Annotated in this window: 50 protein-coding genes, 1 tRNA gene and 1 pseudogene (1 of these 52 cut by a window edge); 18 read left to right on the forward strand and 34 right to left on the reverse strand. The window is 64.1% G+C overall.

What is annotated here, in order from left to right; translation table 11 throughout:
• Positions 1–303: 303 nt before the first annotated feature.
• A complete protein-coding gene (locus C7440_RS18565) occupies positions 304–1,239 on the reverse strand; it encodes an MBL fold metallo-hydrolase (RefSeq protein WP_207775434.1) in 936 nt (311 codons plus the stop codon).
• 189 nt (positions 1,240–1,428) lie between these two features.
• Between C7440_RS18565 and C7440_RS18570 the strand changes: the two genes are divergently transcribed.
• Together C7440_RS18570 and C7440_RS18575 are read left to right on the forward strand one after the other, a co-directional pair.
• Positions 1,429–1,505: transfer RNA gene (locus C7440_RS18570), tRNA-Val, on the forward strand.
• Positions 1,506–1,694: 189 nt separating this feature from the next.
• On the forward strand, positions 1,695–3,590 hold the full coding sequence (locus C7440_RS18575; RefSeq protein WP_116519502.1) for a bifunctional metallophosphatase/5'-nucleotidase: 1,896 nt from the start codon (positions 1,695–1,697) through the stop codon (positions 3,588–3,590).
• 58 nt (positions 3,591–3,648) lie between these two features.
• On the opposite strand, the gene C7440_RS18580 is transcribed toward C7440_RS18575, so the two are convergent.
• From C7440_RS18580 to C7440_RS18630, 11 genes are all read right to left on the reverse strand, one after another.
• Entirely contained in the window at positions 3,649–4,302 is a 654-nt protein-coding gene (locus C7440_RS18580) for a phosphoribosylanthranilate isomerase (protein ID WP_116519503.1), read from the reverse strand.
• Positions 4,303–4,405: 103 nt separating this feature from the next.
• Positions 4,406–5,221, reverse strand: coding sequence for a tRNA pseudouridine(38-40) synthase TruA (truA, locus tag C7440_RS18585; RefSeq protein ID WP_116519504.1), 816 nt, complete (start codon positions 5,219–5,221; stop codon positions 4,406–4,408).
• Between the two features lie 54 nt (positions 5,222–5,275).
• The gene (locus C7440_RS18590; protein WP_165832644.1) at positions 5,276–6,901 is read right to left on the reverse strand and encodes a type IV pilus assembly protein FimV; all 1,626 of its coding nucleotides are present in this window, start codon (positions 6,899–6,901) and stop codon (positions 5,276–5,278) included.
• Between the two features lie 56 nt (positions 6,902–6,957).
• A complete protein-coding gene (gene asd / locus C7440_RS18595) occupies positions 6,958–8,088 on the reverse strand; it encodes an aspartate-semialdehyde dehydrogenase (protein ID WP_116519506.1) in 1,131 nt (376 codons plus the stop codon).
• A 36-nt stretch (positions 8,089–8,124) separates the two neighbouring features.
• On the reverse strand, positions 8,125–9,201 hold the full coding sequence (gene leuB / locus C7440_RS18600; protein WP_116519507.1) for a 3-isopropylmalate dehydrogenase: 1,077 nt from the start codon (positions 9,199–9,201) through the stop codon (positions 8,125–8,127).
• A gap of 30 nt (positions 9,202–9,231) precedes the next feature.
• A complete protein-coding gene (gene leuD, locus C7440_RS18605; protein WP_116519508.1) occupies positions 9,232–9,882 on the reverse strand; it encodes a 3-isopropylmalate dehydratase small subunit in 651 nt (216 codons plus the stop codon).
• A 9-nt stretch (positions 9,883–9,891) separates the two neighbouring features.
• Positions 9,892–11,295, reverse strand: a complete 1,404-nt coding sequence (gene leuC, locus C7440_RS18610) for a 3-isopropylmalate dehydratase large subunit (protein WP_116519562.1) — start codon at positions 11,293–11,295, stop codon at positions 9,892–9,894.
• A 1,147-nt stretch (positions 11,296–12,442) separates the two neighbouring features.
• Positions 12,443–13,276, reverse strand: a complete 834-nt coding sequence (locus C7440_RS18615; RefSeq protein WP_116519509.1) for a M48 family metallopeptidase — start codon at positions 13,274–13,276, stop codon at positions 12,443–12,445.
• Positions 13,277–13,375: 99 nt separating this feature from the next.
• On the reverse strand, positions 13,376–14,437 hold the full coding sequence (gene aroC, locus C7440_RS18620) for a chorismate synthase (protein ID WP_116519510.1): 1,062 nt from the start codon (positions 14,435–14,437) through the stop codon (positions 13,376–13,378).
• A 43-nt stretch (positions 14,438–14,480) separates the two neighbouring features.
• Complete coding sequence (locus tag C7440_RS18625) at positions 14,481–15,959, reverse strand: protein adenylyltransferase SelO (RefSeq protein WP_116519511.1); 1,479 nt, start codon at positions 15,957–15,959, stop codon at positions 14,481–14,483.
• The gene (locus C7440_RS18630; RefSeq protein ID WP_116519563.1) at positions 15,956–16,348 is read right to left on the reverse strand and encodes a DUF2069 domain-containing protein; all 393 of its coding nucleotides are present in this window, start codon (positions 16,346–16,348) and stop codon (positions 15,956–15,958) included. Before C7440_RS18630 ends, C7440_RS18625 begins: the two co-directional genes overlap by 4 nt.
• A gap of 73 nt (positions 16,349–16,421) precedes the next feature.
• Between C7440_RS18630 and C7440_RS18635 the strand changes: the two genes are divergently transcribed.
• Both C7440_RS18635 and C7440_RS18640 read left to right on the forward strand, forming a co-directional pair.
• Complete coding sequence (locus C7440_RS18635) at positions 16,422–17,825, forward strand: YihY family inner membrane protein (RefSeq protein WP_116519564.1); 1,404 nt, start codon at positions 16,422–16,424, stop codon at positions 17,823–17,825.
• A complete protein-coding gene (locus C7440_RS18640) occupies positions 17,809–18,279 on the forward strand; it encodes a CBS domain-containing protein (RefSeq protein WP_116519512.1) in 471 nt (156 codons plus the stop codon). The genes C7440_RS18635 and C7440_RS18640 overlap by 17 nt, the downstream gene beginning before the upstream one ends.
• Positions 18,280–18,332: 53 nt before the next feature.
• Here the strand turns inward: C7440_RS18640 and dusA are convergent, their stop codons facing one another.
• A complete protein-coding gene (dusA, locus tag C7440_RS18645; protein WP_257215387.1) occupies positions 18,333–19,313 on the reverse strand; it encodes a tRNA dihydrouridine(20/20a) synthase DusA in 981 nt (326 codons plus the stop codon).
• A 156-nt stretch (positions 19,314–19,469) separates the two neighbouring features.
• Between dusA and C7440_RS18650 the strand changes: the two genes are divergently transcribed.
• Positions 19,470–20,438: a homoserine kinase gene (locus C7440_RS18650; RefSeq protein ID WP_116519514.1), complete on the forward strand. Its 969-nt coding sequence runs from the start codon at positions 19,470–19,472 to the stop codon at positions 20,436–20,438.
• A 44-nt stretch (positions 20,439–20,482) separates the two neighbouring features.
• A complete protein-coding gene (locus C7440_RS18655) occupies positions 20,483–21,283 on the forward strand; it encodes a BPSS1780 family membrane protein (RefSeq protein WP_243410974.1) in 801 nt (266 codons plus the stop codon).
• Positions 21,284–21,334: 51 nt separating this feature from the next.
• Here C7440_RS18655 and C7440_RS18660 read toward each other — a convergent pair whose 3' ends face one another.
• The 3 genes from C7440_RS18660 to C7440_RS18670 form a co-directional block, all read right to left on the reverse strand.
• Positions 21,335–22,186, reverse strand: a complete 852-nt coding sequence (locus C7440_RS18660) for a 3',5'-nucleoside bisphosphate phosphatase (protein ID WP_116519565.1) — start codon at positions 22,184–22,186, stop codon at positions 21,335–21,337.
• A 77-nt stretch (positions 22,187–22,263) separates the two neighbouring features.
• Positions 22,264–23,184, reverse strand: coding sequence for an alpha/beta fold hydrolase (locus C7440_RS18665; protein ID WP_165832645.1), 921 nt, complete (start codon positions 23,182–23,184; stop codon positions 22,264–22,266).
• Between the two features lie 175 nt (positions 23,185–23,359).
• Positions 23,360–25,933: a DNA internalization-related competence protein ComEC/Rec2 gene (locus C7440_RS18670; protein ID WP_116519516.1), complete on the reverse strand. Its 2,574-nt coding sequence runs from the start codon at positions 25,931–25,933 to the stop codon at positions 23,360–23,362.
• A gap of 172 nt (positions 25,934–26,105) precedes the next feature.
• Here C7440_RS18670 and C7440_RS18675 point away from each other — a divergent pair, with 172 nt between their 5' ends.
• Positions 26,106–27,362 (forward strand): flavin-dependent oxidoreductase, encoded by a 1,257-nt coding sequence (locus tag C7440_RS18675; protein ID WP_116519517.1) that lies wholly within the window; start codon positions 26,106–26,108, stop codon positions 27,360–27,362.
• 88 nt (positions 27,363–27,450) lie between these two features.
• On the opposite strand, the gene C7440_RS18680 is transcribed toward C7440_RS18675, so the two are convergent.
• From C7440_RS18680 to C7440_RS18690, 3 genes are read right to left on the reverse strand one after another with little or no spacing between them, the layout of a single operon-like run.
• Positions 27,451–28,272, reverse strand: a complete 822-nt coding sequence (locus tag C7440_RS18680; protein ID WP_116519518.1) for a TatD family hydrolase — start codon at positions 28,270–28,272, stop codon at positions 27,451–27,453.
• 50 nt (positions 28,273–28,322) lie between these two features.
• Positions 28,323–29,045 (reverse strand): lipoprotein-releasing ABC transporter ATP-binding protein LolD, encoded by a 723-nt coding sequence (lolD, locus tag C7440_RS18685; protein WP_116519519.1) that lies wholly within the window; start codon positions 29,043–29,045, stop codon positions 28,323–28,325.
• A complete protein-coding gene (locus tag C7440_RS18690) occupies positions 29,038–30,309 on the reverse strand; it encodes a lipoprotein-releasing ABC transporter permease subunit (RefSeq protein ID WP_116519520.1) in 1,272 nt (423 codons plus the stop codon). Before C7440_RS18690 ends, lolD begins: the two co-directional genes overlap by 8 nt.
• A gap of 68 nt (positions 30,310–30,377) precedes the next feature.
• Between C7440_RS18690 and C7440_RS18695 the strand changes: the two genes are divergently transcribed.
• The 4 genes from C7440_RS18695 to lon all read left to right on the forward strand — a co-directional run bounded on the left by C7440_RS18695 (position 30,378) and on the right by lon (position 36,020).
• Complete coding sequence (locus C7440_RS18695) at positions 30,378–31,322, forward strand: hypothetical protein (protein ID WP_116519521.1); 945 nt, start codon at positions 30,378–30,380, stop codon at positions 31,320–31,322.
• Positions 31,304–33,010: a single-stranded-DNA-specific exonuclease RecJ gene (gene recJ, locus C7440_RS18700; RefSeq protein ID WP_165832647.1), complete on the forward strand. Its 1,707-nt coding sequence runs from the start codon at positions 31,304–31,306 to the stop codon at positions 33,008–33,010. Before C7440_RS18695 ends, recJ begins: the two co-directional genes overlap by 19 nt.
• 141 nt (positions 33,011–33,151) lie before the next feature.
• Positions 33,152–33,553, forward strand: coding sequence for an Hsp20/alpha crystallin family protein (locus C7440_RS18705; RefSeq protein ID WP_017525120.1), 402 nt, complete (start codon positions 33,152–33,154; stop codon positions 33,551–33,553).
• Between the two features lie 55 nt (positions 33,554–33,608).
• Positions 33,609–36,020, forward strand: coding sequence for an endopeptidase La (gene lon, locus C7440_RS18710; protein WP_116519523.1), 2,412 nt, complete (start codon positions 33,609–33,611; stop codon positions 36,018–36,020).
• A gap of 683 nt (positions 36,021–36,703) precedes the next feature.
• Here lon and C7440_RS18715 read toward each other — a convergent pair.
• From C7440_RS18715 to C7440_RS18725, 3 genes are read right to left on the reverse strand one after another with little or no spacing between them, the layout of a single operon-like run.
• Complete coding sequence (locus tag C7440_RS18715; RefSeq protein WP_116519524.1) at positions 36,704–37,645, reverse strand: 3-hydroxyacyl-CoA dehydrogenase NAD-binding domain-containing protein; 942 nt, start codon at positions 37,643–37,645, stop codon at positions 36,704–36,706.
• 44 nt (positions 37,646–37,689) lie between these two features.
• A complete protein-coding gene (locus C7440_RS18720; RefSeq protein ID WP_116519525.1) occupies positions 37,690–38,613 on the reverse strand; it encodes a helix-turn-helix transcriptional regulator in 924 nt (307 codons plus the stop codon).
• 3 nt (positions 38,614–38,616) lie between these two features.
• The gene (locus C7440_RS18725; RefSeq protein ID WP_243410975.1) at positions 38,617–40,476 is read right to left on the reverse strand and encodes a feruloyl-CoA synthase; all 1,860 of its coding nucleotides are present in this window, start codon (positions 40,474–40,476) and stop codon (positions 38,617–38,619) included.
• A gap of 143 nt (positions 40,477–40,619) precedes the next feature.
• Here C7440_RS18725 and C7440_RS18730 point away from each other — a divergent pair, with 143 nt between their 5' ends.
• Positions 40,620–41,246, forward strand: a complete 627-nt coding sequence (locus C7440_RS18730) for an LON peptidase substrate-binding domain-containing protein (protein WP_116519527.1) — start codon at positions 40,620–40,622, stop codon at positions 41,244–41,246.
• Between the two features lie 58 nt (positions 41,247–41,304).
• On the opposite strand, the gene C7440_RS18735 is transcribed toward C7440_RS18730, so the two are convergent.
• Positions 41,305–42,135, reverse strand: coding sequence for a ferritin-like domain-containing protein (locus tag C7440_RS18735; protein ID WP_116519528.1), 831 nt, complete (start codon positions 42,133–42,135; stop codon positions 41,305–41,307).
• Positions 42,136–42,366: 231 nt separating this feature from the next.
• Here C7440_RS18735 and C7440_RS18740 point away from each other — a divergent pair, with 231 nt between their 5' ends.
• Both C7440_RS18740 and C7440_RS18745 read left to right on the forward strand, forming a co-directional pair.
• A complete protein-coding gene (locus tag C7440_RS18740) occupies positions 42,367–42,918 on the forward strand; it encodes a cytochrome b (RefSeq protein WP_116519529.1) in 552 nt (183 codons plus the stop codon).
• Between the two features lie 100 nt (positions 42,919–43,018).
• A complete protein-coding gene (locus C7440_RS18745; RefSeq protein WP_116519530.1) occupies positions 43,019–43,558 on the forward strand; it encodes a hemerythrin domain-containing protein in 540 nt (179 codons plus the stop codon).
• Positions 43,559–43,560: 2 nt separating this feature from the next.
• Here the strand turns inward: C7440_RS18745 and sodC are convergent, their stop codons facing one another.
• Positions 43,561–44,073 (reverse strand): superoxide dismutase family protein, encoded by a 513-nt coding sequence (gene sodC / locus C7440_RS18750; protein WP_116519531.1) that lies wholly within the window; start codon positions 44,071–44,073, stop codon positions 43,561–43,563.
• Positions 44,074–44,551: 478 nt separating this feature from the next.
• Between sodC and infA the strand changes: the two genes are divergently transcribed.
• On the forward strand, positions 44,552–44,809 hold the full coding sequence (gene infA, locus C7440_RS18755) for a translation initiation factor IF-1 (protein ID WP_017525456.1): 258 nt from the start codon (positions 44,552–44,554) through the stop codon (positions 44,807–44,809).
• A gap of 62 nt (positions 44,810–44,871) precedes the next feature.
• Here infA and C7440_RS18760 read toward each other — a convergent pair whose 3' ends face one another.
• The 7 genes from C7440_RS18760 to C7440_RS18790 form a co-directional block, all read right to left on the reverse strand.
• Positions 44,872–45,399: a SixA phosphatase family protein gene (locus C7440_RS18760; protein WP_116519532.1), complete on the reverse strand. Its 528-nt coding sequence runs from the start codon at positions 45,397–45,399 to the stop codon at positions 44,872–44,874.
• Between the two features lie 45 nt (positions 45,400–45,444).
• Positions 45,445–45,957, reverse strand: coding sequence for an RNA 2',3'-cyclic phosphodiesterase (gene thpR, locus C7440_RS18765; RefSeq protein WP_116519533.1), 513 nt, complete (start codon positions 45,955–45,957; stop codon positions 45,445–45,447).
• A 16-nt stretch (positions 45,958–45,973) separates the two neighbouring features.
• Positions 45,974–46,828 carry a type 2 periplasmic-binding domain-containing protein gene (locus C7440_RS18770; protein ID WP_116519534.1) on the reverse strand — a complete coding sequence of 285 codons (855 nt, stop codon included), beginning with the start codon at positions 46,826–46,828 and terminating at the stop codon, positions 45,974–45,976.
• Positions 46,821–47,549, reverse strand: coding sequence for an ABC transporter permease (locus tag C7440_RS18775; RefSeq protein ID WP_371743502.1), 729 nt, complete (start codon positions 47,547–47,549; stop codon positions 46,821–46,823). The genes C7440_RS18770 and C7440_RS18775 overlap by 8 nt, the downstream gene beginning before the upstream one ends.
• A gap of 153 nt (positions 47,550–47,702) precedes the next feature.
• Positions 47,703–48,698: an ABC transporter substrate-binding protein gene (locus tag C7440_RS18780; RefSeq protein WP_116519535.1), complete on the reverse strand. Its 996-nt coding sequence runs from the start codon at positions 48,696–48,698 to the stop codon at positions 47,703–47,705.
• Complete coding sequence (locus C7440_RS18785; RefSeq protein WP_116519536.1) at positions 48,695–49,489, reverse strand: ABC transporter ATP-binding protein; 795 nt, start codon at positions 49,487–49,489, stop codon at positions 48,695–48,697. Before C7440_RS18785 ends, C7440_RS18780 begins: the two co-directional genes overlap by 4 nt.
• A gap of 314 nt (positions 49,490–49,803) precedes the next feature.
• Positions 49,804–50,997 carry a benzoate/H(+) symporter BenE family transporter gene (locus tag C7440_RS18790; RefSeq protein WP_116519537.1) on the reverse strand — a complete coding sequence of 398 codons (1,194 nt, stop codon included), beginning with the start codon at positions 50,995–50,997 and terminating at the stop codon, positions 49,804–49,806.
• A 122-nt stretch (positions 50,998–51,119) separates the two neighbouring features.
• Between C7440_RS18790 and C7440_RS18795 the strand changes: the two genes are divergently transcribed.
• Entirely contained in the window at positions 51,120–51,521 is a 402-nt protein-coding gene (locus tag C7440_RS18795) for a DOPA 4,5-dioxygenase family protein (RefSeq protein ID WP_116519538.1), read from the forward strand.
• An 80-nt stretch (positions 51,522–51,601) separates the two neighbouring features.
• Here C7440_RS18795 and C7440_RS18800 read toward each other — a convergent pair whose 3' ends face one another.
• Positions 51,602–52,420 carry a helix-turn-helix transcriptional regulator gene (locus C7440_RS18800; RefSeq protein ID WP_116519539.1) on the reverse strand — a complete coding sequence of 273 codons (819 nt, stop codon included), beginning with the start codon at positions 52,418–52,420 and terminating at the stop codon, positions 51,602–51,604.
• Positions 52,421–52,638: 218 nt separating this feature from the next.
• Between C7440_RS18800 and C7440_RS18805 the strand changes: the two genes are divergently transcribed.
• Both C7440_RS18805 and C7440_RS18810 read left to right on the forward strand, forming a co-directional pair.
• Entirely contained in the window at positions 52,639–53,814 is a 1,176-nt protein-coding gene (locus C7440_RS18805; RefSeq protein WP_116519540.1) for an ABC transporter substrate-binding protein, read from the forward strand.
• Entirely contained in the window at positions 53,796–55,685 is a 1,890-nt protein-coding gene (locus C7440_RS18810; protein ID WP_116519541.1) for an AMP-binding protein, read from the forward strand. Before C7440_RS18805 ends, C7440_RS18810 begins: the two co-directional genes overlap by 19 nt.
• A gap of 227 nt (positions 55,686–55,912) precedes the next feature.
• On the opposite strand, the pseudogene C7440_RS20140 reads toward C7440_RS18810, so the two are convergent.
• Together C7440_RS20140 and ahpF are read right to left on the reverse strand one after the other, a co-directional pair.
• Positions 55,913–56,011, reverse strand: a pseudogene (locus tag C7440_RS20140) (XRE family transcriptional regulator); the annotation flags it as partial.
• A gap of 98 nt (positions 56,012–56,109) precedes the next feature.
• Positions 56,110–56,899, reverse strand: the end of a protein-coding gene (gene ahpF / locus C7440_RS18820; RefSeq protein WP_116519542.1) for an alkyl hydroperoxide reductase subunit F. The gene runs 797 nt beyond the window's last position; the window shows 790 of its 1,587 coding nt (coding positions 798–1,587); the start codon falls outside the window, past its right edge — the gene reads right to left on this strand; the stop codon is at positions 56,110–56,112.

Here is a 56,899-nt window from a genome sequence, read left to right on the forward strand (position 1 = left end):
AACCTGGCCCGGCGCTTTGCCGCCAAACAGCAGCAGCGTATCTTGGACGTCTCGCTGGACCAGGACCGGCTCGAAGCCATGCCCGTGCATGAATATGTCGATCTGTATGTAGTTTAAGCAGCCCACGAGCCAGTGCAGAAAAGCCGCTTTTCATACGAAAAGCGGCTTTTTCAATCAGGCCGTGGGCGGCTGGGCGCATCGGCCCAAGCGGTAGGCAGTACTGGATTCGAACCAGAGACCTCTACGATGCCGGCCCGGCACGGCGACTTGCCCGGCCGGCATGGCCCGGCTTGCGCCCTTCGTTCATTCTGTCGGTTCCGTCGTGCTGACGGTGATTTCGTCGCCGATGTCGAACGTCATCAGATCCTGGCCGATCACCAGGGGGCCTTCGTAGCTCTTGCGCGTGCGTTCCTCGAGCTCTTTCTCGGTAACATCGAAAAGCACGATGTGCGAATACACGGCCATGCGCACGCCTGCATCGGCAAACACCTTCCCCGCTTCCTCGGGCAAGGTGTGCTTGGCCAGTATCTTGGGAATGATCGGCGAGGCTTTCATGAGCTTGTCGGATGCCGCCGCAACCTCATGCACAAGCAGGTCGGCGCCCTTGGCGTTCCTGACAACGTCTTCGTTGTAGCGCGTGTCGCCCGACAGCACCACGGTGCGCCCCTGGTATTCGAACTTGTATCCGAAAGACGACTCGAGCGGAGGATGATCGACCGCAAAGGCGGTGATCTTCACGCCATCGCCCTCGTACACTACCCCGGGCCCCACGTCCACCGCGTCCACTTGAGACCCTGGGTTCTGCTCCAGGCGAACTTTTATGTCGTAGTCGAACGCTTCGGCCAGCCCGTTCATCATTCGGGCGGTGCCCTCGGGACCCCAGACGCGCAGGGGATGCTTGCGGCCCCTCACCCAGCCCGTCAGGTACAGGTCGGGAACACCTATGGTGTGGTCCGAATGCAGGTGAGTCAGGAACAGCTTGTCGACATCGTTGAAGGGAATGCCCAGAGAATACAAGCGCTGGATGACGCCGCGGCCCGAATCGAACAGGTATTTTTTTCCGCCAGCCTCAATAAGCGTCGAAGGTCCGAAACGAAAGGTCTGAGGCAAGGGGCTGCCCGTACCCAGAAGGTGGACGCGCAAATCGGAAGCGCCCTGTTGCTGGGTTGTGGACGCGGACTGCGCGGTCATGCCCGCAAGTGCCAAGGCTGCGCCGGCCAGAAAATTGACGAGTTTCATTGTCTTCCTCCTGTGGTTGATACTTTTTAGCTGTGTCCCGTTCAGAAAAGTATAGGAGCATCCCGGCTTTATGTCATTATTTTAAACGTATCGTTCATTTTTGAACGTAACTCCGCCAGCTAACGCCAGCAAAATAGATTCTGCTTGTTTGCAAACACCCAAAAAATACGCTATAGTTTCGTTCTTTCTAGGCGGTTAGCTCAGTTGGTTAGAGCGCTACGTTGACATCGTAGAGGTCGCTGGTTCGAATCCAGTACTGCCTACCAGAATTCAGGGCTTGAACCCCACGCAAAAAGCCGCTTCTTTTCAAGGAAGCGGCTTTTTTATTGACGCCAAGGTCGTATTGCTTTTAGCATCCTGGCAGATCCGCCCGCAGACCCCCACCCGCAGACCCCCGCCCGCAAACCCCTGTCGCCATGACGCATTCCGTTTTGTCTCGCCGCCCCTCAATCGCCATGCGCCTTGTACACGCGACGTGCCTTGCCGCCCTGGCCCTGCTTGCGGCCTGTTCGGGCATGGATGGACAAGTTCCGAAGGCGCAATCGGCAACCGGGCAAGACAGCGCCTACACGCTGACGATACTCCATATCAACGACCATCATTCCCATCTGGACGATGTCACCGTGCCGCTAGTGCTTGACACAGGCGGCGGCCGGCGAGAGCGCGTGCAGGTTTCGGCCGGCGGCTTCGCCCGGCTTGCCTCGGCCATGAAGGAACTGGCCGCGCAATCACATGGCTCGGCCCTCAAGATCCATGCCGGCGACGCCGTCACAGGCACTCTTTATTACTCATTGACCGACGGACAGGCCGATGCCGACCTCATGAATACGGTGTGCTTCGACGCCATGACGCTGGGCAACCATGAGTTCGACCACGGCGATTCGGCGCTCAGGCGCTTCATCGACCGGCTGCACGGCGGCAAGTGCCAGACGCCGGTGCTTAGCGCCAATGTGCGCTTCGGGCCCGGTTCGGCGCTGAACCCCGCCAGGGCTCCGGGCCTGGTGCAGCCTTCCGTCATCGTCGAGCGCAACGGGCGCCGCATCGGCCTCGTGGGCATTACCGTGGCCGACAAGACCCTGAACTCCTCCCGCCCCGACCCGGGCACCACCTTCCTGGACGAAGCCGCCAGCGCCCAGGCCGAAATCGACGCCCTGCACCGTCAAGGCGTGGACATCATCGTGCTGCAAACCCATTACGGCTATGGGGCGGACCTTGCCCTGGCTCGTCGCTTGCGTGGGGTGGACGCCATCGTGGGCGGTGATTCCCATACCCTGCTGGGCCCAGCCAGCCTGAAGAACCATGGCCTGACACCCATTGGGCCCTACCCCACCCGCGTCACGGATCTTGACGGCAAGCTGGTATGCGTGGTGCAGGCGGGGCAGTATGCCAACGTGGTGGGTGAACTGGCGCTGCGCTTCGATAATGCCGGCCGCCTGCTCTCGTGCGAGGGCCGGCCCCATATACTGATCGGCGACGACTTTCGCCGCGCTACCGGCGCGCAAGCCCTGAGCGATCAAGAAAAACAGGCTGTCCGGGCCGACATAGAACGCTCGGGCGTCTTGCGCCTTACTCGCCCCGATCCCGACGCAGTCAAGGCGCTGGCGCCCCACAAAGATCACAAGCACGAATACGGCTCCGTCGTCGTGGCGCGCACAGAAGAAACACTTTGCGCGCGACGTGTTCCCGGCCCCCGCGGCGATCGCAGCCGCTCGGGCCAGGGCGACGCATGCAACAACAGCCTCCGCGTCGTCCGGCATGGCGGCGACATACAGCAACTGGTGGCGCAAGCCTATCTTGAGCAGGCGCGCTCGTACTTCGATGCCGACATCGCCCTGATCAACGCGGGCGGCGTACGCATCGACCTGCCGGCGGGGCCGCTTATCGTCCTGGACGTCCATACATTGCTGCCGTTCAAGAACACCCTGGTACAGCTGAAGATATCCGGTTCGATGCTCAAGGAGGTGCTCGAAAGCGCCGTCGGCGCGGCGCTCGGCCCCACGCCCAGCACCGGAGCCTATCCCTATGCCGCGGGCATGCGCTGGCGGGTGGATGCAAGCCAGGCACCGGGTCAACGCCTGTCGGGCCTTGAAGTCATGCAAGACGGGCGCTATGTGCCTTTGGACCTGGACCGCAACTATTCCGTAGCCACCATCGACTTCATTGCCGACGGCAAAGACCACTACACCGCCTTCGCCCGCTTGCACGATGATCAGCGTGTCGACGTGGGGCTGGATGCAACCCAGCTCTTCCTGGACTATGCACAGGAAATGGCACGTTCAGGCCGGACCCTGCGGCTCCTGCCGCCAAGCCAATACAGCACCCGGGAATTTCTTGCGGCGCCCGGGCCCTGAATGGCTTTAGAACAAGCGGACGAATTGCCCTAAACCCCCGGCACCGCAACAGGGACGTTCAGGAAAAGGAAGCGCGATATACCGACTGCATGAAGGCGCGGATTTTTTCCGCCGACTTGATGCCGCCCGACTCTTCCACACCGCTGGAAACATCCAGCGCATAGGGCCGCACTGCCTGCACCGCATCGCCCACGTTCAAGGGGTCCAGGCCGCCGGCCAGGACCAGCGGTCGGCTATCCGAAGCACGACGCACTTCGTCCAGCAGGCCGATGTCGAAGGTAAGGCCGCTGCCCCCATAGCCCGGGCTGTAGCTGTCGAACAGCCACGCGGCCGCATGGGAGTAGCGGCGGCATGATTCGAGCACGGCTTGCGGGTTTTCCAGGCCGGGGCCGCCCACACGAAAGGCTTTCATGTAGGGTTGGTCGAAACCTGCGCAGTAGTCCGGGGTCTCGTCGCCATGAAACTGCAGGACGTCGGGCCCGACCGTGTCCAGCACCTGCCGCACCTGCTCGTGCGGCACGTTCACGAACAGGGCCGTCACACTGACGAAGGCGGGCACCGCCTTGCGCAGGCTGCGGGCCTGCTCAAGGGAAACCAGCCTGGAGCTCTTGGGATAGAAGACCAGCCCGATCGCGTCGGCGCCCGCTTCGCACGCCGCTTCGACGTCCTGGATTCGGGTAATGCCGCAGATCTTGACACGGGTTCGTAGCATGGAGCAAAAAGACCTTTAAGAAAATCGAAAACGTAAACTGCCAGGAAAGCATTGCGCAGGAGAGCCCAGCATGTAGACTGCTTCGCGTGCCCTGCCGGACATTTTAACGCCCGGCTCGAATGCCCGGCAGCATGTGGGATTCCAGCAGTTCATCCAGGCTGGCGCTCGGCAGGCCGAAATGGGCCGGATACTCGACGCTTGCCAGATACAGGCCGGCGGGCGAGAAAGTGGGCGCCGACAGGCGGCGATCGCGCTGCCGCAACAACATGTCGACCCAGGCGGGCTCGTGACGGCCCTGGCCGATGTAAAGCAAGGCGCCCATCAGGTTGCGGACCATGTGGTGCAAAAATGCGTTGGCCCTGAAGACGAACACAAAGCATTCTCGCCGCTGATGGATGTCCAGCGCGTGAAGCGTGCGCACCGGACTGGCCGCCTGGCACTGCGAAGACCTGAAAGCGCTGAAATCATGTTCGCCGATCAGGCGCGCGGCCGCATGCCGCATCGGCTCAAGCTCAAGCGGACGGTAGACCCAGCCCATTCGGCCGTGCGCCATGGGCGAGCGCACCCTTGCCTGCCGCACAATATAGACATAGGTACGCGACAAGGCCGAAAACCTCGCATGGAAGCCGTTGTCTACCGGGCAGACCCATTGCACGGCCACGCTGCTGGGCAGCAAGGCATTGAGTCCCCTTACCCACGACTCGGGCTCGCGCTGCGCCGAGGTGTCCACGTGCACCACCTGCTCCAGCGCATGTACGCCGGTATCGGTGCGTCCCGCGCAAATAGTGGGAACGGGATGGGCAAGGAACCGGCCCAGCGCCGCTTCGAGGGTGTCTTGAACGGTAAGGCCGCCGGGTTGCGTCTGCCACCCCTGCCAGGACGCGCCGTCGTACGCCAGCCCCAATGCCACGCGCGGCAAGGCTTTACCCTGGTGCGCCGGTAAAGGCCCCGGGTTTGTCGCCACCAACGGGCCTTAGGCGCCGCGGGGCGGCTGCCCTTCGGCGGGCGGGTTGTTCAGGTCAAGGTCGATTTTTTCGAGGCGCTCTTGCACCATGGCCTCGGTGACACCGCCCTGGCCATCGTCGCTGCGCGATGCGCTGGCTCGGCGCAATACCCATGCAATGATGAGTACGACCAGCGCCAACACAGCGGTAATGACGCCCAACAGGTTTTCTTGAAACCACGACACGGATTGCTCTGCCTTGCTGGAAGTGGAGGAATTGGAATCGCCCTGGGCAGATGCCGAATCGGCGTCGCCCGCGGCATTGCCCGCCGCGCCGCTGACCGCGGGCGCCTGCCCGGCGGCGGAGCCTTGGGCCGCCTCGCCGGACGAAGCCGCGTTCGATCCATTTGCGGGGCTGGCCCCTTGGCCCTGCGCGGCTTCAGCGGAAGCGCCGCCGCCCGAGCCCGATGCAGCGTCCGAACTGGAAGCATCTGCGTTCGAACCCGACGCCGCCGCCTGGCCGCCGGCGCCCTGGGCGGAGCCGGATTGGCCTGCGCCTGATTCGGTACCGCCCGGCGAAGCCTCTTCGGACGCGCCAATGCTGGTTGCCGCATCGGAGAGCGTCTGGCCGACGGCCGCGGCCCCGTTGAGCACGGCTTCTTTGGCCGCCTCGCCCTGCATCTGCAAGGCCTGGTTAAGGCTGTGCACATTGCGCTCGAGGTGGGAAACCCGCGCCTGCGATTCGTCGATATTGCGGCGGGTGGCTTCTTGTTCGTCGTTGGCGGCATCGCTTGCGCTGCCGCTGGACAGGACGACCTGGTCGCCCGCTGCGCCGGCGGGCCTGGCCGATACGCGCGCCGATGCGCCCGAAACCCGCCCTTGCTGTGCCGGACCGCCCTGCACGGCCTGGGCGCGCCGGGAGGCGATGCCTTGCCGATATGCCGCGTAGGCCTGGGCGTGCTGCTGGTAGATGCGCCTGGCCTCGCGATCGGACACTGCGCTCAAGGCCTGGGCGTCGGGTATGGCCAATGTGGCGCCGGCCTTGACGAGATTCACGTTGCCGTCGATGAAAGCCTGGGGGTTGGCCTTTTGCAGCGCAATCATCATCTGGTACACCGACACGCCCTGCACCGCGTGGGCCTGGGCCAGGGCAAACAGTGTGTCACCGCGCCGCACGGCAATGGAGCCGGCCCCTGCTGCCGCGGGCGCGGCGCTGCCCGCTGCGGCCCCGCCGCTTGATGCAGGAGCGGCCTGCGCTGCCGCGGCTGAGCCGGGAGGTGCACTGTGCGTAAGCAGGCTGACCTGATACTGCTGGCTGCCGGCAGCCGTGGCGACCTGAAGCAGAAGGTCGGCAACCGGTCCGTCAAACGGCTGGCTGGAGCGTATCTGAACCACGCGCGACTTGGGGGTGAAGCCTTCGTCGATGCTGAGGCGCAAGCTGGAAAGCTCGACCGGCGGAACCAGGCCCGCCTGTTGCCAGGCCGCGGCCGGAGCGACGTCGACGCGCAGGGACTGAAGGTCGGCCTGGCTGAGATCGCGCAGGGGAACATGGATATGCAGGGGCTGGCCTGGCGCCGATACCAGGCGCGAGTGGCCAATGCTTGCTGCGTGGGCCGGCGCACATACCGACAGCACCGCCGCCAGGGCGAGGGCCATTGGAGCGGCCTGGATCAACGATGTTCTGCTGGCCCCACAACAAGTTTTATGCATGTTTACAGTTCGCCCAAAGTGATGCGCAGCATGCGGCGCAGCGGCTCGGCAGCACCCCACAGCAGCTGGTCGCCGACGGTGAAGGCACTGAGGTATTCGGAACCCATGGACATTTTACGCAGGCGCCCCACGGGAATGTCCAAAGTACCCGTAACGGCCACCGGCGTCAATTGCTGCATGGTCGCCTCGCGCTCGTTGGGCACGACCTTGGCCCACTTGGATCCCTCGCGAAGCAGGTCGGAGATTTCGTCCAGGGGCACATCGCGCTTGAGCTTGATGGTAAGCGCCTGGCTGTGGCAGCGCATGGCGCCGATGCGCACGCACAGGCCGTCGATGGGCGTGGGCGCGGTGCCGAAGGCTTCGCCCCGGCCCAGGATCTTGTTGGTTTCGGCCTCGGCCTTCCATTCTTCGCGCGAAACGCCATTGCCCAGATCTTTGTCGATCCAGGGAATGAGGCTGCCCGCCAGGGGCACGCCGAAGTGGTCGCGAGGCAGGTCGGCATGCTGCTGCTTGGCCAGCACGCCGCGGTCGATGTCGAGAATGGCCGAAGCCGGGTCATCGAGCTGGAGCTTGACCGATTCGTTGAGCAGGCCGAACTGGGTGAGCAGTTCTCGCATGTGCTGGGCCCCGCCGCCGGAGGCGGCCTGGTAGGTCATGCTGGTCATCCACTCGACCAGGTCGTTGTTGAACAGGCCCGCCAGGCCCATCAGCATGCAGCTGACCGTGCAGTTGCCGCCGACATAGTTCTTGATGCCGCGCTTGAGGGCGGCGTCGATGACCGGACGGTTGACCGGGTCGAGCACGATGATGGCGTCGTCGGCCATGCGCAGGGTGCTGGCGGCGTCGATCCAGATGCCGTCCCAGCCCGCCGAACGCAGCTTGGAATAGACCGCCGTGGTGTAGTCGCCGCCCTGGGCGGTGACAATGACGGGCAGCTTTTTCAGGGCCTCGATATCATAGGCGTCTTGCAGCGCACCAGCGCCTTCGGCCCAGGCGGGCGCCTTGCCGCCGGCATTACTGGTGGAGAAAAAGACGGGTTCAAAAAGGGAAAAATCGTTCTCGTCGAGCATGCGCTGCATGAGGACGGAACCCACCATGCCACGCCAGCCGACCAAACCTACTGCCTGGGTCATATGGCTCACTTTAATGAAAGATCAGGGAATCAAACGCTATTTTAGCGCCTTCAATACCGCGTCGCCCATTTCAGAGGTGGAAACCCTGGTAAGACCCTGTTCGTGGATGTCGGCCGTGCGCAAGCCCTGCTCCAGCACCTTCTGCACGGCGCTTTCGATGCGATCGGCCTGTTCGGCCTTGCCCAGCGAATAGCGCAGCAGCATGGCGGCCGACAGAATGGTAGCCAGGGGGTTGGCCAGATTCTTGCCCGCGATGTCGGGCGCCGAGCCGTGACTGGGCTCGTACAGCCCCTGGCTGGCCGAATTGAGCGAGGCCGACGGCAGCATGCCGATCGAGCCCGTAAGCATGGCTGCCTCGTCGGACAGAATGTCGCCGAACAGGTTGCCGGTGACGATGACGTCGAACTCTTTGGGCGCGCGCACCAGCTGCATGGCGGCATTGTCGATGTACATGTGGGAAAGGGCCACGTCGGGATACTCTTTGGCCACCTCGATCACGATCTCACGCCAGAACTGCGAGGTTTCGAGCACGTTCGACTTGTCGACGCTGCACAGCTTCTTGCTGCGCTTTTGCGCTGCCTGGAAAGCCACGTGGGCGATGCGCCGCACTTCGCTTTCAGCATAGTGCATGGTGTCGAAACCCTGGCGCTCGCCCTTGAACGGGCCCTCGGCCACTTCGCGCACACCGCGCGGCTGGCCGAAATAGATGTCGCCCGTAAGCTCGCGAATAATGAGGATGTTCAGACCCGCCACGACTTCCGGCTTCAGCGAAGAAGCATTGGCCAGTTGCGGGTAAAGGATGGCGGGACGCAGGTTGGCGAACAGGCCCAGCGCTTTGCGCAGGCCCAGAATGGCCTGTTCGGGACGAAGCTCGCGCGCCAGCGTGTCGTACTTCCAGTCGCCCACCGCGCCGAACAGGATGGCGTCGGAGCTTTTGGCCAGGTCGAGCACCACGGGCGGCAAGGGGTGGCCGTGCACGTCGTAGGCCGCGCCGCCCACCGGCTGGGTCTGCAGGTCGAGGTCGAGGTCGAGCGCCGTAAGCACGCGCACTGCCTGTTCTGTGATTTCGGGGCCGATGCCGTCTCCCGGCAGTACTGCAATCTTGTGTGTCATGGGTTTCTCTTTGTTTGAATGCGGCCGCTATTATGCTTGCGGCCCGCCGGCCAGCCACGGATGGCGCGCCAGGCGTTCGGCCTCGAAGGCCCGGATCTTGTCGGACTTCTGCAAGGTGGTGGCGATTTCGTCCAGGCCATTGAGCAGGCTGTGCTTGCGGAAAGGCTCGACCTCGAAGGCGATTTCCCGGCCTTCGGGCGTAACCACGACCTGGCGCGGCAGATCGATGTCGAGCGTATAGCCCACATTGGCGTAAAGCTCTTCGAACAGGCGCGAGACTTCGTCTTCGGGCAGCACGATGGGCAACAGGCCGTTCTTGAAGCTGTTGTTGAAGAAGATGTCGGCATACGACGGCGCGATGACGGCCCGGAAACCGTACTGGTCAAGCGCCCACGGCGCATGCTCGCGGCTCGAGCCGCAGCCGAAGTTCTTGCGCGTAAGCAGAATCGATGCGCCCTGATAGCGCGGCTTGTTCAGGGAAAACTCCGGATTCAACGGCCGCTTGGAGTTGTCCATGCCCGGCTCGCCATGATCGAGGTAGCGCAGCTCGTCGAACAGGTTGGGGCCGAACCCCGTGCGCTTGATCGACTTGAGGAACTGCTTGGGAATGATCAGGTCGGTGTCGACGTTCTCGCGGTCGAGCGGGGCCACAAGGCCCTTATGAGTGGTGAATGCTTGCATGAGGCTTTCCTATCGAAAATTCCGTACGTCGACGAAGTGGCCGGCGACAGCCGCCGCGGCCGCCATGGCGGGGCTGACGAGATGGGTGCGGCCGCCCTGCCCCTGGCGTCCCTCGAAGTTGCGGTTCGAGGTCGAGGCGCAGCGTTCGCCCGGCTCGAGGCGGTCGGCGTTCATGGCAAGGCACATTGAACAGCCCGGCTCGCGCCATTCAAAGCCGGCTTCCAGGAAGACCTTGTCCAGGCCCTCTTGCTCGGCCTGCTTCTTGACCAGGCCCGAGCCCGGCACGATCATCGCCTGCTTGACGTTGCCGGCCACCTTCTTGCCGCGCACCACTTCGGCCGCGGCGCGAAGATCTTCGATGCGCGAATTGGTGCACGAGCCGATGAAGACCTTGTCGACATGGATTTCAGTCATGGGCGTGTTGGCCTCGAGCCCCATGTACTGCAGGGCGCGCTCCATGCCGGCACGCCGGACTTCGTCCTTCTCGCCGGCCGGATCGGGCACTTGCGCATCCACCGACAGCACCATTTCGGGCGAGGTGCCCCAGCTGACCTGCGGCGTGATCTCGGCGGCGTCAAGCTCGATGACGCGATCGAAATGCGCGCCTTCGTCGCTATGCAGCGTCTTCCAGTACTCTACGGCCTGGTCCCACATTTCACCGGTGGGCGCATAGGGCCGGCCGCGGAAATACTCGATGGTCTTGTCGTCGACGGCCACCATGCCCGAACGGGCGCCGCCCTCGATGGCCATATTGCAAACGGTCATGCGTCCTTCGACGGACAGCTCTTGCACGGCCGAGCCGCCGAACTCGATGGCATAGCCCGTGCCGCCCGCCGTGCCGATCTTGCCGATGACGAACAGGACGAGATCCTTGGCCGTACAGCCGAAAGGCAGCTTGCCATCGACTTTGATCAGCATGTTTTTGCTCTTTTTCATGAGCAAGGTCTGCGTGGCCAACACGTGCTCGACCTCAGAGGTGCCGATGCCGAAGGCCAATGCGCCCACGGCACCGTGGGTGCTGGTGTGCGAGTCGCCACAGACGACCGTCATGCCGGGCAAAGTGGCGCCCTGTTCGGGGCCGATGACGTGCACGATGCCCTGCCGGACGTCGTTCATGCGAAATTCGGTAATGCCGAAGGTGTCGCAGTTTTCGTCCAGGGTGTCGACCTGCAAACGCGATATGGGGTCTTGTATGCCTTCGCTGCGGGCGGTGGTGGGCACGTTGTGGTCGGCCACCGCCAGGTTGGCGCTGATGCGCCAGGGGTTGCGCCCAGCCAGGGTAAGCCCCTCGAAGGCCTGCGGGCTGGTCACTTCGTGGACCAGGTGGCGGTCGATGTACAAAAGACAGGTGCCGTCGGGATCTTGATCGACGACGTGGGCGTCCCACAATTTGTCGTAAAGGGTCTTGGCCATGGGGTGCTCTCGGGTAAAGGTGAAGGGGTTCCCCCACATTCTGAACGGGGTATGAAAGGTATTATGACAGCATCTCAACCTAGTACAAGAAGAGCAAATATACTAGTACTATGAGTGATATCCTGGCATTGAGGGGTATACATATTGCACAGTATCTACGCTTTGATTCTGGTGCATTGGCCTGTTGCCGTTCCTGCACTTTCTCATGAATGCAAAGATGTGTGTTCTTGCTTCGTTCTCGTGCTTTCTCTTGCCTGCGAAAATATCGGTTCTTGGCCCATTTCTACGTTGTGTATGGGCCGTGACGGCGTTTGTTCTTGCTCCTTCCTTCTGCCTCTTGGTTGTGACGGTGTTTGTTCTAAACCCGTTCCTGCGCTGCGGGGTATGTCTGTTCCGGTCGACGCCGGTCGGCCCTCCGGGCCCGCCTGTCCGCATCCTCCGGGCCTTCGCCCTCCGTTCTGCGGCGCCTGGCTCGACCGCCAACGCCCGGCCCAGCCACACCCCACATCACAGGAACTGCATTGGGGAGGATAAACGGCCCTCTTGCGAGGCATGGGCCGGGAGGCGGCTGTTGAACCCGAATGCGATGGATTGGCCAAGTCAACAATGACTATTCAGAGCACGACTCATCGCTGCAGCTATGGTGTTTACTGGGTAAAGTTGCTTGCTTGATGTCGCCATGTTCACAGAGTGGAAGCTCACCGGCGCGATGGCATAAATGCCAAGCACTCCGTAGCAATGCCGCACACCTGCCGCAAGAAACATGTAGCGCGACAACCCAAGAAACTCCGTCCCAAATCAAGATTCTGTGAGGCGTGATGGGGGGCAGTATTTTGGGCGACGTTGAGCAAGCCGAGCGCCCCTCCATTTTTGGGGATGCAAGCCCGCGCCTGTATGAGCGGCACGCATGGCGGACCACTGGTCCGCCGCCGATTTCGCGGGCGCCCCAAAAATGGAGGGGCGGGAGGGAAGCCGGCAAAGCCGGCCGCAGCTCTCCGGCGCCCAAAATAGTGCCCCGCAGCACGCCGGCTCAAGGACTCAAAGAACGAGACTCAAAGAGCAACCTACTTCCCCGCAGCTTCCCAATTCAAGAGTCGAAACAACGGGCATTCTTGCATTGATGAAGGCCATTCATCAACGAAGGCCATCACTTCTTCGCGCTCTGGTACAAAGGCATCACCTGCTCCGCGATCTTCGTCAGATCGGCCGTACGCGTTGCCGCCGACGGGTGGGTCGACAGGAATTCGGGAGGCGCATTGCCCGCGCTAAGCGAGCCCATCTTCTGCCAGAGCGTCACCGCCGCCCGCGGATCGTAGCCCGCGCGCGCCGCAAGCTCCACGCCCATGCGATCGGCCTCGGTTTCGTGCGTGCGGCTGTTCGGCAGCGTGAACATCACCTCGGTCAGCTTGCCGCCCAGGTCGGACGTGGCCGAGCTGCCTGTAAGCGCCGACAGCACCGACAAGCCCACATCCGTCGCCATCTGTTGCGACACCTGTTCACGCGAATGTTCACGCAAGGCATGAGCCATCTCGTGACCAATGACCGCTGCCAGTTCATCATCGGTGGGCTTGAGCTGCTTGATCATGCCGCTGTATACAGCGATTTTTCCGCCGGGCATGCACCAGGCGTTGACCTCGTCGGAATTCAATACGTGGACTTCCCAGTTCCATTGCGCCGCATCCGGGCGGAAGACGCCGACCTGTGCGATAAGGCGCTGCGCAATGGCCTTTACACGGGCCGTCTGCTTGGCGTCGACATCCAGGGCGCCCTGGGCCTTTGCCTGCGAGACGATGCTCGCATATTGCTTTTGCGCTTCCTGGACCAGCGCCTGCTCGGAAACCAGGCTGGACATGTATTGCTTGCGATCGACCCCGACCGTACCCGAGTCGGTGGTCTGCACCGCCGCGCAGCCGGCAAGCAGGGCCGCGCCCGTGACGGCGGCAATGGCGCTTCCTCGTTTCAAGAACCAGATCGTCTTCATGGTGAACTCCGTTTCTGAAGGTTGGCGCCGGCAAGGCGGCGAACAGATCGAGCAGTGGTTTCAGGCCATGCCCGGCGGCCGGACGTGGCCCGCGGCGCGTCAGGCTCCTTTCAGGGCACGCTGGCGCAAGGCGTGGTCCATCAGCACGATGGCCAGAAGGGATTCGGCGATGGGTGTGGCGCGTATGCCCACGCAAGGGTCGTGCCTTCCCAGCGTTTGAACCTGGACCGGATTGCCCTGCCGATCGACCGAGCGCCTTTCGATGCGTATGCTGGAAGTGGGTTTGATGGCCAGCGACACCGTAATGGGCTGGCTGGACGAGATGCCCCCCAGCACGCCGCCCGCGTTATTGCTGGCAAAGCCTTCGGGAGTGATCTCGTCGCCATGCTCGGAGCCTCGCTGGGCGATGCTTTCAAAGCCTGCCCCCATGGACACCCCCTTGACCGCGTTCAGGCCCATCATGGCGTGGGCGATGTCCGCGTCGAGCCGGTCGTACAAAGGTTCGCCCCACCCCGCCGGCACTCCTTCGGCCACGACCTCGATGCGGGCCCCGATGGAGTCGCCGTCGCGGCGCAGTTGATCCATATATTCTTCAAGCTGGGCCACGATGCCCGCATTGGGTGCGTAGAAAGGGTTGTTGCCCACCTCGTCCCAGCTTTCGAACGGAATGTGAATGGGCCCCAGCTGGCTCATGTAGCCGCGCACCCGCACGCCGTACTGCCGCGCCAGCCACTTCTTGGCAATGGCGCCGCCGGCTACCGTGGGCGCCGTAAGGCGCGCCGACGAACGGCCGCCGCCGCGCGGGTCGCGCACGCCGTACTTGTTCCAGTAGGTATAGTCGGCATGGCCCGGGCGGAAGGTGTCTTCGATATTGCTGTAGTCTTTGCTGCGCGCGTCGGTGTTGCGGATGAGCAAGCCGATGGGCGCGCCGGTGGTCACCCCCTGGTATACCCCCGACAGAATCTCGACCTGGTCGGCCTCCTGGCGCTGGGTGACGTGCCGCGAGGTGCCCGGGCGCCGGCGATCGAGCTCGGCCTGGATGTCGGCCTCGGTCAGCTCCATGCCGGCCGGGCAACCATCGACCACCGCCCCGATGGCCGGTCCGTGTGATTCGCCGAAATTGGTGATGCAGAAAAGCTTGCCTAGGGTATTGCCGGACATGGTGAATAAGTTATCGAATTCTGTGGGACATCATGATATCGCATCACGAAGAGCAACTGACGTGCAGCTGGCGCGCCCAGTCTGGCGCCGGGGCCGCATAGGTTTCGTATCCGGGCCGCTCGGCATAGGGTGCCCGCAGCAGCTCGAGCAGGGTGTCGATCTCGCCGGCATCGTCGTCTTCGGCGGCGCGAATGGCGATTTCGGCCAGGTGATTGCGCAGCACGTACAGGGGGTTGGCCAGGTTCATGAGCTCGATGCGTTCGCCCTGGGGCCGGTCGTCCAGTCCGATGCGGCGCACATAGCCCTGCAGCCAGGCCTGGGCCGCCTCGCGGTCTGAAAACAGGCTCAGGAAAGGCTCTGCCTCTTGCGGGGCACCGGCCAGGCGACGAAAGCTCAGCGTGAAATCGGCCTGCTGGGTATGCAGCAGCCTCCACCAGTCGTCGACCAGCGTGTCGTCGCTCTCGCGCCAGCCGCCCAAGCCGAACTTGCGCACCAGGTTGGCGTGATAAGCGTCCAGGAAGTCTTGCTCGAAATGCGCCAGTTCCGCGCGCAGGTCTTCGGGCTCGGGCCCCAGCACGGCCAGAGCGCTGGCCAGGCGATAAAGGTTCCAGTGCATGACCGAAGGCTGGGTATTCCAGGCGTAGCGGCCCTGGCTATCGGTGTGGTTGCACACGTGATTGATCTGGAAGGCATCCATGAAGCCGTAGGGACCGTAGTCGAGCGTGAGACCGATGATGGACATATTGTCGGTGTTCATCACCCCATGACAGAAACCGGCTGTCTGCCAGTCGGCCACCAGACGAGCCGAACGCGCCACCACGGCGCGCAGAAAACGCAGCAGCACGCCATGCTCGCCTTGCGCCTGGCCGGCTTGCGCCTCGCGGCATTCGGGAAAGAAACGATCCACCACATAGTCGAGCAGGATGCGCATCTGCTCGGGATGCTGGGTCCAGTGCTCGAAGGATCCGAAGCGCACGAAGGTGGGAGACACACGGGTGACCACGGCCGCCCTTTCGACCGTTTCACGGTATACCGGGTTGCGCGCGGTAACAAGAGCTAGGGCGCGGGTGGTGGGAATGCCCAGGCCTGCCATCGCCTCGCTGGCCAGGTACTCGCGCACCGACGACCGTATCACCGCGCGGCCATCGCCCATGCGCGAATACGGCGTCAGGCCCGAGCCCTTCAGCTGCAGTTCGAAACTGCCTTCCGGCCCCGCGACCTCGCCCAGCAGGTGGGCCCTTCCGTCGCCCAACTGCCCGGCCCAAACGCCAAACTGATGCCCGCTATATACGGCGGCCAGCGTCCGGCCGGGCGCCAGCCCGCGAGTGCCCGCGCACACATCGAGGAATTCAGGACGCGCTAGGGCCGCCTGAGACAGCCCCAGCATGCGCGCAACCTCGGCATTGGCGTGCAGCAGGCGAGGCTGATCGAGCGGCTGGGGCTCGAGCCGGGTATAGAACTGCGGCGGCAGGCCGGAAAAAGAGTCGACCGCAGGAAGGTCGAGAATGGAATCCACGCTCATGAGCGCGCCCCACTAGCCCGGGCCGCGGCCTTGGCGGCGCGCTTGGCCGGCCGCACGTAGAAGATGGCGCAAAGGTAGAACACCAGCGACAGCGCCACCTCGATGCCGGCCATGGCGACCGAGGCGGGAGACGGGTCGGACCAGGCCCGCACCACGCCTTCCATCAGATACAGCAGGATCAGCATGCAAGCCCATTGCATGGTGTACAGATTGCCCTTGAGCACGCCGCGCAAGGGCAGCAGCAGGGGCAGCACCTTCAGCACCAGCCACGACCCGCCCGGCCGCAAAGGCGCCAGCCACAGCTCCCAGACTAGGCAAAGCACGATAAGGGCCAATAGCGAAACAGACGCCCCAAGGCGCAGCGCGGGATTGAGTCGAGTCGTAGTCATACTGGTATTATTACCCGGATTGAAGAACGAGTTGGCATCCAGAGCGGCCCGTTTGCCGTTTGCCGCACCCATCATGCAAGACGAAACAGCCGGTACCGCCTCCGATCGCAAAGCCCGCCGCGTCCGTTCTCCAGACTGGCTCGACAGCGCCCGCCAGGCTGCGCTCTACGCCCTGCAGCGCGCCGGTGAAAAACGCCTCCCTCAAATTGCCGCGGGCCTGACCTACACAACTGTACTGGCCATCGTTCCCCTGCTGGCCGTGGTGCTTTCGCTGTTCACGGCCTTTCCCCTGTTCGGCGAGTTCAAGCTCGCGCTTGAAAACTTCCTGACGTCCAGCCTGATGCCGCCCTCGGTGTCCGAGAACGTCATGGGCTACCTGAACCAGTTCGCGGCCAAGGCGTCGGGCCTTACCGCGGTGGGCACCGTATTTCTGGTCGTGGTGTCCATCATGCTCATCATGACCATCGACGGCGTGCTCAACGACATCTGGAGCGTCGAACAGCGCCGCCCGCTGCGCCAGCGCATACTGGTGTACTGGGCCATTATCTCGCTTGGGCCCATACTGGCCGGGGCCAGCCTCTGGACCACCACCCTGCTTACCCAGCAATCGCTGGGGCTGGTGGGCGAGATGTCGGCCTTCATGAACTTCCTGCTGTCGGTGGTGCCGGTCATCGCCACGGGCCTGGGCTTTGCCGCGCTGTTCGTCTATGTGCCCAATCGCGAGGTGTACTGGCGCGACGCCCTGGCCGGCGGCATGGGCACGGCCGTGGTGCTGGCACTGATGAAATCGGGCTTTGCGTTGTATATCTCGCACTTCCCCTCGTACACCATTATCTACGGCGCCTTTGCCACCCTGCCCATCTTCCTGCTGTGGATCTACCTTTCATGGCTGGCCATCTTGCTGGGCGCCACCGTGGCCGCCACCCTGCCCGCATTGCGCATGCGGCGCTGGGCCGAGCAGCGCCATTCCGGCGCAGCCATCGTCGACGTCATCAGCATAATCCGCCTGCTGCGCAGCGCCCAGGGCACGCCCTCGCCGGGCCGCAGCTCGCGCTTCCTAAGCGCCCACCTGCGCCTGCATCCCGACGAACTCAACCACATACTGAACACTCTGCACAGCCTGGGCTACGCCGTTCCAACCCAGGACAAAGACCGCGGCTCCGACCAATGGGTGCTGGCCTGCGACCTCGAGCAGGCCAAGCTGGGGCGGCTCGTAGACCAATTGTTGATCGACCGCCACCAGCCCGCGCTGGAAAAGCTGCCCTGCCTGCTGCCCGGCATCGCCGCATCGCTGACCACCCGTCCCGAGCTGACCATCGGCGAACTGCTTGATGAAGATACGGATTGGCAACCGTTTGTTGCCAATGAACACCAAAGCGCACAGTCGGGCACTGTTCTACCCCAAACAGAGGATATCGGGCAAAATACAAGCATAATGAAGCAGACCGAGGAGACGCATCATGTTGAAAGTCAGTGAGATCCTGCGCGTCAAGGGGCACACCCTATATACCGCCACCCCTGACATGCCCATTACCAAAGCGCTCGAAACCATGAGCGAGCAAGACATCGGCTCTCTGGTCATCATGGAACACGGCGAGCTGGTGGGCATGCTTACCTTCCGCGAGATCATCCGCCATCTGCACGCCAACGGCGGCAATACGGGCACCAACACCATACGCAGCATCATGGACGACGCTCCGGTCAGCGTCACGCCCAACACCAGCGCCGAAGAAGTCCAGCGGCTCATGCTCGACAAGCACGCGCGCTACATGCCGGTTATGGACGGCCCGGTGCTGCAGGGGGTCATCTCGTTCTATGACATGGCCCAGGCCATCGTGGCGGCCCAACAGTTCGAAAACAACATGCTCAAGGCCTATATCCGCGACTGGCCGGGCGACGGCGAGGCCCTGAAGGTCGAAGAACGCAGCTAGGCCTTTTATCAGGCACAGGGCGCCCCAAGGGCGCCTTTCTTTCTTTCTTTTACTTACTCGGCCCTGAGCACCAGATCGCTCCAGGCCTTTTCCAGCACCTGCGGATCATTCGTGTTCAAAAGCGTCGCGTCGGAAAGAGTGCGGCGCCAGTGGCGCGACCCCGGCCGGCCGTTCATCCAGCCCAGCATGGGCTTGACCACCATGCGCAAGGGCACGCCCCGCTCTACCTGGCCGTGGGCGTATTCGGTCATGGCGTGAACGATCTGGCCCGGTTCGGGCAGCTCGATGCCCGGCTCGAGCAGGCGCGACAGCTCGGACAGAACGCCCGGGTTGTGCCAGGCGGCCCTTCCCAGCATGACGCCGTCGAAATCCTCAAGCTGGCGCCGGGCATCGTCGGCCTGCGCAATGCCGCCATTGAGCACAACGGTGCAATCGGGAAAATCGGCCTTGAGGCGGCGCGCGGCGTCGTAGCGCAAGGGGGGAATCTCGCGATTGTCCTTGGGCGACAGGCCCTTGAGCACCGCATTGCGGGCATGCACGACGAATACCCTGCAGCCGGCCTGGTAAAGCGTGCCGACGAAATCGCGCACGAAATCGTAGGACTCATCGTAATCCAGGCCCAGCCGGTGCTTCACGGTTACCGGCACCGACACCGCGTCTTGCATGGCCTTGACACAATCGGCCACCAACGCCGGCTCGGCCATCAGGCAGGCGCCGAAGGCGCCGCGCTGCACCCGGTCGGACGGGCAGCCGCAGTTTAGATTGATCTCGTCGTATCCCCATTGCTGGCCCAAGCGCGCGCTATAGGCCAGGGCCTCGGGGTCGCTGCCGCCCAGCTGCAGCGCCACGGGCTGTTCGGCCTCGTGGAAATCCAGGTGGCGCGCCACGTCGCCATGCAACAGCGCGCCGGTGGTGATCATTTCGGTATACAGGCGCGCACGCGGCGCCAGAAGCCGGTGAAAGTAGCGGCAATGGCGGTCGGTGACGTCGATCATGGGTGCAACGCACAGGCGCCATCCGGCGTCAGCTTGCAATGAGGATTTCACAATACGGTATAGTGGTTCGATATGGGCAATGCACGATTTTAACGTCCAATGCGGCCGCCCCCCGCTCCATCTCTCCGCCCGCTGTTTTACAATCCGGCTTTGCTGCACGGTGCGGCGCCACTTTTCTTTGTCTGTTCATCTTCTATGGCCGTCTTTACCCCTGTCAGCGACGACGATGCGCGCGAGCTTCTCAAGCACTATTCACTGGGCGAACTGATTTCTCTGCGGGGCATCACTGCCGGCATCGAAAATACCAACTACTTCCTGGCCACCACCCAGGGCGAATACGTGCTGACCCTGTTCGAGGTGCTTACCTACGAACAACTGCCCTTCTACATCGAGCTGATGCACCACCTGGCGCAAAAGGGCATACCCGTACCCGAGCCCCAGACCCGGCGCAACGGCGAACGCCTGGGCCTTCTGCACGGCAAGCCCACCGCCATCGTCACCCGGCTTTCGGGCGGCTACGAACCCGATCCCGGCGCGACCCACTGCACCCTGGCGGGGGCCACCCTGGCCCGCACCCACCTTGCGGGCAGTTCGTTCGCCATGCAACAGCCCAACCTGCGCGGGCTCGGCTGGTGGCGCGAAACCATTCCCAAGGTGCTGCCCTTTCTCGACCCCGGCCAAGCCGAGCTGATCAGCGCCGTGCTTGAAGAACAGATCGCCTTCGCGCAATCCGGACTGTATGGCGAGCTGCCCTCCGGCCCCGCTCATTGCGACCTGTTCCGCGACAACGTCCTGTTCGACGGCACCTACGAAACGCCCCGCATGGGCGGTTTCATCGACTTCTATTTCGCCGGCTGCGACACCTGGCTGTTCGACGTGGCGGTCAGTGTCAACGACTGGTGCATAGATCGCAACAGCGGCGCCTTCATCGACGAAAAACTGCAGGCCTGGCTGCGGGCCTACGCCCAGGTGCGGCCGTTTACCGCCGCAGAGCGCCAGGCATGGCCGCTGCTGCTGCAGGCCGCCGCCCTGCGCTTCTGGACTTCACGGCTGTTCGACTACTTCCTGCCTCGGCCCGCGCAAACCCTCAAGCCGCACGACCCGCGCCATTTCGAGCGCGTGCTGCGCCAACGGCGCACGGCGCCCGCCCCGGCCCTGCCCTAGGGCCTGTTAACCCTAAGGCCAGTTGTCAACGCTGAAAGGAAACCATGCAAGCTGCCACACTACCTTTTCGTTCCGGATGGCTATGGATACAAGAAGGAGGCCGGATATTCCGGCGCCAGCCCCTGGCCATGTTTTTCTGGGGCTTGCTGACCAGCCTGCTCATCACCGTGGCTTCGGTCATTCCCATCCTGGGCCAGATGGCCCTTATCGCCGCCACGCCGGTGCTTACCTTCATCACCCTTTGCGCCTGTCGGCATATTTCACAAGGCCGCCAGATGCTGCCGGGCATGTGGTTCGAACCCTTGCGCGACAAAAGCGTACGGCGCCGGCTGTTCCGGCTGGGCCTGGCCTACCTGGCTTGCTGCATGCTGGCGGGCTTTATTGCCACCCTGCCCTTTCTTGACCAGCTCTCGGCCGCGGTGGGCGACGGCAACAATATCGACCCCTCGGCCCTGTTCGACGCCATGCTTCGCCCCCTGATCACCTTTGCCGTGCTGTATGTGCTGATCTCGGCGCTGTTCTGGCATGCACCGGCATTGACCGGCTGGCATGGCATCAAGCTGGTGCAGGCCCTGTTCTATTCCATGGTGGCCTGCTGGCGCAACAAATGGCCCTTCCTGTTGTACGGGCTAAGCTGGGGCGCCATTTTCATGGCGGTGCAATTCAGTGGCGACATGCTGATGTCCATCGGGCTGCCGGCCGGGCTCGTGCAACTGGTCATGGTGCCGGTCAACATTGTCGTCGTCGCGGTGCTGTACTGCAGCTTCTACCCCACCTACATGAGCGTTTTCGGCGTCAACTACGCCACCTTGCAGGGTGAACAGGAAATCGAGGCGGGCGACTGACAAGCCGCTGGCCCGGCCGCGCCTTGCACCGGGCAGGGCCAAAGCCCCTGGCTACACCCAGTCGTGCCAGACCGGCCTCAGGTCGGAAGGCAGTTCGGGCAGGCTGCCCAGGTCGACGTGGCTTTCGCTGGGCGCATGGAAATCCGAACCGCGCGAAACCAGGAAGCCGAAGCGGCGCGCCACATCGGCATACTGACGGTACTGCTCGGGCCGATGGCTGCCCGTCACCACTTCGATGCCCTCGCCGCCCAACTGCCGGAACACATCGAAAAACGCCTCTGCCTGGGTTTCATCGTAGATATAGCGGCCGGGGTGCGCGATAATCGCCCGCCCCCCGGCGCCCACTATCCATTGCACCGCTTCTTCGAGCCTGGACCAGTGAATGCGCACATTGCCCGAACGGCCGTCGCCCAGATAGCGGTCGAAGACTTCTTGCATGGTCTTGCAATAGCCTTGCTCGAGCAGGAAGCGGGCAAAATGCGTGCGACTGAGTAGTTGCGGGTTAGAGGCGTAGCGCAGCGCGCCCTCATAGCTGCCTTCGACCCCCATTTGCTCGAGCCGGACGGCAATCTGCCGGGCACGGTCGGCCCGGCCCGAACGTATCGCTTCGAGGCCGTCTTTCAGGGCCTGATTCTCGGGGTCGACATTGAGCCCCACGATATGGACGGTGCGACGGGCCCAGGTAGCGGAAATCTCGACCCCGGTGACGAAGGGCAGGTCGAGTTCACGGCAGGCCTCGCGGGCCTCTTGCAGGCCCGACAGCTCGTCGTGGTCGGTCAACGACCAAAGCTGCACCCCGTTCTGGGCCGCTCGCTGCGCCAATGCAGCCGGCGTCAGCACCCCGTCGGAAACCAGGGAGTGGCAGTGCAGGTCGGCGTTGAGGGAATGGGTGTTACGAATCATTGAAACCATTGTACCGGCCTTGCGCTACAAGCAGCTGAAGTACGGCGCACGCTCGGCGCATCCGCAAAGAACTCAGCTCAGCTGCATAGAAAGCGCTCTATCGGCGCGATCTGTTCTTCGGTCAGCAAGGTGGGCGCATGGCCGACGCCATGGAATTCCACCAATTGCGCCTGGCCGTTGCGCGCCAGCATTTCGTCGGCGGTTTCCCGGGAAAGCACATCGGACTCTTCGCCGCGCAGCAGCAGCACCGGCAAGGCCAGGCTTTCATAGGCCGACCACAGCATGAACTCGGCCGCCTTCAATGCCGCCTCGTCCTGCAGCGCCATGGGCGCCGCAAGCCGCAGATCGTAGTGCCGAACCCAGCGCCCATCTTGCTGGTTGAACATGTCGCGCGTCAGCCGCTTCCACAAAGCCTGCGAATGCGGACCAAAGCCGGCCGAAACCGACTGCACGTAGGCCACGGCCTCGTCGAAGGTGTCGAAGGAGACGTCGCTGCCCACATAGCCTGCGATGCGGGCGATACCCTGCACGTCGAGGCGCGGCCCGATGTCATTGAGCACGACCTTGCCCAGGCGCACGGTGCGCGCCGCAGGCAGTCCGAACTCGCCCCGCTGCGGCCTTTGCAGGGCCGACATGGCCAGCGCGCCGGCCAGCCCAAGGCCTATCAGGCCGCCCATCGAGGTGCCCAGCCAATCAACCTGCTCTACGTCCAGCCGCGCAACCAGCGTGAGCATGTCGGAAATGTACTGCGGCACGGTGTAGGCGGAAGGGTCGACCAGCCAGTCGGAACGCCCTCGGCCCACCACGTCGGGGCACACCACCCGGTAATGGGACGCGAGCCGGGTGGCCAGTTCGTCGAAGTCTCGGCCGCAACGGGTAAGGCCGTGCACGCAGACCAGCACCTTCTCGTTGCCCGCATCGCCCCATTCCCAGTAGGCCATGCGGTGAACGCCAGACGGGCTGGCACACATTACGTATTCGAGGCGGGGTTCGGTCATGACGGCTTGTTCCGGAAAATTAGGGCCAAAAAAATGGTAACCGATTTTTGTGTGGGGAAAGCCCGCCTTCATCCTGATACGGCAAGGCACGACTGCCCTTCATGTCGGTAACGCCGCTGAATGACTCGTGCTTCAGCGGCGTCGAGGGCATTTCGTCCCCTCGTCGTTGAGCAGCCTAAGGAGCGGATGCCGAGTCCAAGCTCCAGTGCCTTGGCCTGGCCTTGCGGTGCGACTCCACGTCAAGCCCATCGCTTCGCGACCGCAGCGTAATCGCCCCATGCAGGTCAGTGCGCCAGAACTGCGCCCCCGCCCTTTGCCAGCGGCGCTGCACCGCAGGATGCGGATGGCCATAGCGGTTCCAGCGGCCGGCCTGGGCGATGACGTGGCCGGGAGCGGCGTGACTCACGAATACGTCGCCCGATGAGCTGCGCGAGCCATGATGGGCAGCCGCCACCACGTCGATGGGGCCGAACCCGCGCCGCACAAGCTCGCCTTCTTGTGCGGCGGCGATGTCGCCGGTGAGCAGGGCCGAATGATGCCTGCCCCGTATCAGCAGCACGCAGCTTTGCGCATTGCGCAGTTTCGACTGGCTTCCCACCCCCACCGGCGGGGCGGACTCGAGCGGCCAGACGAACTCGAATGCCACGCCGTCGACGGTCCACCGGACCCCTTCATGGCAGCGGGACAATGCCCGGGGCAAAGGTGGCAGGTCGCCGGGCACGCCCAGCAGCGCCGCTTCGCGCTTCAAATAGGCCACGGTATCGAAGGAACTGTATGACTGGCCCACGCCGCGCGCCTCAAGTACGCTGCGCAGTCCGCCCACGTGATCGATGTCGGCATGCGACACGACGAGTACGTCCAGCTTTTTTACGCCCTGGGCGCGTAAAAACGGCACGATGCTGCGCGAGGCGGCATCGGACGCCGGACTGTGGCGCACGCCGGTATCGAACAGCAAGGCGTGGCCTGAAGTGAGCACCAGCACGGCCGCGCCCTGTCCAACATCAAGGGCCACCATGTCCCAGGCGCCCTGGGGAGGCCGCTCGGGGCGCCACAGCAGGGCGGGCAGCACCAGCAGCCATCCCGCCCCGCTCAGGGGCAGGCCGCGCGGCAACAGCGCCACCGCCATGCCGGACAACGCCAGCAGCAGCGTCCACCAAGGCGCCGCGGCCGCATCCAGGCTGGCCACGCTCTGCGATGCCAGCCAATGGGTCGGCACCATCATGAATCGAAGCGCTTCGTGCGCCAGCCCCGAAATGGCGCTGGCCAGCCACTCCAGCCCCGGCACGGCCGACACCGCCGCCAATAGCAGGGACAACGGCGTCACCACCAGGCTGATCACGGGAATGGCATACGCGTTGGCTAGGGGCGAGACGATGGAGATCTCGTTGAACAGCGATGCCAGGACAGGCATGAGGCCCACCGTCACGACGAGCTGCAGCCGGCAGGCCGCCTTCAAGCCTCGAAGAAGCCGGACGCGGGCCGGCACGACATGCGCGGGCGCCTGGGTTCCCAGCCAGTGCCCGCTGGCCAGCAGCACGGCAACCGCCCCGAAAGACAGCCAGAAACCGCTGGCCATCAAGGCCCAGGGGTCCAGCGCCACGACGGCCGCGGCGGCCAGAAGCAGCACGCGCGACGGACCCAGGGGCAAACGGCCCAAATGAGCCGCCGCCAGCACGGACAGCATCAAAAAAGTGCGGCGGGCCGGCACGCCCCAGCCAGCCAGCAGGCAATACAGCCAGGCCACCGCCAGCGCCGCTACGCAAGCGGCCACCTGTGCCGGCACCCGCTCGGCCAGCATGCGGCCGCGCCAGGCCAGGCGCTTCCATAGCCATAGTGTGGCAAGGCCGCCAAGCGCGGCAATCATCGTGATGTGGGACCCGCTTATGGATATGAGGTGCGTGATCGACGTGCGGTTGAATACGGTCCAGTCCTCGGGCGGCACACCGGCCTGGTCTCCAATCGCCAGGGCCAGCAACACTGCGCCATAACGGCTGTCCTGTGTATAAGGCTTCATGGCTTCGCGCACGAAATGGCGCATACGCTCGGCCATCACCGCCAGGCCCGTCCATGGCTCATCGCGCATAAACCGCGGCGTGCCGCGCACATTGCCCACGGCGCGCAGCCCCTGGGCGAAAACGTGTCCCTCATAGTCGAAGCCATGCGGGTTGCTGGCGCCATGCGGCCGGCGAAGATTGAGCGACATGCGCCATACCTGGCCCGGAACCAGTTCTGGAAACGCGTCGGCCCCGGCGGAGGGCTGGCGGTATGGCCCCGCATAGTCCGCCCCATGCCACGCCACCAACACGCGGCGCGGTATGCCTTCGGGTTTCGACGCGAGCACTTCGGCCTCGAACCGCCGGCTGCCCGGCAGCTCGCGGGGCAAGGTGGCTATGCGCAGCACCACCCGGGAAACCTTGTCTTCGTCCTCGACAGACAGCGAATCGGATAATCGATGATCGATATGAAGGCAGACCCAGGCCAGGCCCAGCGCCGTGGCCCACAACGGACCAAGGAGGCCGAGGCATGCGCGGCCGCGTAGGGGCGGCAAGCGCAAGCCGCTCCACCTGAACGCCGATACGGGCAAAGAAGCAATCGACAATGCCGCCGCAGACATGGCCACGGCAAACAGCGAGACGGCAAGCAGGCAGCCCAGCAGCCAGGCCCACTCTGAAGCCGTGGGCGTGCGCGGCAGCACATGCGCCACCCCCGCCGCCGCCAGCCCTGCCAGCAAACTGATCCGCCCCACCATCGCCGTTCATCCAAATCGCCCCATCGTAGGCAGATTCACGGGCCGGCAGGACACAGAAGGGACAGCAAGATCACAGCGGAAGATACGCATGGCGGAAGAAGCGCACGACAAAGCCCGGGCTTGGCCCCGGCCAATTTTGTTATCATTTCCGCCACATTTCCGGAGAAACATTTTGAAAGTCATCATCGTCGGCGCAGGCATCGGCGGCCTGGCCCTGGCCCTCATGCTGCACAAGCGAGGCATTGAATGCCAGGTCTTTGAAAGCGTGCGCGAGCTCAAGCCGCTGGGCGTGGGCATCAACCTGCTTCCACACGCCGCCGGCGAACTGCAGCAGCTTGGCTTGCTGGAAACCCTGCAAGACAACGCCGTGGCCACTTCGGCGCTGCACTACTACAACCGCTTCGGCCAGAACATCTGGCAAGAGGCGCGCGGCCTGGCCGCCGGCTATGCCGTGCCGCAGCTCTCCATCCATCGCGGGCGGCTGCAGCTTCTGCTGGCCGACGCCGTGCGACAAAGGCTGGGCGCCGGTGCGCTGCAGACCGGAATGGCCTTTGAATCGCTGGAGCAAGATGCCCAGGGCGTAACGGCCGTGTTCCGCAATCGCTCGAAAGGCGACAGCCATGAGCAAGTGCGGGGCGACGTGCTGGTCGGAGCCGACGGCATCCATTCGGCCGTACGCAAGGGCTTCTACCCCGAGCGCGATGAATTCCGTTTTTCGGGCCGCATACTATGGCGCGCGGTCACCTACACCCAGCCTTTTCTCGACGGGCGCACCATGTTCATGGCGGGCCACCAGGACCAGAAGTTCGTCGCCTATCCCATCATGGACGAAGCCGCGCCCCAGGGCATGGCGGCCATCAACTGGATCGCCGAGCTCAGCGTGCCCTTCGACGGGCGCGAATACACCGACTGGAACCGGGTGGTCGACAAATCCGTGTTCGCGGCCGAGTTCCAGAGCTGGAACTGGCCCTGGATAGACATTCCCGCGCTGATCGACGGGGCCCCTGCCATCTACGAGTTTCCCCTGGTCGACAAAGACCCCCTGCCGCGCTGGACCCACGGCAAGGCTACCCTTATGGGCGATGCCGCCCACCCGCTGTACCCCATCGGCTCGAACGGCTCGGCCCAGGCGATACTCGACGCCCGCTGCCTGGCCGACAGGCTGCTGGAAACCGTGCAGAAGCGCCATCGCAATGCCGAGGCCGCATTGAAGGAATATGAGGCGGAACGCCTGCCGGCCACCACCGGCATCATCTTGCGCAACCGCCTGAACGGCCCCGAACAGGTCATGCAGCTGGCGCACGAACGTGCGCCCGAGGGCTTTGCGCATATCCACGACGTCATGCCCCAGGAAGAGCTCGAGGCCATCTCAATGCGCTACAAGCGCGCGGCGGGCTTCGATCCTTCGCGTCTCAAGCCCCAGGCCTGAACGAAGCGGCCCCGGGCTCCGTCTCGCACATACGGCGGCCAGCGCCGCCCTGCCCCGCATGGGGAAAGCAGCGCCCCCCTGCGCAAGATCATCCAAGCGGGGCGCTGGCGGCCAGGCAGCGCTCCAGGCGCGGCAAGGCGCGCAGCGCATTGGCCCCCGTCGCCGCCTTTACCTGGCCCACGGTCGTGTCCCGCAACTCGGCCAGCACGGCGGCCACACCCACGACGCACGCAGGCTCGTTGCGACTGCCGCTTTCCAGCCAGGCCGGTGGAATGTCGGGTGCATCGGTCTCCAGCACCAGGGCTTCGATGGGCAGGCGGCTGGCCAGGCGCCGTATCTGCAGGGCACGCTCGAAAGTCATGGCGCCGCCCAGGCCCAGCACGAAACCCTGTTCGATGAACTGCTCAGCCTGCTGGAAGCTGCCGTTGAAGGCATGGCCGATGCCGCCGATGCGTGGCCGCCGGCGCAAGTGCTTCAACAAGATGTCCTGCGAGCGCCGCACATGCAGTATGACCGGCAAGCCGTAACGCAGGGCCAGGTCGAGCTGAGCGGCGTAGAAGAACTCCTGGCGCTCGCGCATCGCGTCGGTCTTGAGTTCCGGAATGAAGAAGTCGAGCCCGATCTCGCCCACGCCCACGAAGCGCGGGTCGTCCAGCGAGGCACGGACCTCGCGCTCCAGCACCTGAAGGTCGTCGTCCGAGGCGCGCGGCACGCAGATGGGATGTATGCCCAGCGCATAGCTGCCGCCGGGAAAAGAATGGGCCAGCTCGCGCACGGCGATGAAATTGGCGCGGTCCACCGCCGGAATGACGATGGCGTCGACGCCGGCATCCCGAGCCCGGTCGATGACGCGCTGGCGGTCATCGCCAAACTCGGCGGCATCCAGATGGCAGTGCGTGTCGATCAACATGAGTGCGTCCTGCGCTGTGTCGGCCGATCTTGCACCTTGCGGCGTGTTGATCAGCCCGGTGTCTGGGCTTCAGTGTCGACCAAGGACCCGTCGTCCATGAACAGCTGGCGATGGGCCAGCGCGGCCAGCGCCGGGTCGTGCGTGACGATGGCAAACGCCGTGCCCGACTCTTGGTTCAATCGTACCAGCAGTTCGAACATGGCCTGGGCCGTATGCCGGTCGAGATTGCCCGTGGGTTCATCGGCCAGGACACAAACCGGGCGCGTAACCAGGGCGCGCGCCAGCGCGACACGCTGCCTTTCACCACCCGAAAGCTGGCCGGGATAATGGCTTGTGCGATGAGCCAGCCCCACCTGCTCGAGCATGGCCGCGGCCTGCTCGCGGGCTGTCTCGCGCCGTTCGCGGCGCACGATCAATGGCATGGCGACGTTGTCCAGCGCAGAGAATTCCGACAGCAGGTGATGGAATTGGTACACGAAGCCCAGGCTGCGGTTGCGCAGCTGGCTGCGGCGCGCCTCGGACAGGCCCTCGGCCGACTGGCCGTCTACCCAGACCGAGCCCGAACTGGGCTGGTCGAGCATGCCGAGCAAGTGCAGCATGGTGCTTTTACCCGACCCCGAGGCCCCCACCACAGCCACCATTTCGCCACGCGCCACGTGCAGGCTGACGTCGCGCAGCACCTCGATGCGCTCTGCGCCTTCGTCGTAATACTTGACCAGGTTGCGGGCGACAAGGACATGATCCGCGCCCGAGGCGCTTGTTGCATCAATCATGACGCAACACCTGGGCGGGTTGCAGCCGCGAGGCCCGCCAGCTTGGATAAACGGTGGCCAGCAGGGACAGCACCAGGGATGTGACGGTGACGATCACGATGTCGCTTACCTCGGGGTTCGATGGCAGTTCGCTGATGAAATAGATTTGCTGCGGCAGGAACTGGATGCCCAGCAGGCGTTCGATGAAGGGCACGATGACGTCGATATTGAAGGCGATGAGCATGCCCAGCCCCACGCCCGCAGCGGTGCCGATCACGCCGATCAGGGCGCCCTGCACCAGGAATATGCGCCCGATCTCGCGCGGCGTTGCGCCCAGGGTGCGCAATATGGCGATATCGGACTGCTTGTCCTTCACGGCCATGACCAGCGAAGACAGCAAGTTGAAGGCCGCCACGGCCACGATCAGGGCCAGAATGAGGAACATCATGCGCTTCTCAGTCTGCACGGCCGCGAACCATGTACGGTTGTTTTCCGTCCAGTCGCGCACCCGCGCATAGGGGGGCAACATTTCGCGCAGCTCTTGGGCCACTTGCGGCGCGCGCTGCATGTCGGCGATGCGCAGGCGCACTCCGCTTACGCCATTGTCGCGGAATACCCTTGCGGCATCCTGCTCGTTGATGAAGGCCATCGAGGCGTCGTATTCGTAGTAGCCCGAAGAAAATATGCCCTTGACCGTGAACTGGCGCATGCGGGGGGTAAAGCCCGCCGGCGAGATCGAGCCCTGCGGCGCCAGCACCAGCAAGGTGTCGCCCGGGCGCACGCCCAGGGAATCAGCCAGGAAGCTGCCCAGGACAATGGCATACGAGCCCGGCTGCAATACGTTCAGTTCGGCGTCGGTCATCTGCCCCGCAATGTCGGACACGGCGGCCTCGCGCTCGGGGTCGATGCCCTTGAGCTGCACGCCGCTTAGCGTCTGCCCCCTTACCAGCATGGCCTGGGCCGACACGAATGGCGCCTCGCCCTTCACCGCCGGATGCTTGCGCGCGTCGGCAGCCAGGTCTTCCCAGTGCTCCAGCACCTGGTTGGGGTCGGCGCCCGGCACAAAGACCTCGATGTGCGGCAGGACCGACAGCATGCGGTCCCGCACCTGGGTCTGGAAGCCGTTCATCACCGACAGCACCACGATCAGGGCTGCGACACCCAGGGCGATGCCGGCCATGGAGGTACCGGCGATAAAGGAGACGAAACGATCCCGGCGACCACCACGGCGGGCGCCGCGCGACACACCGGCATAGCGGGACCCTATCCACAATTCATAAGACATTCTTGCAAGCCACCTTGTTTTTCTCGTCGTTTCGTTTCGGTTTCACGTATAGACACTACAATTCACGCATGCATATCGTACTTCCCGGCGCGCTGCCCGACCCCGAAGCGGCGCGCGCCCTGCTTCCCCACCTGCACGAAACCGCGCCCACCTTCACGGGCTGGCTGTCGCGCTCGCGGGCCAGGCTGCGCACGGTCGACCCGGCTGTGTCGGCTTGCACCGCATTTGAGCACTGGCAGCTCGAACGCGCGGGGTTTCAGCCCGATGCGAAGCAAAATCTTAGCGCAGGACTGGGCCCTTTATGGGCCCAGGACCGCAGCATCGCCCCCGACCAGCCGGTATGGCTGGCAGAGCTGGTGCACATGGCACCCACGCAAACCAGCACGGCCATGCTGGCTTCGGATGTACTGCGCATTACGCCAGACCAGAGTGTAGCCTTGTTCGAATCGGCGCAAACGCTGTTCGAGGGAACAGGTTTCCAACTGCATCATGACGGCGACAGGCGCTGGCGCATCGAAGCTCCCGCCTCTTTCGCCCTGCACAGCGCCAGCCCGGCCCTGGTTGCGGCCACGTCGGTCAACGACTGGTGGCCCCAGCAAGAGGCCGCACGACCCTGGAGGCGCCTGGTCAACGAGATCCAAATGCTGTGGTTCGGCCACCCCGTCAACGCGTCGCGCCAGAACCAGGGCCTGCCGCCGGTCAACGGCCTGTGGCTGTTCGGCGGCGGTCGGGCCGAGCAGCTGCGCAACGCGGCCTTGCCCGAACAGGCTCCCTGCTACGAAGCGCTGCAGGCGCCTTTCATGGCGCAAGACTGGGCGGGCTGGCTGGCGGCGCTCGCCGAACTCGAGGCTCAGGTCTTCCTGCCGCTGCGGCAACAGGGCATGCAGCCTGTGCTGGTGCTTGCGGGCCGCAACCAGTTGGCCACGCTTGAACCACGCACACTGGCGCGCTGGACGCAATGGCTGCCCGGCAGCCGCAATACATGGAGCAAATGGTGGTCGTACCGAAACTAAGCACCCGCACCGCCGACGATGACGCCGCCAAGGCGCTCGAGGCGGCCGGCATCCATCCCCTTCTGTGCCGCCTGTGGGCGGCGCGCGGCGTTCGGGCGGCCGACGAAACGGCCCTGAAATGGGCGGCGCTGATTCCACCCGCCCGCCTCACCCACGTGGACACCGCCGCCGGCCTGCTGGCCGACGCCATCCAGGCCGGCCAGCGCCTGCTGATCATCGCCGACTACGACTGCGACGGCGCCACCGCCTGCGCGGTGGGCATCCGCGCCTTGCGCTCCATGGGCGCCCGCGTCAACTTCCTGGTGCCCAACCGTTTCGAAACAGGCTATGGCCTGTCGCCCGAAGTCGTGGCGCTGGCCGCGAACCATGCCACCGGCAAGCCCGACATGCTCATCACGGTAGATAATGGCATCGCCAGCGTCGATGGCGTGGCCGCGGCCCGTCAGGCCGGCATGCAGGTGCTTGTCACCGACCACCACCTGCCGGGGCCCGTGCTGCCGGACGCCATGGCCATCGTCAACCCGAATCAGCCCAATTGCGGTTTTCCGTCCAAGAACCTGGCCGGCGTGGGCGTCATCTTCTATCTCATGCTGGCCCTGCGGGCCGAGCTTCGCCGCCGCGGCGTCTATCCGGCCGACGGGGGCCCGCGGCTCGACCTGCTTGCCGACCTGGTCGCGCTGGGCACGGTCGCCGACGTGGTCAAGCTGGACAGCAACAACCGCCTGCTGGTTACACAAGGCCTGCAAAAGATACGCAGCGGCCGCATGCAGGCCGGCCTGCGCGCCCTGTTCGCCGTGGCGGGCCGCGAGTGGCGCCAGGCCTCCACTTTCGACCTGGGCTTCGCCCTGGGGCCGCGCATCAACGCCGCCGGCCGCCTGGCCGACATGAGCCTGGGCATCAACTGCCTGATCACCGACGACGAAGGCCATGCCCTGCAGCTGGCGCGCGAACTCGACGAAATGAACCAGCAGCGGCGCAGCATAGAAGGCACCATGCGCGAAGAGGCCCTGCAGGCCGTGCAGCAGGGCCAGCCCACCATCGGCGCCAGTGTCTGCGTCTATCACCCCGACTGGCACCAGGGCGTGGTCGGCCTGGTCGCTTCGCGCCTGAAAGAAACCTACTGGCGCCCCACCCTGGCCTTCGCGCGCTCGGGGCCGGGCGAGCTGCGCGGATCAGGCCGCTCGATACCCGACGTTCACCTGCGCGACGTGCTCGACCTGGTTTCCAAGCAGCATCCGGGCGCCATCCTGAAGTTCGGCGGCCATGCCATGGCAGCAGGCCTGACCCTGCGCGAAGACGCCTACCAAAGCTTCCTTCAGGGCTTTGACGAAGCCGTTCGGCAACTGACGGGACGAGACAGCTTCGAGCCCGTCATCGAGACCGACGGTTCGCTGGAAACGGGCTATGCCAACGCGCAGGTCGCGGGCCTGCTGGCCGAGCAGGTATGGGGCGCGGGCTTCCCCCCGCCCGTGTTCCGCGACGTGTTCCACGTGCATCATCAGCGCCTGCTCAAGGACAAGCACCTGAAGCTGAGCCTCGAGCGGGGCCATCAGCGCTTCGACGCCATCTGGTTCAACCACGCCGAGATGCTTCCGGAACAGATCGACGTAGCCTACAGGCTCGAGCAGAACAGCTGGAACGGCATGGTGTCGGCGCAGCTGATCATCGAGTACGCCTGCCCGGCCTGACCACGAAACGCTGTTTGCGCCGGGTCGGCTCCAGTCGAACAGACGGGACGCTTCGGGGCGGCCTCGGGCAGGCAGGCGTTTGCAGCGGCCCGGGATTTGCTTCTATAGTGGGCAGTAAGCAGATCTCGGGAAACACCAGCCATGAACTACCGCAAATCGCCCGACGTAACCTGGGCGCAAGCCATGAATATGCTCGAACAGGCCGACCGCCTGCACCGCCAGTTCTTCCAGCCTCGCCGCGGCCCGGCCCGGGGCCCCACTTGGGAGCCGCCCGCCGATGTCTTTGAAACCCCCACCCATCTGTCCGTGCTCGTAGCCCTGCCGGGCGTCGCCTCGGACCGCCTGCAGGTACTGATAGACGGCGGCACCCTGCTGGTCGTGGGCGAACGCCCCATGCCCGCCCCCGCATCGGCCCACATACGCCGCATCGAAATACCCTACGGCCGCTTCGAGCGCCGCATCGAGCTGCCTCCCGGCCAATTCGAAATACAGGAATCCTCGCTGGCCAACGGCTGCCTGGTTCTTGCCCTGCGCAAACTGTAGGGCCGGTTCTTTACAGTAAACAGGCCCCAATCGCAAAACCAAGATGGACAGAGCCATGGACACCAAGACATCCGAGCAGCCTCCCGTCGATAAAGCACAAGAACAGCAGCCAGGCGCCGAGGCTCCACCCGAACTCAATATTCCCGACGACGCCCTTATCATCGTTCCCGTCCGCAACCTGGTGATGTTCCCGCAAATGGTGGCGCCAATAGGCATAGGACGCGAAAGCTCGATCAAGGCCGCCCAGGACGCCGCCCGCACCGGCCGCCAGGTGGGCATCGTGCTGCAGCGCGATGCCGAGACCGACGAACCGCTGGGTGTGGACCTGCACCGCGTGGGCACGCTGGCCAGCATTTTGCGCTATGTCACCACGCCCGACGGCAACCACCATTTGATCTGCCAGGGCGAACAGCGCTTCGTCGTCAAAGAGTACCTGCCCGATTACCCCTATCTGGTCGCGCGGGTGCAAAGCTTCGAAGAGCCCGAAACCAGTTCGCCCGACATCGAGGCGCGCATGCTGCAGCTCAAGGCACGCACCGCCGAGATACTGCAGATGCTGCCCCAGGCGCCCGCCGAACTGGCCAACACCGCGGCGGCCATCGAGTCGCCCGCGGTGCTGTGCGACTTCGTGTCGGGCCTCATGGATCTCAAGCCCTCTGAAAAGCAAGACATACTCGAAACCTTCGACCTGCTGCCGCGGCTCGACAAGGTGCTGGGCTTTCTGGTGCACTTTGCCGAGGTGCTTCGCATCAGCCGCGACATCGACAAGCAGACCAAAGAGCGCTTCGAGGACAGGCAGCGCGAAGTGCTGCTGCGCGAACAGCTCAAGACCATCCAGAGTGAACTGGGCGAAACCGAGGGCAATGCCGCCGAAGTTGCCGAGATCGAGACCAACATCGCCAAGGCCGGCATGCCCGAAGACGTCGAGCAGGCCGCCCGCAAAGAACTGCGCCGGCTGCAGAACATGCCCGACTCGTCGGCCGAATATTCCTCGCTGCGCACCTACCTCGACTGGCTTACCGAACTGCCCTGGAACGTCGTCACCGACGAGCGCATCGACATTGCGCAGGCGCGCGACATTCTCGAGGCCGACCATTATGGGCTCGAGAAGATCAAGCGCCGCATCCTGGAATACCTTGCGGTGCGCAAGCTCAACCCCGAAGGCCGCAGCCCCATCCTGTGCTTCGTAGGTCCCCCTGGCGTGGGCAAGACGTCGCTGGGCCAAAGCATCGCCCGCGCTACCGGGCGCAAGTTCGCGCGCCTGGGCCTGGGCGGCGTGCACGATGAGGCCGAGATCCGCGGCCACCGCCGCACCTACATCGGCGCGCTGCCCGGCAACATCATCCAGGCTGTACACAAGGCCGGCGCCCGCAACTGTGTCCTGATGCTCGACGAAGTCGACAAGCTGGGCGGAGGCAGCGTGCATGGAGATCCGGCCGCCGCCCTGCTTGAAGTGCTCGACCCGGAACAGAACGCGACTTTTCGCGACAACTACCTGGCCGTTCCCTTCGACCTGTCCAAGGTGCTGTTCATCACCACCGCCAACGTATTGGACGCTATTCCCGGCCCCCTGCGCGACCGCATGGAGGTCATCCAGCTTCTGGGCTATACCGAAGCCGAAAAAATGCAGATTGCGCAGCGCTATCTGATAAAGCGCCAGCTCGAGGCCAACGGCCTTAGCCGCGAGCAGTGCGAACTGACCGACGAGGCCCTGCGCGCCATCATCCACTCGTACACGCGCGAAGCCGGCGTGCGCAATCTCGAGCGCGAGATAGGCAGTGTCTTTCGCCATGTGGCGATGAAGGTGGCCGAAGGCACGGTGCAACACGTCAAGATCGAAGAAGCCGACCTGCATGCCATTCTGGGCCCGCACAAGCACGAAAGCGAACTGGCCATGCGCACCAGCCTGGCCGGCGTGGCCACGGGGCTGGCCTGGACGCCCGTCGGCGGCGACATCCTGTTCATCGAGGCCAGCCGTTCGCCGGGCGGCGGCCGGCTGATACTCACGGGCCAGTTGGGCGACGTCATGAAGGAAAGCGCGCAGGCCGCGCTGACCTTGCTCAAGGGCAAGGCGGAACGGCTGGGCATCGCGGCCGAGCGCTTCGAGAAAAGCGACATCCACGTACACGTGCCTGCGGGCGCCATTCCCAAGGACGGCCCCAGCGCGGGCGTGGCCATGTTCGTGGCCCTGGCCTCGCTGATGATGGACCGTCCGGTGCGCTACGACCACGCGATGACGGGCGAAATCAGCCTGCGCGGGCTAGTGCTGCCGGTGGGCGGCATCAAGGAAAAGGTTCTTGCCGCGCTGCAGGCGGGCATCCGCACGGTGTTGCTGCCTGCCCGCAACGAGAAAGACCTCGAAGACATCCCCCAGGAAGCGCGCGATCAGTTGCGGTTCGTGTTTTTGGAGAATGTCGAGCAGGCGATTGATGTAGTGCTGGAAGAAGGAGCCACGCTGGCCGATTGAATCGGCTTTCGGTTAATTGAACGGCTGATTCTTGGTTTTTAAGCCGATGCGCTTTGAGATTGGACGTTTGTCATTTGGGCTCTTAAACCGGCGCGCTGCGGGGGCAGTATTGGGGGCGCCGGAGAGCTTCGGCCGGCTTTGCCGGCTACCCTCGCACCCTATCATTTTTGGGGCGCCCGCAAAACTCGCGCGGTGTACAGCCCCCCGGGCTGTACACACCCGTCGCGCTCGAACAGTTGCGGGCTTGCCTCCCCAAAAACGACAGGGTGCTCGGCTCGCTCAACGTCGCCCCCAATACTGCCCCCGCATCACGCCTCATAGCGTCTTGGTTTGTGGCGTGCCTCGCAAGAGGTGCGGCTATTCACTCCAATGCAGTTCCTGTGATGCGGGGTGTGTCTGGGCCGGGCGTTGGCTGTCGAGCCAGGCGCCGCAGAACGGAGGGCGAAGGCCCGGAGGATGCGGACAGGCGGGCCCGAAGGGACGACTGCCTCCGCCCGGAACAGACATACCCCGCAGCGCAGGAACGGGTTTAAAGCCAACACCGTCACGAACTAAACACAGATATGGCGCAAGGAAGCAAACTCCTTATCGGCCAAGCGCAGGAAGCGGCTTAGAAACAGCGCCCTTTCAGCAAAACTCAGGAACAGCTTAAGAAAACACACCCTGACAGAGGCAGGCACGATTCACGGCAATTGCCCCGACTCCTTCTTGGCCGCGATCACGTCCAGCAGCAGGCGATCGCGCTCGGGTACGAAGCGTGCCTCATCCGCCGTGGCGAGCACTTCCCGCATTTGCTCCGCCACCTTGCGCTTCAGCTCGGGCGTCATCGAGGGATCCCCGAGGTCCTTCCACCAGTCTTCTATCGGCCCGCCAAGGTGGTCGAGCAGATGCTCGATGCCCCCCTGCCCGCCCGACAGATGCAGGTTCATGAACGGCCCCAGCAAGGCCCAGCGCAGCCCCGGCCCCTGCGAGATCGCCACATCGATGTCGCGCACCGTCGCCACCCCCTGGTCCACCAGATGAAAAGCCTCGCGCCACAACGCCGCCTGCAGGCGGTTGGCGATATGCCCCTTGACCTCTTTGCGGGGGTTCACCGAGCTTTTGCCGATCGCCGTGTAGAAATCCATGGCGGCCTTCAGCATCTCGGGCGAGGTGTGTTCCCCGCCGATGACCTCGACCAGGGGAATGAGGTGCGGCGGATTGAAGGGATGGCCCAGCACCACGCGCTGCGGATGCCTGCAGGCCGACTGCACTTTACTTATGAGCAGGCCCGACGAACTGGACGCAAGCACCACGTCGGCAGGCAGGGCCGCGTCCATGCGGCCGAACAGGTCGATCTTGAACTCCAGGTTCTCGGGCCCGTTCTCTTGCACAAAATCGACGTCCTTCAATGCATCGAGCAGGTCAGCATGAAAGCGCAGCCTGTCTTGCGAAGCCCCCGGGCGCAGGCCGATGCGCTCCATGCTGGACCATAGCCGCGCGACGGTCTCGCGCAGGCGCTGCTCGGCTCCCGGCGACGGGTCGGTGGCCTCGACGTCCAGGCCCTGAGCCAGGAAATAGGCCGTCCAGCTGGCCCCGATCACGCCGGTACCTACTACCGCGACGCGTTTTACCTCTCGCTGCATGATTCGCTACTCCTACAAGAAAACAAACGGATTCGCCCGCGCCCTCAGGCGCACAAGGCCTGGGTCAGCGCCGAGCCGACCTGGCCGAAAGAATGCTTCTGAACCAGCTGTTCAAGCTGCCCGACCAGCTCGTCGACCTCGCGGTGCGTGGTGTCGACGTCGGCGTGCGCCAGCGCGTACAGCTTGCGCCGGGCCTCGAGCGCGCCGGCGATGTTGGCCATGGCGTCTTTGTGCAGTTCGGGCGTGGCGATGCGCGCATCATGCTGCGCCATGACGCGCCGGAAGTGCTCGTGCGGATCGGCGTGCAGCCACACGCAAAAGAAGGAATGCAGCAGGAGTTCGTAGGTGGCGGGCTCGACCACGATGCCGCCGCCCGTTGCCAGCACCACCTCGGGATACTGCGCAATGACGCGGTCGAGGCACCGCTTTTCAAGCTGCCGGAAGCCCGCCTGGCCGTAGATGGAAAAGATGAGGTCAAGCGCAATGCCGGCCTCTTTCTCGACCTCGCGGTTGAGTTCGACGAAAGGCAGGCCCAGCCGCCGCGCCAGCACGGGCCCCAGCGTAGACTTGCCCGCCCCCCGCAGCCCGACCAGCGCGATCCGGCGCGGCGCCTTGCCGCGCCCGGACGACGCCCCGTCGAGCAAGGCCTTGCGTATCTCGCGCAGGCGCGCCGGAGACTGGCGCTTGAGTAGTTCGACGATAAGGGCATAGTCGGCCCCATAGCGCTCGTCGTCGGCCAGCATGCTGTCGGGCGAAAGGTGCAGGGCCGCCGCAAGCTTGCCCAGCACGGCCAGCGAGATATTGCCGTCTCCACGCTCGACGCGCGACAGATACGGCAGCGATATGCCGGATTCGCGCGCCAGCTGCTTCATGGACATGGCCCTTCCCGCCCGGGCGGCGCGCACGCGCTGCGCCACCCGTTCTTGCAAGTCGGGCGCTTCGATCACCAAGGGCTTTTCCTGGGCCATGGCTTACAACCTGATGATCAGCGGATCGATCTCGCTGCCATAGAGCTTGTCGACCAGCGGGGCGCGCGCCCGAAGTACGGCGGACTGATTGATATAGCCCTTGTCGGTGATCTCGCCGCTGTCGACGGCCGGCGGCGTGACAAGCAGCGCGGCCCGGTCGGCGAAGGTGGAACTGCCGGTGCCCTGGCTGCGCATGGCCTGCAAACCCCGCGTGATGTGCTCGACGACGGCCGGATGCGCCGCCACCTGCTCGGCCGCCGCGTCTTCGGGCAGGCCCGCCAGCTTGCGGCATGCCGCCACGTTGGGGAAGATGAGGAAGCCGACCGAGTCGCGGTCGTGCCCCGTGACGACAATGTCCTGCACCGCCGGCGCCAGCGTTTCAATGCCCTTGACCCGCAAGGCGCCCACGCTGACCCAGGTGGCCGTGGTCAGCTTGAAGTCTTCAGAGACGCGTCCGTCGAACATCAGGCCTGCGGCCGGGTTGTCGGGGTCGGCGAACTTGGCGGCATCGCCGATGCGGTAGAAGCCTTCTTCATCGAAAGCCTTGGCGGTTTCTTCGGGCTGCTTGAAGTAACCCGGCGTAATGTTGGGCCCTTTTACCCGCACCTCGAGCTTGTCGCCGCTGGGCACGAGCTTGATCGACACCCCCGGCACCGGCAGGCCGATGACGCCCGAACGGTCGGCCTGGTAATGGCAGTCGGTGGCCAGCGGAGAGGTTTCGGTGGAGCCCCAGGCGGTTACCATGGGCACGGCATAGCCAAGCTCTTGCTTTGAAAGTTCGATCAGGCCGTCCCAAAGATGCTGGGGCAAGGCGGCCGCGGCATAGAAAATGACCTGCAGGCGCGAGAAGAACGTGCGGCGCAGCTCGGCGTCGGAGCGCAATACCGGCAACAGCATGTCGAAGGCGCGCGGCACGTTCAGGTAAAGGGTGGGCGCCACGTCGCGAAGGTTCTGCACCGATTGGTCGAACATGCCCGGCAAGGGCTTGCCGCCGTCAAGGTACAGCGTGCCGCCATTGGCCAGGATGACGTTGAAATTGTGGTTGCCGCCAAAGGTATGGTTCCATGGCAGCCAATCGAGCAGCACCGGCGGATGCTCGGCAAGAAACGGCCATACCTGGCGCTTTGCCTGCTGGCTGGCGCACATCATGCGCTGGGTGTTGATGACGCCCTTGGGGTAGCCGGTGGACCCCGAGGTGAACAGGATTTTTGCAACGGTGTCGGGCCCCACCTGGCGATAGGCCTCGTCTACCGCCGGGCCGTCAATGCCCTCGAGAAGCTGAGAAAACCGCAGGGCGCCCTCGGGGCGCGTATCGTGATCGGAAACGATGAGGGTGGCCTTGTGCAGGCCTTCGATCGACTTCAGCGCAGGCAGGAAGCGCTGTATCCCGCCCACGTAGATAAACTCGGGATCGAGCCGCTCGATCAGGTTCTTGAGCTTGGCGTGGTCTTTGGAAACCAGCGAATAGGCGGGCGACACGGCCGTATACGGAATGCCCACATGCATGCACGCCAGCATGATCAGGCCATGCTCGACGCTATTGTCGGTAAGGACGCAAACCGGATGGTCGGGGCGCTTGTGATGCTGCAGCAGCCAGCCGGCGATGCGCCTGACCTGGCTTAGCGCCTGGCCATAGGTAACGCCTTGCCAGTCGCCCTGCGGGCCGCGCTCGAGCAGGAAATCGCGGTCGGGGGTTTGGCCGCTCCAGTGTTCAAGGTATTCGCCCACGCAGCGGGCATAGGGTTCCAGCGCCATGGGCGTGTCAAGCACCAGAGTGCCGTCGGCACGTGTTTCAACCTTGACGGCGGGCTCGGCGAACAAACGCGCGCCTTGGATTTCGGGCATATTCACTACTGTCTCCATTGCATTTCGAACGATGCGTCATTGAAGTGGTATCGTTGCATCGACGCGGGGCGGACCCGCCATGCAAAAACTATACGCAATTAGTTCTATAGAAACAATTTATAGTTAACCCCTATATTCCTGGGGAAACCCGTACAGCCACCATGGACGAAATACCCTTGTTTCCGCTTGGGCGGGCCTTGTTCCCCGACGGGGTGCTGCATCTGCGCATCTTCGAGATCCGCTATCTGGACATGATACGCCGCTGCATCGCCGAAGGAAGCGAATTCGGCGTGGTGGGCCTGCTCGAGGGTCGCGAAGTGCGCTCTCCGCAGGGCGTCGAAACCCTGGCCAGCGCCGGCACCATGGCCCGCATCGACGCCTGGCATGCGCCCATGCCCACGCTGCTTCATGTACGCTGCGTGGGCACCGCCCCCTTTGAACTGCTGAGCAGCCGGCAAGAAAAATACGGCCTGTGGGTCGGGCGCACCGCTCTGCTGGCCGCCGACGCGCCCGCAACACTGCCCGCCGCCCTGCAGCCCAGTGCCGACGCGCTGGGCCGCCTGATCGCCAATATGCAGAAAGAAGAAATACCCGCCGCGGCCATGCCCCTGGCGCCGCCCTTCAGGCTGGACGAATGCGGCTGGGTCGCCGACCGCTGGGCCGAGCTGTTGCCGCTTACCGCCCTGCAAAGGCAGAACTTGCTGAAAATGCGCGACCCTGCTCAAAGGCTCGAGCGCGTGCAAGACTATATCCGCCTGCACGGGCTGCTGGGGCCGCAAGACTCTTAGCCGCTTTCTTGGCGGCCGCCCGCCAGCGGGTAACGCTTGGACAGCGTTTTTTAGTCGGCTAGCGCAGCAGCAGGCTCGCGGCCCGCGACAGCGGCCCTTCGATCACCTGGTTGACCCGCGCCGGCAGGTTCAAGGGACGCAGCACCATCTTGGCCGCCATGTTAACGGGGTAGTGGCGCTTCACCGCCGTGCCCAGCCCCCTTAGCACTGCCTGGAAGGCCTGCCGGTCGGCACGCCGGTCAGAGCCGGGATGCTTGTGGGCATACACATGCCACAGCGCCACTTCGGCGTCGGAGTTGCGGGCCTCGAGCACGCGGCGCCGGATGGCGCCCAGAACGCGCCAGCGGCTGGGCGATTCGCGTTCGCTGTAATGCCTGAAATATTGGTAAAAATGCTTGTAGTGGCCCACCTCTTCGGCCCGGATGCGCGCGGCGATGCCGGACAGCACCGGTTCGTCCGCATGCTGGCTGAGCGCAGTGTAAAAGGTTGCCGTGCCGGTCTCGACCACGCAGCGGGCCACCATCTCGAGCCCCCGCGTGGGCTCGAATTCATCGACGGTGCACATCTTGGAGTATTCGTCGAAAAAGGCATCGTAGGCACCCTGCCAGTCGAACTCGGGCCATACATGCCGTACGTAGTCTCGCAGCGAATAGCCGTGGCGCATTTCTTCGTGCTGCCACTGCTGCTGCAGCCATTGCACCACATCGTCGTCGCCCTGGAAATGCTGGATGAGATTGCTGGTGTAGAGATCGGAGGCAATCTCGATGAACGACGCGCTGGTGACAAGGTAGAACAAGTCTTCGCGCGTACGCGCTTCTGAAACGTCAATCTGCTCGAAGGGAATCTGATCCAATCCCCAACGGGGAGCTTGTATCGTGGACTCTTGCATCGGTTTGCGACCCGCTTGTTGGTTATGCCGTGGCACTGAAGCGATTGCTAGTGTACGCTTATTCATGCTCAAGGATAACGCCCCGCGCACACCCATGAATGTCAAGTTGTAAAGTTGCCATGGTATAAGTGCCAACCATCATTGCCCCCTGTCCGCTGCGGTATCCGGCCTCGCGGGCGGCGCCCCTGCCGGCAGGGCGGCATGCCCAGTTCTCGTCAACAAGGAATAAGCATGCAAAACACCCCACAGACTCGCGACTCGGCCCTGCGCTACGGAAGCATCACCCGCACACTGCACTGGCTCATGGCCGTGGTGTTCGTCTGGCAATTCACCTCGGCCGCCGCCCACCTGCTGGCCGAAGACTCTCCCCTCGACGAATTCATGTGGTCCACCCATAAGACCTCGGGTTTCCTGCTGATGGTGCTGATCGTGCTGCGTGTGCTGTGGGCCCTGGCCAATACCGGGCGCCGCCCACCGTCGGTCAGCGCGCTGGCGCGCTTGGGCCACGCCTGTCTGTACTTGCTCATGATCGCGGTGCCGCTTGTCGCCCTCATCCGCCAGTTCGGCTCGGGGCGCGCCTTTTCACCTTTCGGCATACCGCTCATGCCGGGCTTCGAGGGCGATAAAATAGAATGGATGACCGACCTGCGCAGCAACTTCCACAGCCTGCTGGGCTGGCTGCTGCTTGCCCTGATCATCGGCCATATTGTCGCTGCGTTCTGGCACCATCTGGCGGGCGACAAGAATGTAATGCGTCGCATCATCGGCACACCCCGCCATTGATCAACATAGCGGCGCGCCAGCCACGGCCCTGCCTCATCCGGGCCGCTCGGCCGCCGCTCCTAGTGTCCTGTTTGGTTAAGGACACTGACAAGGACACGCCATGGCCCAATCATTTCCGGGCTTCAACGCCCCCGCCGCCGGTTTCGACGAACCGGTGGACATGCTCTCGGCCTGCCACGACAAGCTGCGCAGCCGTTGCGAAACCCTTTCGCGGCTGCCTGGCCATGTGGCCCGGCATGGCGCCGACGAACAGGCGCGCAGCGCCGCCCAAAGCATATTGCGCTATTTCGACGGCCCGGCTCTTTACCATCATGCCGACGAGGAAAAAGACCTTTTCCCCGCCCTGCTCGAATCAGTGGCCGGCTCTGACGCAAGCTGCCTGCGGGGCCTGTTCGACAAGTTGTCGAACGAACATCGCCTGCTCGAGAACCAATGGCAGCGCCTACGGCCTCTGCTGCAGCAGCTTTGCGACGGCAAGGCGGTTGAACTGCCCGACAGCGACATACAGGCCTTTATTCAGGGCTACGCCGGCCACCTGCAGTGCGAAGACCAAGAGCTGCTGCCCATGGCCCGGCGCATGCTCGACAGCGCGGCGCTACAGCAGATCGGCCAAGCCATGAACTTGCGGCGCAACCCCTGAACCTACTCCACCACGCCGCAGGCCATGCGGCCCGCGCCCCCGCCCAAGGGCTTGGGATGGTCTGAATAATTGTCGCCGCCCTCGTGCACCATCAGCGAATGGCCCTTCAACTGGTCAAGCTTGGTAAATCGGGGCGCCAGCACCGGCAGCTGCGCATTGCCCTGGGCATCGACATACAACGCGGGCAGGTCGCCCAAGTGCCCGTCGCCCCAGGGGCTGCCGTGCTTCTTGCTGCCCTCGGGGTCCAGATGCCCGCCCGCCGCGCCGGCGGCCGTTACCTTGCCGTCTTTTTCCTGGGGCTCGCAACTGGGTTTCTCGTGCACGTGAAAGCCGTGGATGCCGGGGTTCAACCCCTTCAAATTAGGCGTGAACACCAGGCCGTGTGGCGATTCCGACACAACGACGTCGCCGATCTCGTCCATTACGCCTTGCTGCGAAACCTGGTGCAGCGTCACCTTGACGTCCGCCTGCGCCGCCGCGGCAAACATGCCGCCCAGCAACAAGGCGCCCGCCATGCATGCTAGCCGGCGCCTCGCCGGTCGGCCGGCCCCCATGGCCTCGCCCGGCCGGCTTGCGGGAAAATCGTTTGCTGAAATTGGCATGGCTGCCTCCTGTTCGACGTGGAAGAAAAATACGCAACTTCCGGCTGCAGCAAGCCTCGTGCCCCTTTTTTGAACCCCAAGCGGCAATTTCCGCCACAGCGGCGGGCGAACTATAAAACTTGACCTCTCCCCCCAGGCGAGTTACAATTTTTAGTTGAATAAACGCCTATTCAAATACAAACAAGTTATATAGCGGCTAGTTATAAGCGCGTGCAGTTCCCGCCACTTCGACTTAAAGGCGGGGCAATCTGTTCCCTTCACGCAATGCGGCTCCGGCACACGCCACGCGCAGGCAAGCCGCTTCATCAATCCGCGCCATACGCGCCCATCGACATGGCAACCCGCGTCATAAGCGTGGCCTTGCAGCAATGTCATTACAGGAGAACCATATATGGCAAAAGAAGAATTATTGGAAATGAGCGGCTCTGTCACAGAAGTCCTTCCCGATTCCCGTTTCCGTGTCGTACTGGACAACGGCCACCCCGTCGTCGCCTACACCGGCGGCAAAATGCGCAAGCACCACATCCGCATCCTGGCTGGTGACAAAGTCACCCTGGAAATGTCGCCCTACGATCTCAGCAAGGGCCGCATCACCTTCCGCCACCTGCCCAATCGTCCCGCCTATACGCCCGCGCGCAAGCGTCATTAAGGGTATCTTGCCTGGCAAAAAAGCTTATGGGCCACGGCCCTGGGCGCGCCCCGCCAGGAAACTCAATCAGACTGGCTTGCCGGCGTGGCAAAGCGTTCAAGCGTACCGCCATGCTCGGTGATGCCCGTCCAGGCATCCACTTCGAAATCAATTACCGCCAAAGACCCCGGCGGATAGTCGCTGTGCAGCCTGGCAAAGGCGTTGCGGTCGGCCCTGCCTATGAGATGCAGTGCCAGACGGTGCATGCCCGGGTTATGGCCCACGACAATCAGGCTTTCATGCTCGGCCGCCGTGGTACGTATGGCGGCAAGAATGGCCTCGGGCGTGGACTCGTAGATTCTTCCTTCGAACAGGGCCGGCACCAACTGCGGCAAGGCCTTCTGCACCAATTCCCAGGTGCTGCGCGTGCGCGTGGCGGTGGACACCAGCGCCATCTGCGGCAGTAGGCCGGCCTGGGCCATGTAGACGCCCATCGATGCGGCGTCGTCGCGTCCTTGTTCGCTAAGCGGCCGTTCGTGGTCGCCCGTTCCCGGCGGACGGCCCGCTTCGGCGTGACGCAACAGGAAAAGTCGGCGAAAAGATACGGGCATTTGGGCTCCTTGCAATAGCCGCAAAAGGCCTTACCGTAACCCAGGCTAAGCGTCGCGACAAGCCAGCAGGCGATAGCGCGGCACCGCCTCGCCCCCCACCGACTCGGCCAGGGCGATGCGCGCCGCACGCCACGGGATAGGCTCGAAATTGGAAACAGGCGCATGCGTCTTGCGCGCCAGTGTGACGTGAGGCACGAAGCCCGCCTCGCGCCGGAACGAAAGCCGCTGCAAAGCGGACATGGCAAGCAGGCGGCTGCGCAGCTGGGGCAAGCCCTCTGGCACGCTGCTGATACCCGCCCACACGACTTTCTGCCGCGAAAATTCGCCATAGCGATCCAGGACGAGCGGCAAGGCGCTGAACTCGATCTCTTCCACCACCCTGCGCAGTTCCGGCAGGTTTTCACAAGGCTGCACGCCCAGAAAGGCCAGGGTCAGGTGAAAGTCGCGCGCGTGCGTCTTGCGCCCGCCCTCGAGGGGCGACTGCGTGTCGGCCAGCCGGCGCGCTACGTCGTCGTCGGGCCACAGGGCAAAAAAGAGGCGTCCGGTGGTTTGCTGCATGGGCGGGCGGGCGGAATCAGTGGCAATCGGGCACAGTCTGGTCCAGATAGACCTCGAATGCAATGTCCTGCGTCATGTCGGCGATGAGCTTCTTGAAATGGCTCCGGGATTTCCAGCTTGCGACCATTTCCTTCAACAAGGTCGCCATCTTGTCATTGCCCGCGGGCACAAGAAAATACTGCGTCTCGGCCTCGCCGGGGGGCAGGCTGGCCGAAAACTTCTTCCACTCGGGAAAACGCAGCAGCGCCTTGAGCATGGTGTCGTCGTGCACAGCTGCGTCGCATTCGCCCGTGCGCAAGGCCAGCAAGGCGTCGGCCGGGGCACGATACACCTGCTCGATGGCGCCGTACAGTTCGGCGATGCGGCCCACGTAGCGGCCGTCCTCGGCAAGGCAAACCGTTCTGCCCTGCAATTGCCGCCACGACTTGATGTCGGTGTCGGTGCGCATGATGGCCATGGGCCGCGTGACCTGGCCGGTGGCGATGACCACGGCGCCGTCGTTGCGCGGCTGCGCCTTGGGTAGGCTGGCCACGGCAAAATCCATGGCGCCCGACGGCACCGAAGCGGCGCCCGCGTCGAGCTCGACGTACCTTGCCTTGCGCTGCAGCTTGCCGGCCACCTCGGCCACCAGCAGGGTTTCAATGCTTTCGGGGGTGCGCACCTTGGAACCGCCCACAAAAGGCGGCGGCACATAGCGCACGCCCACTGTCAGATCGGACAGAGCCTGGCCCCCCGATGAAGAAGCGGAAGACACCGCGGGCCCCGCCGGACCTTCGGACGCGGTACCGGACGACGCCGCGGCCCCGGCCTGGGAAGCTCCCAGGGCCAGGAACAGCGCCGCGGTGAACGTCCGAAACCGATATCTAGACATATTGGTAGCGCAACAGCTTGCGCTTCAGGTTCTCGAGCAGGACCTGGTCGATAAGCGTGGCCAGGATGGCGATGGTCAGGATGTTGGCCATCACGCCTATCATGTCGGCCGTTTCTCCGGCATAGGCCAGCGAACGGCCCAGGCCCTTGCCGAAGCCGATCAGCATTTCGGCCGAGATCAGCGCCCGCCATGCATTGCCGAAAGCCAGCTGCGCGCCGGTGATCAGCTCGGGCATGACGGCGGGCAGGTAGACGCGCCTGACCATGCCCCAGGGCGAGGCGCCCATGACGCGGGCAGCCGACACATGCACCTTCAACACGCTTTCAGTGGCGTTCATGACCGACAGCGCAGCCGGAAAGAAGGCCGCCAGGGCGATGACCACGATAATGGGTACATTGCCGAACCCCATCAGAATGAGGAACAGCGGCACCCACGCAATGGAGGGAATGGACTGCAGGATGATGATGGCCGACTTGAGCACTTCGCGAAAGAAGTACATGACGCCGCCCAGCAGGCCAAGGCCAATGCCGAACAACAGGGCAATGCCGTAGCCGAAGCCCAGCCGCGTCAGGCTGCCCGACAGCACCTGGCGAAACTCGCCGGTCTGGATGTCGGCCCACAGACGCGCTATGACCGTGGGCACGCCCGGCATCAGGAAGTCGGGCAGCGTCCAGGCCGCGGTCTGCCAGATGAGCAGGATGAATAGAATGGCCACCACCATGGCGGCGGACTTTTGAAAACGGGTAAGTTGTGAACGTGAGCTCATGGAGTGCTTCAAAACAAGATGGCCGGCAACGACCGGCCATCTCTAGGATCGGCAAACACTAAAAGTTTTAGTGTTTACAGGCCCCGGGTTGGAAAGGCTGCGCAAGGATTATAGTTTGCGCGCTTCCTGCCAGCTGAGGTCAACGATGGTGCTTACATTGAAAGGCGAGCCATCGCGGGTCTTGAGCGCACCCTGCTCTTGCATGATGTCGGCGATTTCCTGCATGCGGGCCAGTTCTTTCTGGGTCAGGACGGGGCTGAAGGTCTGGCTGGCGATGGCGTCGCTGATGACCTTCTCGCGGGGTATCTCGCCATGCTCTTGCGTCTTCAGCGTGGGCTCGGCGATAAAGTACGAGGCGATCAGCTTGGCGGCTTCGTCGGGCTTGTTGGCCAGCAGGTCGATGGCTTCGCGCTGCGCGTCCATGGAGGCCCATACGCCCTCTTTGTTCTTGCTGAGCGTTTCACCCGAGGTGATCACCACCATGCACGGGAAGGGCCAGACTTCGCCGATCTCGTAGATTTCGCTAACCGGGGCCACCAGCTTGGCGATGCTGGCCTGCGGCTCGAACAGGAAGGCGGCGTCTACGCGGCTGCCCACCAGCGACTGGACGGCAACCTGCGGGCTGACGCCCATGATGTTGAGGTCGCTGGCCTGCAGGCCAGCGTTCTTAAGGACCACGCCGCGCAGCACGGTGTCGGCGGTGCTGCCCTCTTTCTGCGAGGCCAGCGTGCGGCCCTTCAGGTCGGCAACGGTCTTGATGTTGGCGTCGTCGCGCACGACGATAGCGTGGTAGCCGTGCTGCGCACCGCCCACCACCTTGAGGTCGGCGCCGCGCGACGACCATGAGGCGGCGTTGGTAAAGCCCAGCACGCCGGTGTCGAGCTGGCCGCCCACGATGGCCTTGATAAGATCGGTGCCCGACTTGAATTCGACCAGTTCGACGTCGAGCCCGTGCTTCTTGTAGAAGCCGCCCTCATAGGCAGCCATGACCTGGGCGTCGTCCATGACGCGCAGATAGCCGATCTTGAATTTCTCGGCGGCGACAGCCTGGTTGGAAAGGGCCAGGGCGGCCAGGGCCGGCAACAACATACGCAAAAACTTCATACCGCTACTCCTTCTAGGGATTCTTGTGTTTCTGAAACTGGTTCGGCGTCTTGCTCGTGCTTGGCATGGATGCCCAGCAGGCCCAGGATTTCACGCCGCATATCCGCAAACTCGGACAGATCGTGGGTTTTTTCGTGTTGGGAAAGAGAGAACTCTTTCAGCACCGTGGCGGGCCGCTTGCTGAAGACCAGGATGCGGTCGGCCAGGAACAAGGCCTCGTCGACGTCGTGCGTAACCAGCAGCACGGTGGGGCCGGCCTCGCGGATAAGCTGGCGCAGGGCGTCTTGCAGGGTCATGCGCGTAAGGGCGTCGAGCGCGCCAAAGGGCTCGTCGAGCAGCAGCGCCTTGGGGCGCGTGATGAAGGCGCGCGCCAGGGCCGCACGCTGGCGCATGCCGCCCGATACCTGGTGCGGGTAATAGTCTTCGAAGCTTTTCAGGTTGACCTTTTCGAGCCATTCGCGCGCCTGGGCCTCGGCCTGCTTTTTGTCGACCTTCTGGAATTCAAGCGCCAGGGCCACGTTCTGCACCAGGGTCATCCAGGGGTAGAGGGCGTTCTCCTGGAACATGAGGGTGCGCTCGGGGTCGGGACCGCGCACCGGCTTGCCGCCGGCCAGCATGGTGCCCGCCGAAGGCTTCTCGAGCCCTGCCGCGATATGCAACAGCGTGGATTTGCCGCAGCCCGAGGGGCCGACCAGCGCGACAAGCTCGCCCGAGTCGACTTCGCGGCTGAACTCTTCGACCACGTTGAGGTCGCCGAAGCGCTTCTTGATATGTTGGAATGCTAGTTTCATGGATGTCAGTGCGGGATGCGCAAGAGTTCGCGGCGCTTTTTGCCCGAAAAACCTTTATAGCTATACGGGTATTAAGCACGGCCCAAACACATTAATTGGCGTATATGAAACTTTACTTTTCAAGTTGCGCCGCACCAACAAATTTTGCGCTCTTTGTTTATTTCCAAAAATAATAAAGAGGCAAAATGAGCAAAAGATACTGACATATAAAACCGGGCCCCGCGGCAGGGATTGCTCTATGCCGCTGCCAAAAACGGCTCTACAACATGCCTCGCTTTTTTTCGGGCCTGCTCCCGAGCCGCGAAGGACAAGGCCTACGCGCTGCGGCCCCTACGCAGGCGCAGCACCGCATAGGCGAAGCCGCCTATTACCACGCCCCAGAAGGCCGAGCCCAGGCCCAGGTAGCTCATGTTCGAGGCCGTGGCCAGAAAGGTGATGATGGCGGCCTCGCGGTTTTCTTCGTCCTGTACCGTTCCTACAACATTGCTGGCGATCGCCCCCACCAGGGCCAGCCCCGCCAGCACGGCGATGAACTCCTTGGGCAGGGCCGTGAACAGCAGCACGATGGTGCCCGCAAAAAGCCCCCCTATCAGGTAGAACACGCCATTGGCGATGCCCGCCACATAGCGCTTGCCCGGATCTTCGTGCGCGTCCTTGCCGGTGCACAGGGCGGCGGTAATGGCGGCGATCACCACGTTGATGCCGCCGAATACGGCCACCACCACCGAAGCCATGCTGGTGGTAACCAGGAGCGGACGCGCCGGCGTGTCGTAGCCCGAGACCTTGAGTATGGCCATGCCGGGCAGGAACTGCCCCGTAAGGCTGACCAGCACCAGAGGCAGGGCCAGGCTCAGCGTGCTGTCCCAGGTCCAGTCGGGCATGATGAAGACCGGGGTGGCCCAGCGCAACTCGAGCGTGGATAGATTGGTATGGCCTGTAAGCACCGCCAGCGCAATGCCCACGAACAGCACCAGCACGATGCAGTAGCGCGGCCACAGGCGCCTGAAAACGATATACGCGGCTATCATGCCGAAGGCCAGCAAAGGCATGGTGGCAGCGGAACTGAAGGCGCCCAGGCCGAACTGGAACAATATGCCGGCCATCATGCCCGATGCGATGCCGCGCGGAATGGCCTTTATGATGCGGTCGAACCAGCCCGACACGCCGATGGCGAAGATGATGACCGCCGCGGTAATGTAGGCCGCCACCGCCTGGTTGACGCTGATGGACGGAAACAGCGTTACCAGCAGCGCCGTGCCCGGCGCCGACCAGGCGGTGACGATGGGGGTCTTGAGCTTCCAGCTGAGATAGATGCCGGTAATGGCCGGGCCGATGGAAATAGCCCAGATCCAGGAAGACAGCATCTCGTTCGAGACTCCGGCCACGGCGGCCGCCTGGAAGAAGATGACCGCCGGGCCGGCGTAGGCGATCAGTACAGCCAGGAAACCCGCCGTAATCGCGGATACGGACCAATCTCTGCTTAACACCAGTGCTTCCCCCGTTTTCATTCTTGGCGCCGCGCCTTTCCGATTCACGGGGCACGGTCCGGTGCATTGTAACCATGCTAAGGTGGCCCGGCGAAACCGCAATATAGTAAGCAAGGCAAACACCCGCAACACAGGATGGTCACATGACAAGCCACACACATTCACCCGCCGGCCCCTGGCAGGGGCGCCCCGTCGCGGGCTACCACTCCCATGTTTATTTCGATGCGTCCACGGTAGAGCAGGCCCGGATGCTCTGCCAAGAGGCCGAGCGCCGCTTTGGCGCCAAGATGGGCCGCGTGCACGAAAAGCCGGTAGGGCCTCACCCCGACTGGAGCTGCCAGCTTTCCTATCGGCCGCCGATACTGGCCGACCTGCTGCCGTGGCTGGCCATGAACCGCAAGGGCCTGGTCGTGTTCACCCATCCGGTCACGGGCAACGACCTCATCGACCACCGCGATTTCGCCATCTGGATGGGTGCCGTGCGCCCGCTCGACCTGTCGCGGCTTTCAGCCGACGAGCATTCGCTGGACAAATACGAGTTCTAGCGCTTCGGGCAGCCCGCCGGTCTGCGGGCTTTGCAGGCAATGCACGGCCCGCGCGATGCCCGTACGCGGCGACAATCGGCCTAGGGCTGGACCAGGCGCGAAGCAATGCCGAACAGCTGGCTGCGGAAGTTGATGCCCAGCTTGTCGTAGGCGCGGGCGCGGTAGGTTTTGACGGTGGCCACCGAAAGGCCCAGGTCGGCCGCAATGCCGTCGTAGGTGCGGCCCAGCAGCAGGCCCGCGCATACGTCGAGTTCGCGTCCGGTAAGGCGCGGGCACAATGCGGCAAGTTCGCGCGTAAGGGCGCCGATGTCGGGCCCCGGCGCCGGCCGTAGGCCCTGGGCCAGGCTGATGTGCTTGGTGACGCAGGCCGCCACCGATTTGGCCACCGATTGCAGGGCGTCTACATCAGACGATCCGAACATGGGCTGGCGCTCGAAACGGTAGAAGTTGGTGGCCAGCACCAGCCCCTGGTCGGCCTGGCACACCACCGACAGGCGATCTTGTATTCCGTGGCGCGAATAGATGGCTTCGCGGTGCGGCGGCGCAAAATGCGACTGATGGGCGTAGGTCATGGCCATGGCCCCGTGGCTCAGCAGCTGTTTGGCGCCGTCGAAGGTGTGGTCTTGCGCGTGCAGCCGCTTCTGGTAGCTGCGAAAGCAGTCGGCGCTGACGTCGTGCCCCGAACGGCTGGATGAAAGAAACATGCGGGGCGTTGCATGGACGTCGAGCTGGTAGACCGAAAAGAAGTCGACCTGAACCAGCTCGTTCAGGCCCGCGATGAGGCTGCGCCCGAAATCGGGCTCGCCCAGCGAATCGATGACATGGCTCATGAGCCCGTCGACCGGACGGGCGGCCGAGGCATGGGCGCTTGCTGCGTTGTCCAGGCTCCAGGCATTCATGGCGCGAACTCCTAAAAAGATACGGTGTATAGAACCGAACCGCGGTGGCGGCCCCTGTCGTCTTTTGAGTGGACAGACCCGGGCGCGGAGCCTTGTCATACTGCGACAAAGCCGTGGACTGGCTTGCTACCCGGCCCTGCACAGGCAGGCGGCGCGAGGCTTGTTCCAGCCCCCAACCACGGACCAACAACCTATAAGGATACAAGGAGACACCCACCATGAAAATCCGAAGTTTTCCCCGGCCCGCCACCGCGACCCGCCTGTGCGCCGCCCTCACGCTCTCGTTCGGCCTGGCGGCAGGCGCCAGCGCCGACGTTACCGTAGGCGTGATACTGTCCACCACCGGCCCGGCCACCTCTTTGGGCCAGCCGGCTGAAAACACCGTCAAGCTGTGGCCCGACAGCATCGCCGGCCAGAAGCTGAAGGTGATCATGCTGAACGATGCCAGCGACCCCACCGAGGCGTCCCGCCAGGCTGCCAAGCTCATCAACGAAGAAAAAGTCGACGTCATCGTCGGCTCGTCCGTCACGCCGCCCTCCATCGCCATTGTCGAAGTCGCCGGCAACTTGGCCACGCCGGTCATCGCCCTGGGCGGCGGCAACGCCATCATCGAGCCCCAGGAAGGCGCCCGCACCTGGGCCTTCAAGATGGCGGCCCCGGAAGCGATCTCGGTACAGCGCGCCCTTGAACACATGGCTGCCCACGGCGTCAAGAAGGCCGGCGCCATTGCGGTCTCGACCAGCTACGGCAACGGCTTCCTGAACGCCTTTACCGAACAGGCCAAGGACCACGGCATAGAAATCAGCGGGGTCGAACGCTATGGCGCGCAAGACCTGAGCGTCACCGCGCAGATATTGCGCCTGGTCGCGGCCAAGCCCGACGCCATCTACATCCTCAGCTTCGGCACGCCGGCCTTCCTGCCCCAGGCCGAACTGGTCAAGCGCGGCTACCAAGGCAAAATCTATCAGACCCATGGGGTGGCCAACGCCGACTTCCTGCGCGTGGGCGGCAAAGACGTGGAAGGCACTTTCCTGGCGGTTGCTCCCGTGCTGGTGGCCGAACAACTGCCCGAGGACGACCCCACCAAGAAGGCGGGCGTCGACTATGTGACCCAGTACGAAGGCAAATACGGCGCGGGCACGCGCTCGCTGTTCGGCTCCACCGCCTGGACCGCCCTGAACTGGCTGCAAGCCACGGTGCCTGTCGCGCTAAAGGAAGCCGAGCCGGGCACGCCGGAATTCCGTTCGGCCCTGCGCGACGCGCTTGAAAACATGAAGGAAGTCGTCAGCCCCGAAGGCGTCTTCAACATGAGCAAAGAGAACCACAACGGCATCGACAGCCGCGGCCAGGTGGTGGTGGAAATCAAGGACGGAAAATGGAAACTGGCGCAGTAAGCCATGAAAACGGGCGGTACTGGACACCGCCCGTCATCGACAGCCTGGACAGCATCCCGCGCATCGAGGCCCGCCCCTATGCGCGAAGCGTGCCCTTTGCATCGACCCTGGACCTGATCCTGCGCAACGCGCGGCAGTATCCCGACACGCCCGCCCTGCTCTTCCAGTCAGAGCCCGAGCCCGGGTCTGAACTGCTGGCGTGGCGCTACGACGAACTGGCCGACCAGATACTGCGTGCGGGCGCCCTGCTGCGCCATGCGGGGGTAAGCCGCGATGCGCCGGTGGCCGTCATCGCGCCCAACATTCCCTCTACCCATGTGGCGCTGTGGGGCGCACAGCTGGCCGGCTGCGTGTTCCCCATCAATTATCTCCTGGGCGCCGAACACATCGCCGGCCTGCTGCGCGCCGCCGACGTGCGCGTGATCGTCAGCCTGGGGCACAGCGAACAGCTCGCCATACAACAGACCACCCAAGAGGCCGTGCGCCTGGCGGGCGGCGAACGCCGGGTGTTCGAGATCGACCCCGACGAGGCCAAGCCCGCGCCCGGCTCGTTCCAGGCGCTGCTGCGCGCCACCGAGCCCCTGGCCGGCCTGGTGGATGAGATTTCGCCCGACACCACCGCCGCCATCTTCCACACCGGCGGCACCACGGGCCTGCCCAAGATACTGCGGCACAGCCACCGCAACGAGCTGCACACCAGTTGCATGGCCGCCGCCTACTACTGCTTTTCGCACGGCGACAGGCTGCTGAACGGCTTTCCGCTGTTTCATGTGGCGGGCGTGTTCGTCTACGGCCTGGCCGCCCTCGCGGTGGGCGGCACGATTTACGTGCCCACCCTGCTTGGCATGCGCAACCAGCGCTTCGTGGCGAACGCCTGGCAGCTGTTCAAAGAGCACGGCATCTCCCATCTGGGCTGCGTGCCCACCACGCTGGCCTCGCTGGCACAAAGCCATGAACAGGCCGGCGTGGATGGCAGTTGCGGCGTGCTCGCGGCCCTTACGGGCGGCTCTTCCCTGCCGGCCGAAATCGCCAGCCATTTCGAAGCGCGCACCGGCGTGCCCGTGCGCAATATATTCGGCATGACGGAATGCGCCGGCATCGTGGCCATCGAGCCCATGGCCCTGCCGCGCACGGCCGGCTCGGTCGGGCTGGCCCTGCCCTATACCGAGGTGCGGGCCCTGCCGCTGGACGAGGCCGACAAGCCGCGCCCCGACACCTTCTGCGCGCCCGGCCACGAAGGCGTACTGTGCCTGCGGGGGCCACATGTCAGCCCCGGCTACGTCGACGCCGCGCGCAACGCCGGCACCTTCACCGAGAATGGGTGGCTGATTTCCGGCGACCTGGGCTATGTCGACGAACAGGGCCGCATCTTCATCACCGGGCGCTCGAAAGACCTGATCATACGCAGCGGCCACAACATCGACCCGCAGGCCATCGAAGAAGCCTTCCTGGCCAACCCCGACGTGCTTGATTGCGCCGCGGTGGGCCAGCCCGACCGCTACGCCGGCGAGCTACCGGTGGTGTTCGTCACGCTCAAGTCGGAAGCGGCCTGCGACGCGCCGCAACTGCTGGCCAAGGCCACGCCCCGCATCCACGAGCGGCCGGCCGTGCCCAAGCAGGTGCATATCCTGAAGGCCATGCCCACCACGCCCGTGGGCAAGATCTTCAAGCCTGCCCTGCGGCGCATGGCGGCCCTGAACGTCGTGCGCGACACCCTGCGGCAGGCGGGCCTGCTGCAGCACTGCGAGGCGGAATTGCGCGACGAGCAGTCGTCGCGCTGCCTGATTGTCGTGCGCGACCAGGCTCAGGCAGCCGCCATCGAAAGCGCCCTGCGCGGCCTGCCCGTGCAATGCGACATAGAGGTGCGCTGAATATCTCTGGTGTGCCGGTGCCGCCAGGCTCGTCATGCCGGATGACGAGCCTGCCTTCGCCCCGTTGCGTGAATCAAGCGGCAATGACGGACAAACGGCCGCCCTTTGCACAAACCCGGCAAACGGGCGCGCCCATTACGTTTGCACGACATGTCAAAGAGTTGTCCGCAGAGTTGTTCACATAAATTGTGGACAACTCTGCCGCGCCACACCAGGCCGCCCTTCAATCACCAGGCCGCAACGGTAATGCCCGGGGCGTGCGGCCGCCTCGCTGGCTGCACCACGATCTCCACACATTGATCCAGCGACACCAGTGCTTGCATCATAGTCGCGCCCAGAAGAAAAACGCCCTTCGGGCGCGCGAAGCCGAGAATGGGGTTTCTCTGGTTCGCGCCCCCGAAGGGCGAGGAGCCGGGACAGGCGTTTAGGCGATGGCCTTTTCCTGGGCCGGTTCTTCTTCAGGCGCCGAGCTGCGGATGAGATGGTCGAAGGCGCTGAGGGCAGCCTTGGCCCCATCGCCCGCGGCGATGACGATCTGCTTGTACGGCACCGTGGTGGCGTCGCCGGCGGCAAATACACCGGGAACCGAGGTCTGGCCGCGCGCATCGATCTCGATCTCGCCGTAGCGCGACAGGTCTACCGTGCCCTTGAACCATTCGGTGTTGGGCACCAGGCCAATCTGCACGAAGACGCCTTCGAGTTCGACCTTGCGCGACTCGCCGCTGGGACGGTCGGTGTACGACAGGCCCGTGACCTTGCTGCCGTCGCCATGGATCTCGGTGGTTTGCGCCGACACGATGACCGTGACATTGGACAGGCTGCGCAGCTTGCGCTGCAGCACTTCGTCGGCCCGCAGGCTTTCGCCGAATTCGATCAGCGTAACGTGCTTGACCAGGCCGGCCAGGTCGATGGCCGCCTCGACGCCCGAGTTGCCGCCGCCGATGACCGCCACGTCTTTACCCTTGAACAGGGGGCCGTCGCAGTGCGGGCAATAGGCCACGCCGCGGTTGCGGTACTCTTTTTCGCCCGGCACGTTTATTTCGCGCCAGCGTGCGCCGGTGGCAAGAATAACCGTTTTGCCCTTGACCGAGCCGCCGTTGGCCAGCTTGATCTCGATCGACTTGCCCGGCACCAGGGCTTCGGCGCGCTGCAGGTTCATGATGTCCACCTCGTAGGCCTTGACGTGCTCTTCAAGCGCCACGGCAAACTTCGGC

This window comes from Pusillimonas noertemannii (assembly GCF_003096595.1).
In the GTDB taxonomy this organism is placed as follows: Bacteria; Pseudomonadota; Gammaproteobacteria; order Burkholderiales; family Burkholderiaceae_B; genus Pusillimonas; species Pusillimonas noertemannii.

Coding starts and splice junctions, on each gene's coding strand:
- C7440_RS18660 (WP_116519565.1), bottom strand. CDS start 22,186: ATGATTCGTAACACCCATTCCCTCAACGCCGACCTGCACTGCCACTCC.
- C7440_RS18730 (WP_116519527.1), top strand. CDS start 40,620: ATGGACGAAATACCCTTGTTTCCGCTTGGGCGGGCCTTGTTCCCCGAC.
- leuD (WP_116519508.1), bottom strand. CDS start 9,882: ATGCAAGCATTCACCACTCATAAGGGCCTTGTGGCCCCGCTCGACCGC.
- C7440_RS18805 (WP_116519540.1), top strand. CDS start 52,639: ATGAAAATCCGAAGTTTTCCCCGGCCCGCCACCGCGACCCGCCTGTGC.
- C7440_RS18795 (WP_116519538.1), top strand. CDS start 51,120: ATGACAAGCCACACACATTCACCCGCCGGCCCCTGGCAGGGGCGCCCC.
- C7440_RS18715 (WP_116519524.1), bottom strand. CDS start 37,645: ATGCAGCGAGAGGTAAAACGCGTCGCGGTAGTAGGTACCGGCGTGATC.
- infA (WP_017525456.1), top strand. CDS start 44,552: ATGGCAAAAGAAGAATTATTGGAAATGAGCGGCTCTGTCACAGAAGTC.
- C7440_RS18665 (WP_165832645.1), bottom strand. CDS start 23,184: ATGACCGAACCCCGCCTCGAATACGTAATGTGTGCCAGCCCGTCTGGC.
- C7440_RS18705 (WP_017525120.1), top strand. CDS start 33,152: ATGAACTACCGCAAATCGCCCGACGTAACCTGGGCGCAAGCCATGAAT.
- C7440_RS18775 (WP_371743502.1), bottom strand. CDS start 47,549: ATGGTGGTGGCCATTCTATTCATCCTGCTCATCTGGCAGACCGCGGCC.
- aroC (WP_116519510.1), bottom strand. CDS start 14,437: ATGTCCGGCAATACCCTAGGCAAGCTTTTCTGCATCACCAATTTCGGC.
- C7440_RS18785 (WP_116519536.1), bottom strand. CDS start 49,489: ATGAAACTAGCATTCCAACATATCAAGAAGCGCTTCGGCGACCTCAAC.
- C7440_RS18770 (WP_116519534.1), bottom strand. CDS start 46,828: ATGTCTAGATATCGGTTTCGGACGTTCACCGCGGCGCTGTTCCTGGCC.
- C7440_RS18740 (WP_116519529.1), top strand. CDS start 42,367: ATGCAAAACACCCCACAGACTCGCGACTCGGCCCTGCGCTACGGAAGC.
- C7440_RS18695 (WP_116519521.1), top strand. CDS start 30,378: ATGCATATCGTACTTCCCGGCGCGCTGCCCGACCCCGAAGCGGCGCGC.
- C7440_RS18565 (WP_207775434.1), bottom strand. CDS start 1,239: ATGAAACTCGTCAATTTTCTGGCCGGCGCAGCCTTGGCACTTGCGGGC.
- leuB (WP_116519507.1), bottom strand. CDS start 9,201: ATGACACACAAGATTGCAGTACTGCCGGGAGACGGCATCGGCCCCGAA.
- C7440_RS18670 (WP_116519516.1), bottom strand. CDS start 25,933: ATGGTGGGGCGGATCAGTTTGCTGGCAGGGCTGGCGGCGGCGGGGGTG.
- lon (WP_116519523.1), top strand. CDS start 33,609: ATGGACACCAAGACATCCGAGCAGCCTCCCGTCGATAAAGCACAAGAA.
- C7440_RS18745 (WP_116519530.1), top strand. CDS start 43,019: ATGGCCCAATCATTTCCGGGCTTCAACGCCCCCGCCGCCGGTTTCGAC.
- C7440_RS18680 (WP_116519518.1), bottom strand. CDS start 28,272: ATGTTGATCGACACGCACTGCCATCTGGATGCCGCCGAGTTTGGCGAT.
- C7440_RS18720 (WP_116519525.1), bottom strand. CDS start 38,613: ATGGCCCAGGAAAAGCCCTTGGTGATCGAAGCGCCCGACTTGCAAGAA.
- C7440_RS18590 (WP_165832644.1), bottom strand. CDS start 6,901: ATGGCCCTCGCCCTGGCGGCGGTGCTGTCGGTATGTGCGCCGGCCCAC.
- lolD (WP_116519519.1), bottom strand. CDS start 29,045: ATGATTGATGCAACAAGCGCCTCGGGCGCGGATCATGTCCTTGTCGCC.
- C7440_RS18690 (WP_116519520.1), bottom strand. CDS start 30,309: ATGTCTTATGAATTGTGGATAGGGTCCCGCTATGCCGGTGTGTCGCGC.
- thpR (WP_116519533.1), bottom strand. CDS start 45,957: ATGCAGCAAACCACCGGACGCCTCTTTTTTGCCCTGTGGCCCGACGAC.
- C7440_RS18790 (WP_116519537.1), bottom strand. CDS start 50,997: ATGAAAACGGGGGAAGCACTGGTGTTAAGCAGAGATTGGTCCGTATCC.
- C7440_RS18650 (WP_116519514.1), top strand. CDS start 19,470: ATGGCCGTCTTTACCCCTGTCAGCGACGACGATGCGCGCGAGCTTCTC.
- asd (WP_116519506.1), bottom strand. CDS start 8,088: ATGACCCAGGCAGTAGGTTTGGTCGGCTGGCGTGGCATGGTGGGTTCC.
- C7440_RS18635 (WP_116519564.1), top strand. CDS start 16,422: ATGCAAGACGAAACAGCCGGTACCGCCTCCGATCGCAAAGCCCGCCGC.
- C7440_RS18615 (WP_116519509.1), bottom strand. CDS start 13,276: ATGAAGACGATCTGGTTCTTGAAACGAGGAAGCGCCATTGCCGCCGTC.
- C7440_RS18780 (WP_116519535.1), bottom strand. CDS start 48,698: ATGAAGTTTTTGCGTATGTTGTTGCCGGCCCTGGCCGCCCTGGCCCTT.
- C7440_RS18655 (WP_243410974.1), top strand. CDS start 20,483: ATGCAAGCTGCCACACTACCTTTTCGTTCCGGATGGCTATGGATACAA.
- C7440_RS18735 (WP_116519528.1), bottom strand. CDS start 42,135: ATGCAAGAGTCCACGATACAAGCTCCCCGTTGGGGATTGGATCAGATT.
- C7440_RS18725 (WP_243410975.1), bottom strand. CDS start 40,476: ATGGAGACAGTAGTGAATATGCCCGAAATCCAAGGCGCGCGTTTGTTC.
- C7440_RS18760 (WP_116519532.1), bottom strand. CDS start 45,399: ATGCCCGTATCTTTTCGCCGACTTTTCCTGTTGCGTCACGCCGAAGCG.
- C7440_RS18625 (WP_116519511.1), bottom strand. CDS start 15,959: ATGAGCGTGGATTCCATTCTCGACCTTCCTGCGGTCGACTCTTTTTCC.
- C7440_RS18580 (WP_116519503.1), bottom strand. CDS start 4,302: ATGCTACGAACCCGTGTCAAGATCTGCGGCATTACCCGAATCCAGGAC.
- C7440_RS18575 (WP_116519502.1), top strand. CDS start 1,695: ATGCGCCTTGTACACGCGACGTGCCTTGCCGCCCTGGCCCTGCTTGCG.
- C7440_RS18630 (WP_116519563.1), bottom strand. CDS start 16,348: ATGACTACGACTCGACTCAATCCCGCGCTGCGCCTTGGGGCGTCTGTT.
- leuC (WP_116519562.1), bottom strand. CDS start 11,295: ATGGCCAAGACCCTTTACGACAAATTGTGGGACGCCCACGTCGTCGAT.
- C7440_RS18800 (WP_116519539.1), bottom strand. CDS start 52,420: ATGAATGCCTGGAGCCTGGACAACGCAGCAAGCGCCCATGCCTCGGCC.
- C7440_RS18640 (WP_116519512.1), top strand. CDS start 17,809: ATGTTGAAAGTCAGTGAGATCCTGCGCGTCAAGGGGCACACCCTATAT.
- sodC (WP_116519531.1), bottom strand. CDS start 44,073: ATGGCGGGCGCCTTGTTGCTGGGCGGCATGTTTGCCGCGGCGGCGCAG.
- C7440_RS18810 (WP_116519541.1), top strand. CDS start 53,796: ATGGAAACTGGCGCAGTAAGCCATGAAAACGGGCGGTACTGGACACCG.